Annotated in this window: 50 protein-coding genes and 1 other RNA gene (1 of these 51 running past the window's edge); 8 read left to right on the plus strand and 43 right to left on the minus strand. The window is 52.7% G+C overall.

Annotation, left to right across the window (positions count from 1 at the left end):
* Together LKD70_RS09780 and LKD70_RS09785 are read left to right on the plus strand one after the other, a co-directional pair.
* Window positions 1-239 (plus strand): hypothetical protein (locus tag LKD70_RS09780; protein WP_227707848.1); only part of this gene is annotated, 239 nt, incomplete at its 5' end.
* Entirely contained in the window at window positions 229-1971 is a 1743-nt protein-coding gene (locus LKD70_RS09785) for an Rqc2 family fibronectin-binding protein (RefSeq protein ID WP_227707849.1), read from the plus strand. The genes LKD70_RS09780 and LKD70_RS09785, both read left to right, overlap by 11 nt.
* Here LKD70_RS09785 and LKD70_RS09790 read toward each other — a convergent pair.
* Window positions 1940-3247 (minus strand): ATP-binding protein, encoded by a 1308-nt coding sequence (locus LKD70_RS09790; protein ID WP_227707850.1) that lies wholly within the window; start codon window positions 3245-3247, stop codon window positions 1940-1942. The genes LKD70_RS09785 and LKD70_RS09790 overlap by 32 nt on opposite strands.
* Before the next feature lie 13 nt (window positions 3248-3260).
* On the minus strand, window positions 3261-4391 hold the full coding sequence (gene pheA / locus LKD70_RS09795) for a prephenate dehydratase (RefSeq protein ID WP_227707851.1): 1131 nt from the start codon (window positions 4389-4391) through the stop codon (window positions 3261-3263).
* A gap of 147 nt (window positions 4392-4538) precedes the next feature.
* On the opposite strand from pheA, the gene LKD70_RS09800 reads away from it, so the two are divergent.
* From LKD70_RS09800 to LKD70_RS09810, 3 genes are all read left to right on the plus strand, one after another.
* A complete protein-coding gene (locus LKD70_RS09800) occupies window positions 4539-5075 on the plus strand; it encodes a nitroreductase family protein (protein WP_227707852.1) in 537 nt (178 codons plus the stop codon).
* 39 nt (window positions 5076-5114) lie between these two features.
* Entirely contained in the window at window positions 5115-6035 is a 921-nt protein-coding gene (gene pyrB, locus LKD70_RS09805; protein ID WP_227707853.1) for an aspartate carbamoyltransferase, read from the plus strand.
* A 108-nt stretch (window positions 6036-6143) separates the two neighbouring features.
* The gene (locus tag LKD70_RS09810; RefSeq protein WP_227707854.1) at window positions 6144-6587 is read left to right on the plus strand and encodes an aspartate carbamoyltransferase regulatory subunit; all 444 of its coding nucleotides are present in this window, start codon (window positions 6144-6146) and stop codon (window positions 6585-6587) included.
* A gap of 86 nt (window positions 6588-6673) precedes the next feature.
* Here LKD70_RS09810 and LKD70_RS09815 read toward each other — a convergent pair whose 3' ends face one another.
* The 13 genes from LKD70_RS09815 to LKD70_RS09875 all read right to left on the minus strand — a co-directional run bounded on the left by LKD70_RS09815 (window position 6674) and on the right by LKD70_RS09875 (window position 19253).
* Complete coding sequence (locus tag LKD70_RS09815) at window positions 6674-7705, minus strand: 3-deoxy-7-phosphoheptulonate synthase (RefSeq protein ID WP_227707855.1); 1032 nt, start codon at window positions 7703-7705, stop codon at window positions 6674-6676.
* 94 nt (window positions 7706-7799) lie between these two features.
* Window positions 7800-8159: RNase P RNA component class A (gene rnpB / locus LKD70_RS09820), an RNA gene on the minus strand.
* Window positions 8160-8234: 75 nt separating this feature from the next.
* The gene (locus tag LKD70_RS09825; protein WP_227707856.1) at window positions 8235-9092 is read right to left on the minus strand and encodes a pyridoxamine kinase; all 858 of its coding nucleotides are present in this window, start codon (window positions 9090-9092) and stop codon (window positions 8235-8237) included.
* Window positions 9093-9288: 196 nt separating this feature from the next.
* Window positions 9289-9771 carry a ribonuclease HI gene (gene rnhA / locus LKD70_RS09830; protein ID WP_227707857.1) on the minus strand — a complete coding sequence of 161 codons (483 nt, stop codon included), beginning with the start codon at window positions 9769-9771 and terminating at the stop codon, window positions 9289-9291.
* 30 nt (window positions 9772-9801) lie between these two features.
* Window positions 9802-10500 (minus strand): MBL fold metallo-hydrolase, encoded by a 699-nt coding sequence (locus LKD70_RS09835; protein WP_227707858.1) that lies wholly within the window; start codon window positions 10498-10500, stop codon window positions 9802-9804.
* Window positions 10497-10961 carry a MogA/MoaB family molybdenum cofactor biosynthesis protein gene (locus tag LKD70_RS09840; protein WP_227707859.1) on the minus strand — a complete coding sequence of 155 codons (465 nt, stop codon included), beginning with the start codon at window positions 10959-10961 and terminating at the stop codon, window positions 10497-10499. The genes LKD70_RS09835 and LKD70_RS09840 overlap by 4 nt, the downstream gene beginning before the upstream one ends.
* 68 nt (window positions 10962-11029) lie before the next feature.
* On the minus strand, window positions 11030-12325 hold the full coding sequence (locus tag LKD70_RS09845; protein ID WP_227707860.1) for an amidohydrolase: 1296 nt from the start codon (window positions 12323-12325) through the stop codon (window positions 11030-11032).
* 49 nt (window positions 12326-12374) lie between these two features.
* Window positions 12375-13214, minus strand: coding sequence for a purine-nucleoside phosphorylase (locus LKD70_RS09850; protein WP_227707861.1), 840 nt, complete (start codon window positions 13212-13214; stop codon window positions 12375-12377).
* Between the two features lie 97 nt (window positions 13215-13311).
* Window positions 13312-14784, minus strand: a complete 1473-nt coding sequence (gene spoIVA / locus LKD70_RS09855) for a stage IV sporulation protein A (protein WP_227707862.1) — start codon at window positions 14782-14784, stop codon at window positions 13312-13314.
* A gap of 116 nt (window positions 14785-14900) precedes the next feature.
* Window positions 14901-15917 carry an NAD(P)H-dependent glycerol-3-phosphate dehydrogenase gene (locus LKD70_RS09860; RefSeq protein WP_227707863.1) on the minus strand — a complete coding sequence of 339 codons (1017 nt, stop codon included), beginning with the start codon at window positions 15915-15917 and terminating at the stop codon, window positions 14901-14903.
* 6 nt (window positions 15918-15923) lie between these two features.
* Entirely contained in the window at window positions 15924-16580 is a 657-nt protein-coding gene (gene plsY, locus LKD70_RS09865) for a glycerol-3-phosphate 1-O-acyltransferase PlsY (RefSeq protein ID WP_227707864.1), read from the minus strand.
* Between the two features lie 4 nt (window positions 16581-16584).
* Window positions 16585-17913 (minus strand): ribosome biogenesis GTPase Der, encoded by a 1329-nt coding sequence (gene der / locus LKD70_RS09870; RefSeq protein ID WP_227707865.1) that lies wholly within the window; start codon window positions 17911-17913, stop codon window positions 16585-16587.
* Complete coding sequence (locus tag LKD70_RS09875) at window positions 17910-19253, minus strand: DUF512 domain-containing protein (protein ID WP_227707866.1); 1344 nt, start codon at window positions 19251-19253, stop codon at window positions 17910-17912. Before LKD70_RS09875 ends, der begins: the two co-directional genes overlap by 4 nt.
* 198 nt (window positions 19254-19451) lie before the next feature.
* Here LKD70_RS09875 and LKD70_RS09880 point away from each other — a divergent pair, with 198 nt between their 5' ends.
* The gene (locus LKD70_RS09880; protein WP_227707867.1) at window positions 19452-20633 is read left to right on the plus strand and encodes a ribose-phosphate pyrophosphokinase; all 1182 of its coding nucleotides are present in this window, start codon (window positions 19452-19454) and stop codon (window positions 20631-20633) included.
* 68 nt (window positions 20634-20701) lie between these two features.
* Here the strand turns inward: LKD70_RS09880 and LKD70_RS09885 are convergent, their stop codons facing one another.
* From LKD70_RS09885 to mgtE, 12 genes are all read right to left on the minus strand, one after another.
* On the minus strand, window positions 20702-21196 hold the full coding sequence (locus tag LKD70_RS09885) for a DUF1653 domain-containing protein (RefSeq protein WP_227707868.1): 495 nt from the start codon (window positions 21194-21196) through the stop codon (window positions 20702-20704).
* Between the two features lie 46 nt (window positions 21197-21242).
* Complete coding sequence (gene ilvA, locus LKD70_RS09890) at window positions 21243-22457, minus strand: threonine ammonia-lyase (RefSeq protein ID WP_227707869.1); 1215 nt, start codon at window positions 22455-22457, stop codon at window positions 21243-21245.
* 71 nt (window positions 22458-22528) lie between these two features.
* Window positions 22529-23497, minus strand: a complete 969-nt coding sequence (gene ftsY, locus LKD70_RS09895; protein WP_227707870.1) for a signal recognition particle-docking protein FtsY — start codon at window positions 23495-23497, stop codon at window positions 22529-22531.
* A 154-nt stretch (window positions 23498-23651) separates the two neighbouring features.
* Window positions 23652-27212: a chromosome segregation protein SMC gene (gene smc, locus LKD70_RS09900; RefSeq protein ID WP_227707871.1), complete on the minus strand. Its 3561-nt coding sequence runs from the start codon at window positions 27210-27212 to the stop codon at window positions 23652-23654.
* Window positions 27213-27224: 12 nt separating this feature from the next.
* Window positions 27225-27941, minus strand: coding sequence for a ribonuclease III (rnc, locus tag LKD70_RS09905; RefSeq protein WP_407690947.1), 717 nt, complete (start codon window positions 27939-27941; stop codon window positions 27225-27227).
* 54 nt (window positions 27942-27995) lie between these two features.
* On the minus strand, window positions 27996-28232 hold the full coding sequence (acpP, locus tag LKD70_RS09910; RefSeq protein ID WP_227707872.1) for an acyl carrier protein: 237 nt from the start codon (window positions 28230-28232) through the stop codon (window positions 27996-27998).
* An 18-nt stretch (window positions 28233-28250) separates the two neighbouring features.
* Window positions 28251-29282: a phosphate acyltransferase PlsX gene (gene plsX, locus LKD70_RS09915; RefSeq protein ID WP_227707873.1), complete on the minus strand. Its 1032-nt coding sequence runs from the start codon at window positions 29280-29282 to the stop codon at window positions 28251-28253.
* Between the two features lie 108 nt (window positions 29283-29390).
* Window positions 29391-29570: a 50S ribosomal protein L32 gene (gene rpmF, locus LKD70_RS09920; RefSeq protein ID WP_227707874.1), complete on the minus strand. Its 180-nt coding sequence runs from the start codon at window positions 29568-29570 to the stop codon at window positions 29391-29393.
* A 3-nt stretch (window positions 29571-29573) separates the two neighbouring features.
* Window positions 29574-30101, minus strand: a complete 528-nt coding sequence (locus LKD70_RS09925; RefSeq protein ID WP_227707875.1) for a YceD family protein — start codon at window positions 30099-30101, stop codon at window positions 29574-29576.
* Between the two features lie 180 nt (window positions 30102-30281).
* Window positions 30282-31478: an acetate kinase gene (locus LKD70_RS09930; protein WP_227707876.1), complete on the minus strand. Its 1197-nt coding sequence runs from the start codon at window positions 31476-31478 to the stop codon at window positions 30282-30284.
* A gap of 68 nt (window positions 31479-31546) precedes the next feature.
* Window positions 31547-32542 carry a phosphate acetyltransferase gene (gene pta, locus LKD70_RS09935; protein ID WP_227707877.1) on the minus strand — a complete coding sequence of 332 codons (996 nt, stop codon included), beginning with the start codon at window positions 32540-32542 and terminating at the stop codon, window positions 31547-31549.
* A gap of 162 nt (window positions 32543-32704) precedes the next feature.
* Window positions 32705-34057, minus strand: a complete 1353-nt coding sequence (mgtE, locus tag LKD70_RS09940) for a magnesium transporter (protein WP_407690948.1) — start codon at window positions 34055-34057, stop codon at window positions 32705-32707.
* A gap of 127 nt (window positions 34058-34184) precedes the next feature.
* Between mgtE and LKD70_RS09945 the strand changes: the two genes are divergently transcribed.
* The gene (locus tag LKD70_RS09945; protein ID WP_227707878.1) at window positions 34185-35474 is read left to right on the plus strand and encodes a nucleotidyltransferase; all 1290 of its coding nucleotides are present in this window, start codon (window positions 34185-34187) and stop codon (window positions 35472-35474) included.
* A gap of 765 nt (window positions 35475-36239) precedes the next feature.
* Here the strand turns inward: LKD70_RS09945 and LKD70_RS09950 are convergent.
* From LKD70_RS09950 to LKD70_RS10000, 11 genes are all read right to left on the minus strand, one after another.
* Window positions 36240-37436 (minus strand): NADP-dependent isocitrate dehydrogenase, encoded by a 1197-nt coding sequence (locus tag LKD70_RS09950; RefSeq protein ID WP_227707879.1) that lies wholly within the window; start codon window positions 37434-37436, stop codon window positions 36240-36242.
* 172 nt (window positions 37437-37608) lie between these two features.
* On the minus strand, window positions 37609-38280 hold the full coding sequence (locus LKD70_RS09955; protein WP_227707880.1) for a GntR family transcriptional regulator: 672 nt from the start codon (window positions 38278-38280) through the stop codon (window positions 37609-37611).
* 16 nt (window positions 38281-38296) lie between these two features.
* Window positions 38297-39625 carry a 2-isopropylmalate synthase gene (locus LKD70_RS09960; RefSeq protein WP_407690949.1) on the minus strand — a complete coding sequence of 443 codons (1329 nt, stop codon included), beginning with the start codon at window positions 39623-39625 and terminating at the stop codon, window positions 38297-38299.
* A gap of 326 nt (window positions 39626-39951) precedes the next feature.
* Window positions 39952-41115 carry a phosphoglycerate dehydrogenase gene (locus LKD70_RS09965; RefSeq protein WP_227707882.1) on the minus strand — a complete coding sequence of 388 codons (1164 nt, stop codon included), beginning with the start codon at window positions 41113-41115 and terminating at the stop codon, window positions 39952-39954.
* A gap of 1 nt (window position 41116) precedes the next feature.
* Window positions 41117-42199 carry a 3-phosphoserine/phosphohydroxythreonine transaminase gene (gene serC / locus LKD70_RS09970; protein ID WP_227707883.1) on the minus strand — a complete coding sequence of 361 codons (1083 nt, stop codon included), beginning with the start codon at window positions 42197-42199 and terminating at the stop codon, window positions 41117-41119.
* Window positions 42200-42235: 36 nt separating this feature from the next.
* Window positions 42236-43915 carry a biosynthetic-type acetolactate synthase large subunit gene (gene ilvB, locus LKD70_RS09975; RefSeq protein ID WP_227707884.1) on the minus strand — a complete coding sequence of 560 codons (1680 nt, stop codon included), beginning with the start codon at window positions 43913-43915 and terminating at the stop codon, window positions 42236-42238.
* Window positions 43916-43937: 22 nt separating this feature from the next.
* Window positions 43938-45611 (minus strand): dihydroxy-acid dehydratase, encoded by a 1674-nt coding sequence (gene ilvD, locus LKD70_RS09980; protein WP_227707885.1) that lies wholly within the window; start codon window positions 45609-45611, stop codon window positions 43938-43940.
* Between the two features lie 83 nt (window positions 45612-45694).
* Window positions 45695-46780 (minus strand): 3-isopropylmalate dehydrogenase, encoded by a 1086-nt coding sequence (gene leuB / locus LKD70_RS09985; protein WP_227707886.1) that lies wholly within the window; start codon window positions 46778-46780, stop codon window positions 45695-45697.
* A gap of 168 nt (window positions 46781-46948) precedes the next feature.
* Window positions 46949-47224, minus strand: coding sequence for a preprotein translocase subunit YajC (gene yajC, locus LKD70_RS09990; protein WP_456115014.1), 276 nt, complete (start codon window positions 47222-47224; stop codon window positions 46949-46951).
* Window positions 47225-47328: 104 nt separating this feature from the next.
* Window positions 47329-48456, minus strand: a complete 1128-nt coding sequence (tgt, locus tag LKD70_RS09995) for a tRNA guanosine(34) transglycosylase Tgt (RefSeq protein WP_227707887.1) — start codon at window positions 48454-48456, stop codon at window positions 47329-47331.
* 75 nt (window positions 48457-48531) lie between these two features.
* On the minus strand, window positions 48532-50289 hold the full coding sequence (locus LKD70_RS10000) for a L,D-transpeptidase family protein (protein WP_320442600.1): 1758 nt from the start codon (window positions 50287-50289) through the stop codon (window positions 48532-48534).
* A gap of 223 nt (window positions 50290-50512) precedes the next feature.
* On the opposite strand from LKD70_RS10000, the gene aroC reads away from it, so the two are divergent.
* Window positions 50513-51658: a chorismate synthase gene (gene aroC / locus LKD70_RS10005; protein ID WP_227707888.1), complete on the plus strand. Its 1146-nt coding sequence runs from the start codon at window positions 50513-50515 to the stop codon at window positions 51656-51658.
* Here the strand turns inward: aroC and LKD70_RS10010 are convergent.
* The 5 genes in view from LKD70_RS10010 to dnaG are tightly spaced (at most 57 nt apart) and all read right to left on the minus strand, a layout consistent with a single transcriptional unit that may run on beyond the window.
* Window positions 51620-53290: a nucleoside kinase gene (locus LKD70_RS10010; protein ID WP_227707889.1), complete on the minus strand. Its 1671-nt coding sequence runs from the start codon at window positions 53288-53290 to the stop codon at window positions 51620-51622. The genes aroC and LKD70_RS10010 overlap by 39 nt on opposite strands.
* 10 nt (window positions 53291-53300) lie before the next feature.
* Window positions 53301-54083, minus strand: a complete 783-nt coding sequence (locus LKD70_RS10015) for a Nif3-like dinuclear metal center hexameric protein (protein ID WP_227707890.1) — start codon at window positions 54081-54083, stop codon at window positions 53301-53303.
* Window positions 54070-54909: a class I SAM-dependent methyltransferase gene (locus LKD70_RS10020; RefSeq protein ID WP_227707891.1), complete on the minus strand. Its 840-nt coding sequence runs from the start codon at window positions 54907-54909 to the stop codon at window positions 54070-54072. The genes LKD70_RS10015 and LKD70_RS10020 overlap by 14 nt, the downstream gene beginning before the upstream one ends.
* An 18-nt stretch (window positions 54910-54927) precedes the next feature.
* A complete protein-coding gene (rpoD, locus tag LKD70_RS10025; protein ID WP_227707892.1) occupies window positions 54928-56046 on the minus strand; it encodes an RNA polymerase sigma factor RpoD in 1119 nt (372 codons plus the stop codon).
* A 57-nt stretch (window positions 56047-56103) separates the two neighbouring features.
* On the minus strand, window positions 56104-57671 hold the 3' portion of the coding sequence (gene dnaG, locus LKD70_RS10030) for a DNA primase (protein WP_227707893.1). The gene runs 223 nt beyond the window's last position; only the last 1568 of its 1791 coding nucleotides appear in the window; the start codon falls outside the window, past its right edge; the stop codon is at window positions 56104-56106.

The following is a 57671-nucleotide window of genomic DNA, read 5'->3' on the forward strand; positions in this document are numbered from 1 at the left end:
GAAAAAAAGTAAGCGAAGATAAAACATTACTATATTTCAAGTATGGTGCACAAAGTGCCACAATCCCTGTATCTTCAAGGATTGTGGCACTCGTTTTTCTTTTCAACTGTCAAAGATGGGATTATACCCTCTGTCCGCCAAATGGTCAACAGGTCTTTTTCCCTCCCGGGAGTTGTGTTATACTGATATCCGCAGGCTTTATTTCTGTATGCAAAGGAGAGATTCAACATGGCATTTGACGGAATTGTCGTGGCCGGTCTGGTCCACGAACTGAAAGATAAACTTTTAAACGGGCGCATCGCGAAGATCGCCCAGCCCGAAAACGACGAACTGCTTCTTACAGTCAAAAGCACGAAGGGACAGATGCGTCTTTTAATCAGCGCGGACGCTTCCCTTCCGCTGATCTACCTGACGGATTCCAACAAGCCCGGCCCCATCACGGCGCCGAACTTCTGCATGCTTCTGCGCAAGCACATCGGCGGCGGAAGGATCACGGACATCAGCCAGCCGGGACTTGAGCGGATCATCCGCTTTACAGTAGAACATCTGGACGAGATGGGAGATCTGTGCCGCAAGCAGCTCATCGTGGAGATCATGGGAAAGCACAGCAACATTATCTTCTGCACGGAGGACGGCATGATCATCGACAGCATCAAGCACGTCTCCGCCCAGATGAGCTCCGTGCGCGAGGTGCTTCCCGGACGGGAGTATTTCATCCCGGATACGATGCACAAGGAAAATCCCCTCGACGTTTCGTTTTCCCGGTTCGCCGATCTTCTGCGGGAGAAACCGATGGCAGCGTCAAAGGCGGTATACACAAGCTTTACCGGAATCAGCCCGGTCACCGCGGAGGAGATCTGTTTTCTCGCGGGGCTTGATTCCTCCGTCCCGCCGAAGGAGTTTTCCGAGGACGTGCTTTTGCACCTGTACAACCAGTTTACGATCTATTTCTCCGCGGTGAAGGAAGGAGCCTTCTCCCCTGCCATCTACTATGACGGACAGGAGCCGAAAGAGTTTTCCGCCCTGCCCTTAAGCCATTTTTCAAACTACACGCGGCAGGAGTATGATTCCATGTCCCGGGTGCTCTCAGACTTCTACGCCGCCAAAAGCAGGATCACACGGATCCGCCAGAAGTCTGCCGATCTGCGCCACGTGGTGCAGACCGCCCTTGAACGGAACCGGAAAAAGTACGACCTTCAGATCAGGCAGCTAAAAGACACGGAAAACCGGGAGAAATACAAAGTATACGGGGAGCTGATCAACGCCTACGGCTACAGCGTGCCGGAAGGGGCGAAGAACATGGAGGCGCTCAATTACTATACGAACGAGACCGTCACCATTCCCCTCGATCCCGCGAAGACGCCCCAGGAGAACGCGCAGAAATATTTTGCCAGATACAACAAGCAGAAGCGCACCTTTGAGGCCCTCTCCGAACTGATCCGGGAGACGAAAGATGAGATCACCTACCTGGAGTCCATCCAGACTGCTCTCGACATTGCCCTTGACGAGGACGACCTGGCAGGCGTGAAAGAAGAACTTGCGAACACCGGCTATATCCGGCGGAAATATACGAAGAAAAAGGTGAAACTGAAAAACACGCCGCTTCACTATATTTCCAGCGACGGCTACCATATGTACGTTGGGAAGAACAACCTGCAGAACGACGAGCTGACCTTCCGCTTTGCCGTGGGAAACGACTGGTGGTTCCACGCAAAACAGGCGCCCGGCTCCCACGTCATCGTGAAATCAAACGGCGATGAACTGCCGGATTCCACCTTCGAGGAGGCCGGACGCCTGGCCGCATACTATTCCAGCATGCGGGGAAGCGACAAAGTCGAGATCGACTATGTGGAGAAGAAACACGTCAAGAAACCTGCCGGCGCAAAACCCGGGTTTGTCGTGTACTACACCAACTATTCTCTTCTTATAGACAGCGACATCAGCGGGATTGCCGAGGTTCCTGCCCCATAAGATAATCGATGAACTGCTGGGCTGTTCTGCCTGAGAGGCCTCCGTGGGAGAGTTCCCATTTGTTGGCCTCCAGAAGCAGTTCCTCCTCGGGCATATCGATGCCGCCGCGATCTGCGAGGACACGGACGATCTGCTGGAACTCCTTCTTGTCCGGGGAGCCGAAGTAGATCGTCACGCCGAAGCGGGCCACAAGGGAGAGCTTCTCCTGCACGGTATCGTTTGTGTGAAGCTCCTCGTCCCGGTCCGCCTTATCCCTGAATGTCTCACGGATCAGGTGACGGCGGTTCGATGTGGCGTAGATCAGCACATTCTCGGGCTTTCTCTCGAGCCCTCCCTCGATCACTGCTTTCAGATACTTGTACTCGATCTCAAACTCCTCGAACGACAGATCATCCATATAGATAATGAATTTATAGTTCCGGTTCTTGACCTGGGCGATCACATCGTTTAAGTCCTTAAACTGATGCTTGTACACCTCGATCATGCGCAGTCCCTGGTCGTAATACTGGTTCAGGATGGCCTTGATGGAGGATGATTTTCCCGTGCCCGCGTCTCCGAAGAGCAGGCAGTTGTTCGCTCTTCTTCCTTTTACAAATGCCTCGGTGTTGTCGATCAGCTTTTTCTTGGCAATCTCATACCCCACAAGGTCGTCGAGATGAACATGCGCGATGTTCGTGATGGGAACGATCTCCATCTCTTTCCCCTCCGGGTGCTCGATGCGGAACGCCTTGTGAAGCCCCAGTTTTCCGACGCCGAACTCTTTGTAAAACTGCGTCACCTTCTGTTTGAAGTCCGCCGCATCTTCCGCGCTTCCCAGACTCACTGCCAGTCCGCAGATCCGGTCTTTCACCCGCCGGTTGAAGACTTTGCCCGATCCGGTCACGTTCCGGTAGTCCATAAGGATCTGAATGCAGTCTGCGTTTAAGTCTTTCTCAAGCTCTGAGAAGTCATAGTCGAACAGCTCTTTGAATATGGCAAAGTCGTGGAGGGCGATATCGTTGATGCTTCCGTCCACCTCTCCGACGATCTCGCAGGACGTGCTGTAGGCGTTCTCATGCCCGGTGAGCAGAAATGTCAGGTATGTGTGCCACAGATTTCCCTCAAATCCATGGCTTACCGAGAGCTCCAGCAGACGGTTCACGCACTCAAAGAGCAGGCTCCTTAAGTCTTCCCTGTTATAGTATTCATTTCCATGATTCTCCATGAGAAATGTCATATCCTTTAAAATATCGCCGCATTCCATGCCTTTGTACAGCATCAGTTCATTGGTACGCATCTGGTCTTCCCTCCTAATAATTTCCAAGAATCTTCATGTTCTGCGTCTCTTCTCTTAACCCCCGGATAGCATTCTTCACCGCAGGCTCCTCCAGGTTTCCCTCAAAATCCACGAAAAAGCAGTATTCCCACGGTCTTCCCTTCACCGGCCTGGACTCGATCTTTGTCATGTTCAGGTCATTGTATATAAAATGGGAAAGAACGCTGTAAAGGGAACCGCTCCTGTGGGGCAGTTCAAACCGGATGCTGATCTTTGAGGCGTTCTCAAGGAACACCTTCTGGTTCGTCACCACGATAAACCGGGTGGAGTTGTCCTCCGCATCGTTGATCTCATCTACGAGAACAGACAGGCCGTGCACCTTGGCCGCATAGGCGCTGCACACCGCCGCCTGTGTCCGGTCGTTGTCATCCAGCACTTTCTTCGCCGCAATCGCCGTGTTCACCACACTGATCCTCTGCCAGTCGCTGTGGCTGTCCAGAAAATCTGCCGTCTGCATCAGAGCCTCCGTCTTCGAGTACACCCGTTTGATATCGGAAAGCTCTGTTCCCGGAAGGCCGGAAAGCGTGTGTACAATCGGAAGAATCGTCTCCGCCACGATATAGTTTTCAAACTCATCCAGCAGGTCGTACATCTCAATCACCGGGCCTGCCGTGGAATTTTCAATGGGAAGCACCGCGTAATCCGCCGCGCCCTCCTCGATGGCCTCCATCGCCTCCCGGAATGTTCTTACGTGAAATCCGTTGACATTCTCCCCGAAGAACTGCTTCATGGCCGCCTGGCTGTAGGCGCCTTCCGTCCCCTGAAAGACCACTCTCGCGTTCTGTCTGTCCAGATCGCTGATCCGGATAAAGGGCAGCCTTCCAAGCGCTCCCGCCTCTACAAGCTGCTGATACTGAAGCTTCCGGCTCATGGACATGAGCTGCTGGTAGAGCTCCTGTATCCCCTTTTTGTTGAAGTCGCCGCTTACTTTTGATGCCACATCGGCCAGCTTGTCGTTTTCCCTCTGCCGGTCGAAAACCTTCCTTCCGTTCTTTACTTTATATTCTCCTACTTCGCCGCAGACACGCATCCGCTCCTCATAAAGCTTCGCGATCTGGTCGTCGATTCTGTCAAGTTCTTCTCTTAATTGTGCCAGTTCCGCCATTTTTCTCTCTCCTTTTCGCTGTTGGCCGGCATGCTGCTTTTCACACCTGTTCCCCAGTATATTACATTTTTTTGAGAAAATCTACTTTCTGTTGAAAATCAGAGTGATTTATTATATTATTAAGTGGAGAATCAGGGAGGTACACAAATGAACGTTACTGAATGCTTAAAAACCCGAAGAAGCATCCGCAGATACAAAGCGGATCCCATTGACCATTCTATGATTGAATCTGTCGTTTCTCTGGCATCTTATTCCCCTTCCTGGAAAAATACCCAGATCACCCGTTATCTTGCAATTGAAGACAAATCTCTTCTCGGCACGATTGCGGACAGGTATGTCCCGGATTACAACGCGAATATCATCCGCCAGGCGCCCGTGCTCATCGCCGTCACCTTTGTAAGGGGAAGATGCGGCTATGAGCGGGACGGCTCTTTCACTACGAAAAAAGGCGACCGTTGGCAGATGTTCGACGTGGGAGCCGCGTGCCAGACGTTCTGCCTGGCAGCCTGGGAGCACGGACTTGGCACCGTGATCATGGGCGTTTTTGACGAGGACGGAATCTCCGGACTTCTGGACATTCCGCAGGAGCAGGAGCTGGCCGCGCTGGTCGCTCTGGGATATCCGGATATCGCTCCGGACGCTCCGAAACGCAAAGGCACGGAAGAACTTCTTCAGTTCAGATAAACACAGGGACTTCCCCTGCACATAACAAGGAGGATATTTATGAGACATTTGATGAGCCCGCTGGACTTTTCAGTGGAAGAACTTGACACACTTCTGGATCTGGCCCAGGATATTGAGGCGCATCCGGAGAAATATGCCCACGCATGCGAGGGCAAAAAACTTGCGACACTTTTCTATGAGCCGAGCACCCGTACCCGTTTAAGCCACGAGGCGGCCATGTTAAACCTGGGCGGAAGTATTATGGGATTCTCCTCCGCAGACTCCAGCTCCGCGGCAAAGGGAGAGAGCGTATCCGACACGATCCGCACCATCTCCTGCTACGCGGATATCTGCGCAATGAGACACCCGAAGGAAGGAGCACCCATGGTTGCATGCCAGCACTCTTCCATTCCGGTGATCAACGCGGGCGACGGCGGACATCAGCACCCGACACAGACGCTGACCGACCTGCTCACAATCCGCAATTTAAAAGGCCGTCTCGGAAATATGACCATCGGTCTGTGCGGCGACCTGAAATTCGGACGCACGGTCCACTCACTGATCAACGCGCTTGTAAGGTATGACGGCATCCGCTTTATTCTGATCTCTCCGGAAGAGCTGCGTCTCCCCGAGTACATCCGCCACGATGTGCTTGACCGGAACAACATCCCCTACGAGGAGGTTGTCCGTCTTGAAGACGCCATGCCGGATCTTGACATTCTCTACATGACAAGAGTTCAGAAAGAGCGCTTCTTCAACGAGGAAGACTATGTCCGCATGAAAGACTTCTACATCCTCGACCGGGCAAAGATGAAGCTCGCGCCGGAGGATATGTACGTGCTCCATCCCCTTCCGAGAGTCAACGAGATCGCCGTGGAGGTGGATGATGACCCGAGAGCCGCTTATTTCCGTCAGGTACAGTACGGCGTGTACGTGAGAATGGCGCTGATCCTTACGCTGCTTGACATCCATGTGGACTGATGGCTGTATCTCATGACAGCCGCGCCGGGCTGAACGGTATCAGGCTGGCTGCACGGAACTTGACCACAAGAGGAATGAAGATTTGAAAATTCAGAAAGGAAAGAACTCATGTTTAAAAATACACTGAATGTAGGGAGTATCTCAGAAGGTTTCGTACTGGATCACATCGAGGCCGGAAGAAGTATGGATATTTACAAATACCTCCATCTCGACAAGCTGGACTGCTGCGTGGCGATCATCAAGAACGCCCGGAGCAACAAGATGGGCAAAAAGGATATCATCAAGATCGAGTGTCCGATCGACTTCATGGATCTGGATATTCTCGGATTCATCGATCACAATATTACCGTCAACATCATCGAGAATGAGCAGATTGTGGAGAAAAAAGAGTTAAAGCTCCCCAAAGAGATCAAAAACGTGATCCGCTGCAAGAATCCGCGGTGCATCACCTCCATCGAGCAGGGTCTTGACCACGTATTCGTGCTCACAGATGAGGAGAATCAGATCTACAGATGCAAATACTGCGAAGAGAAATACCGCAGGAGAAGATAGATCCCCGGGCTTATGATCGTCGCCCATACAAAAAGAAGCTGAAATTCTGCCTGACACGAGGTGAAATTTCAGCTTCTTTTTTCATCCTAACACTCTTCCGCAATCTTCAGAATCAGCCTCTCTGTATCCTCCCATCCGAGACACGGATCGGTGATGGATTTTCCGTACACACGGTTTTCATCGATCTTCTGGCATCCTTCCTCGAGATAACTCTCGATCATCACGCCCTTGATAAGCTGCTTTAAGTCCGGGTTATATCTCCTGCTGTGAAGCACCTCACTGACAATCCGGATCTGCTCTTTGTACTGCTTGTCCGAATTGGAGTGGTTGGCGTCGATGATGGCGGCCGGGTTCTTTAAGTTCCACTCTCCGTACATGGACAGAAGCCGCATCAGATCCTCGTAATGATAGTTCGGAATGCATGTTCCGTACTTGTCCACTCCTCCGCGGAGAATCACATGGGCCAGATCGTTTCCGTCTGTCGTCACATCCATTCCCCGGTAGATGAACCGGTGGGAGTTCTGGGCCGCCATGACAGAGTTCAGCATGACGGAAAAGTCGCCGCTTGTGGGATTTTTCATTCCCACCGGAATGTCCATGCTGCTTGCGGTCAGCCGGTGCTGCTGGTTCTCCACCGACCGGGCGCCCACCGCCTCATAGGAGAGAATATCGTCCAGATAGCTTCGGTTCTCCGGGTAGAGCATCTCATCCGCCGCCGTGAGCCCGCTCTCACTGATCGCGCGGGTGTGCATTTTCCGGATGGCGATGATTCCGGCCAGAAGATCCGGTTCCTGATCCGGCTCCGGCTGATGGAGCATTCCCTTGTATCCTTCCCCTGTTGTCCTCGGTTTATTTGTGTAAATCCTGGGTATGATCATAAGCCGGTCTTTCACCTTCTCGTTCAATGCGGCGAGACGGTTGACATACTCACACACAGAATCCTCATTGTCAGCGGAACAGGGCCCTGTGATCACAATGAACTTATCTGATTTTCCCGTAAATATATCCCGGATCTCGCGGTCCCGTTTTTCTTTGATCTCCCGGATCTTGTCGGAGAGCGGATACTCCGCCTTCAGATCTGCCGGAAGAGGAAGCTGTGCGTTTATCTTCATGCCCATGACTGTATCCTCCTGTTTAACCTGCCTCATATTTCTTAAAACCGGACGCGCAGATTTCGTTTTTCTGTCCTGCGTTCCGTAAAAATAAAAAAAAGTGTCAAGCAAGACGATAAGCCGGGTTATGTCGTGGACAATCATCTGTCTAGGCACGGCGTCGCCGCCGTGCTCGAGCGACCAACCTGAAGCGTGACGGGCCGCCACACTGCTTCTTTCCGGTCTTGCTTCGGATGGGGTTTACATGTGCCCCCGCTGTTACCAGAGAGGCGGTAGTCTCTTACACTGCCTTTCCACCCTTACCGGCTCCGGCATATACCGGAACAGGCGGTTTATTTCTGTTGCACTGGCCTTGGAGTCACCTCCACCGGACGTTATCCGGCATCCTGCCCTGTGAAGCCCGGACTTTCCTCGTCTGCGGCCTTTCGGCACATGCAGCCGCGATTGTCTGTCTTACTTGACACAGTATTTAATTATACTATACCTGTTTTTAAATTTCCACCGTTTTTTTGAGTCTGCTTTTCCGACCCGTTTTTCAGCATTTTTCGATCCTGTCCTTCAGCATCCCGCACAGATCCGGGATCACCGGCTCAAATTCCGCGCCGTACCATCTGCCTTTCTCTGACGATGCGGTCTGTTCAATGCACGCCACCACATAGTCTGCGGCAAGGGAGAGTGCGTCTCCGAGCTCTAATCCTCTCATCAGTCCTCCGGTCACTGTGGAGGCGAAAATGTCTCCCGTGCCGTGGTAGGACTGCTCGCACCATTTCGTGAAATAGGAAAACTCCTTACCGCTCCTGTCGAGATAAGCCACGCCCAGTCTGCCCGGCTCAAAGCTTACCCCGGTGAGAACCGCTGTGCCGCACCCGAGATCAAGAAGGCGCTCAAGCAGCTCCCGGATGTAAGCTCTGTCGTATCCATTCTCCCCCGGCGCCCGGTAAGGCATTCCTGTCAGAAGGGCCGCCTCCGTGATGTTTGGAAGGATCACGTCCGCTTTCGCACACACCTTCGCCATGGCCGCAGGGAAGGACTCTCCGAATGCCGGGTAGAGTTTTCCGTTGTCCGCCATCGCGGGATCCACGATCACCTGAGCTCCGTTTCCGGAAAAGCGGTCGAAAAAGCGCGCCACCTGTTCGCACTGCTCCCCGGAGGCGAGATATCCGGTGTAGATTCCGTCAAATGCGATCCCCTGCCGCTCCCACGCGTCCGAGATCGGTTCGATCTGATCCGAGAGATCCACACACGTAAATTCCTGAAACATTGTATGGTTGGATAATACGGCCGTCGGAAGAATACTGCACTCCACACCCATTGCCGATATGATCGGCAGGGCGACTGTGATGGAGCAGCATCCGACGCATGAAATGTCCTGAAGTGTCACAATTCTTTTCATTCTGATATCCCTTTCTGTCATCTTCTCTAATGTCTGGGATCCGCCCGGCAGATCCCGGTTCGGGAATCGTCTCCCGCTGACCTGTAAGTCATAGAAAGAGTATATCAGATATGGTTTGGTTTGAAATAGCCAGAATTATACTTTTTGACCAGTCCAGTTTATCCGGATGAACCGGCCTGCCCTTTTGTCCCCGGACTTATCCCTGAACCGCGCCCTCGTCCGCGATCAGGTTCTCTCCGTCCGCCGCGGAAGTGGCAAGCTCGTCGCACCGCTCGTTCTGGGGATGTCCGTCGTGGCCTTTCACCCAGTGGAAGGTAACACTGTGGGGCTCCTTTGCGGCCAGAAGCCGTTTCCAGAGATCCACGTTTTTTACCGGTTCATTCTTTCCCCGCTTCCACCCTTTTTTCAGCCATCCGTCCACCCAGTGCTGGTTGAACGCGTTTACTACGTACTGGGAATCCGAGTACACTTCCACCGTGCAGGGGCGGTTAAGCGCCTCAAGCCCGGCGATCACCGCCATCAGCTCCATCCGGTTGTTCGTCGTCCTGATATATCCCTGGGAGATCTCCTTTACGTGAAGCTCTCCCTTTGTGTCCACATATTCAAGCACGGTGCCGTATCCTCCCGGTCCGTCCGGGTTTCCTCTCGCCGCGCCGTCTGTATAGATTTTTACCAGCATAAATGTATCTCTCCGTTTTCCTGTTCCTCTTTAAAGATCAAACTGCTGCCCTTCCCGCTCGATCTTCACAATCCGCTCTCTGTAATCCGCCGTGCATTTCTCCAGCATCAGGCGTTCAAAGACGTCATAATTCCCCCAGAAATGCATGGGAAATACCCGGTCCGTCCGGGTCCGCTTCATAAAACAGTCGATCCCCCAGCAGTACTGCTCGCCGAGCCGCGGGTCCACCGGGACAAACGCGACGTCGATCTTCTCCGGCTCCAGCTTGTTGATCTCCGACTGGTAGGATCTGCGCATCGCCTTGTTGAACGCTTCCGGCTCCCCTTCCCAGTGCCACCAGTTCAGATCGCCCGCATGATAGATTGTTTTCCCCTCGCAGCGGACAAGGTATGCCACACCCTCGTCGTTGGACCGGAGGGTGCGCACCGTGCAGCCCGAAACGGTTTGTTCCTCGTTCGGGCCCATGAAGATTACGCCGCTTTGCCCGTCCGCGACACTTTGTTTTGTGTTTTCGTCTGCCGAAAGGACATAGCGGATCTCGTCAAACTCCTTTTGCAGCCGGAACACATCCCGGTTAAAGTGATCGTAATGTGAATGGCTCACAAACACGATCATCTTTTTTCCCCTGTCCATCTCCGGCAGTTCTCCTCTGTAATAGTCGAACAGGAAATACGCCCTGTCCGACTCCACGAGGAACCCGCTGTGTCCCAGATATGTTACTCTCATCATAAATTTATGTTCTCCACAACCTGTACCACTTCCGGAAGAATGTATTCCATATCTTCCTTTGCCGTCTTTGCGCTCTCCGGAAGGTTGATGATCAGCGTTCCCTTTCTGATTCCCGCCGCCATGCGGTCCAGAACCGCCTTTTTGGAATATCTCAGGTTATAGGCCCTGAGCGCCTCCGGTATGCCCGGAAGCATGCACTCCGCCACATCTGAGAGTGCGTCCGGAGCGCAGTCGCCTTCCATATATCCGGTGGCTCCGGTTGTCAGAATCAGCTCCACGGAACCGGAATCGGAAAGCTGCCGCATAACGGACGATACGACCTCCCTCTCCTGGGGAAGGAGGCCCGCGGCCTTCACTTCAAGTCCCACCTGTTCCAGCATTCTCTTAAGCGCGGACGCCGCCGCACTCTCTGCCTTTGCCTTATATGCACCCGAATCGATTGTAAATATTGCTGCTCTCATCACATGTACCCCTTTCTGAATCTTCTGTTCTCCCCATTATTTCCGCGTTTTTCCGGATCCTTCCCGGCCTATTCCCCGAGGATGCGCTGTGCGATCCGGTTCGCGTTTTCGTAAACTGCTGCCGGTTCCTCTCCGATCATAAACTCACCGTTCTGATACAGAACACGTCCGTTTACCATCGTCATCTTTATATTCTGCTTGCTGCCGCTGTAGACGATATTTTTCTCAATACTGTGGAAAGGCTGCATATTGGGCTGCATCAGATCGATCATAATCAGATCCGCCCGCTTGCCCTGCGCAATCACGTCGCAGTCCGTAAGCCCCATGGCGCGCGCGCCGTTCACCGTCGCCATCTTGAGCACGTCCATGGCCGGAACCGCCTCCGGATCGTCGCAGAACACTTTCTGCAGTCCTGTCACAAGGAACATCTCCCGGAACATGTCCAGACAGTTGTTGCTTGCCGGCCCGTCCGTTCCGATGGCAACGGAAATGCCCTCGTCCACATACCGCTTCACCGGCGCAATGCCGCTTGCCAGTTTCAGGTTGGAGGCCGGGTTCGTCACAACCGTAAGGTTTCTCTTTTTCAGAATGTCAAAGTCCGCCTCATCCATATGCACGCCGTGGAACAGCGTTCCGCCGTGCGCGAACAGCCCAAGAGAGTCCATGTACGCCACAGGCGTCATCCCCGTGCGCGCCCGGCACTCCTCCACTTCCCGCTTCGTCTCCGAACAGTGAACCGCAACGGGGGATTTGTATTTTTCCGCCACTGCGGCGATTCCTTCCATCAGCTCCCGGCTCGTCGTGTACTCCGCGTGGAACCCCATCCGGTAGGAAAGCAGGCTCTCCGGATCCCGGCTGTATTCCAGATAGTCCCGCTCTATATCCTCAGGCGTTCCCCCAAAATCATTGATATCCCCGCAGAACACCATCCGGAATCCGCTCTCACGGGCAGCGTCAGCGCTGGATTCTCTTAACTTGTACATGTCAAACGCCGAGGTCATGCCGCTTGTCACGTATTCCATCACCGCAAGCTTTGTCAGCCAGTACACATCGTCCCCGGTCAGCTTGGCCTCCGCGGGGAACACCCGGTCATAAAGCCACTCCTGCAGCTTCATGTCATCCGCATAGGAGCGCAGAAATGTCATGGCGGAGTGGGTGTGGGCGTTTTTAAATCCCGGCATGATCAGATTTCCGCCCGCGTCGATCTCCTGATCCCACCCTTTAGAGTCTTCTCCGTCTCCTTTTCCCTCTCCGGCAGGAATGACCGAGAGAATCCGGCCGTCACTGATCCGGATCTCCCCGTCAAAGATCTCCCTGCCCTCTTCCATTGTCAGTATCTTTGCATTATAGATTCTTGTTCTCATCTGAAATTCACCTCGCCTGTATTTTCCAAACGCTCGCTCAGCCTGTGTTTCAGTCTTCCTGTCCCTTTGCCATTCTTCCGATACTCTCCGTCACGAGCCGCTCAAACTCCCTCGCGCGCAGGTCTGCCACAGCCTGTACGTCCAGGTGGCTTAACTCCTCCCCGGAAAGTCCGCTGGCCATGTTGGAGATGCAGGACACCCCGCACACTCTCATGCCGGCATGGCGCGCCGCAATCGCCTCGCACGCGGTGCTCATGCCCACAGCGTCCGCTCCCAGCACCGCATACATCCGGATCTCCGCCGGACTTTCAAAATTCGGGCCTGTCGTCTGCAGGTAGACGCCCTCCTTTAGTGAGATCTTCTCTTCCGCAGCCGTCCGGCGGATCTGCTCCATCAGTTCCTCGTCATAAATGTGGGTCATATCCGGGAACCTCTCTCCCAGCTCCGAGACATTCTCCCCGATCAGCGGGGAAGGCACGAAGCTTGAGATCTGATCCGTGATCAGCATAAAGTCTCCCACGGAAAAGTCTCTGTTGATTCCCCCGGACGCGTTGGTGAGGAAAAGAATCTCCGCGCCCATCCGCCGCATCAGGCGGACCGGGAGAACCACCTCCTCCATCGTGTACCCTTCATAGTAGTGCACCCTGCCTTTCATGACAACCGCGGGCACATCATTTATAGATCCCAGAAGGAATTTTCCGTCATGGCCTTCCACGGTAGATACCGGAAATCCGGGAATATCTCCGTACGGGATCTCCTTCTCCACCTTCATATTGCGGGCATAGCCGCCAAGCCCCGAACCGAGGATCAGTCCCGCCCGGGGAATAAAATCCGTAACTGTTCTGACATATTCATAGCATTTTTCCAGTCTGTCAAATTGTGCGCTCATCCGAGTCCTCCTTTGTATTCTAACTGGTATTATAATATCAGGCGGGCTCTCATTCAAGGGATTTTTGCCCGCGTCTCACAGAATGGCGGCGCGCATCTCATATAATGATGCACACAAGCCCGCCGTTTGTGTCGTTTACGATCTTCTGCATGGAATCCTGAAGTTTCGCCTGGCTCTCGTCATTGATCATGGAAATCTTGTTCTTCATCCCGTCTGTGACGAGCTCCTCAACGGTTTTGCCGAAAATATTGGTTCCCCATACGCCCTCCGGCGTCTCCCCTTCTTTCCGGATGTACTCCGCCAGATCCCGGGCCTGTTTCTCGCTGCCCACGATGGGAGCGATCTCCGTCTCAATGCTTGCCCGGATCATGTGAATGGACGGCGCATGGGAGCGGATCTTGACCCCGAATTTGCTCCCCTGTTTGATGATCACCGGGTCTTCCAGTGTGATCTCGTCTTTCGACGGGGTGACCACGCCATAGCCTTTTAATTTCACGCTGTTAAACGCGTCACGGATGCGGCTGATCTCTGCCTGCGTGGACGCCATCTCGCGGACCGTGGAGATGAGTTCGTACTCCCCGCTGATCTTTGTCCCTGTAAGCTCACTTAACACCTCGTAGTAGTATTTCTGGTCGTAATCGATCCGTATCTTCACCCTGCCGGAATCCATCTCGATCTGATCGACCGAGATCTTCTCTATGTACGGACTCTCCGACTCCATTTCCCGGGACGCGATTCCCCGTATTTCATCCATGTCCTCCATCACCGCGCGCACATTTTCCAGCAGGTCTTTCTTGATCCGGTGGTCTCTTGAGAGCATTTCCACCCATTTGGGGACAAAGAACTCCACTTCCGTGACAGGAAATTCGTAGAGCACCTGGCGCATAATCTCATGGATCTCCTCGGGGCGCACCTGCTCGCAGTTTACGGGCATGACACGCGCGCCGTACTTCTGCTCCAGCTCCTCCTTCAGCGCCTCCGCCTCCTCCGAATAAGGCTTCCTGCAGTTTAAGAGAATAAGGAACGGTTTGCCGATGGACTGAAGCTCCTTTACGGTCTTCTCCTCCGCGGCGACATAGTTTTCCCTCAGCAGATCCGTAACACTTCCGTCTGTCGTCACCACAAACCCGATGGTCGCGTGATCCCGTATCACTTTCTGCGTTCCGATGGCCGCCGCCTTTGTAAACGGAATCTCGTATTCAAACCAGGGCGTTTTCACCTGCCGCTCGCTGCCGTTCTCCGTGTGTCCGGAAGCCCCCTCCACCATGTACCCCACACAGTCAATCAGACGTATCTTCACTTCCACATCGGGCGAGAGCGTGACCGAGGCGGCCTCCTTTGGCACGAATTTCGGCTCTGTCGTCATGATCGTCGTGCCGGAGGCGGACTGGGGAAGTTCATCCCGGCTCCGGTCTCTTGCGTGTTCATCTGCCATGTTCGGAAGGACAAGGAGATCCATAAACCGCTTGATAAAGGTAGATTTTCCCGTCCGGACCGGGCCAACCACGCCGATATAGATCTCACCGTTTGTCCGCGCTTTCATATCTCTGTATACCTGAAATGAATCCATAAAAATACCCCCTTGTTCTGCTGATACAGTGTATGCAGCATCAAAAGGGGGTATGACCCGAATCGCGGGATTTCTCACCTGTCTTCTTTTTCGGCTGTCTTTTTTCTCCGGCTGTCCTATTCTCCGTCCCACGTAAGCGAAGTGTTCTCGCTTCTCGACTCTCTCTGCATCAGGTCATCCACCGCCTCTGCCGGGGACTTTCCTTCAAACAGGACCGCATTGACCTCATCCACGATCGGCATGGACACCTCGTACTCTCTCGCCAGCCGTGCAGCTGCCTTTGCAGAGTACACGCCTTCCACAACCATCTTCACCTCGTCCATGGCCTCCTGCATCGTCTTTCCCTGTCCGATCAGGTATCCGGCTTTTCTGTTCCGGCTGTGAACACTGGCACAGGTTACAATCAGATCTCCGATGCCGGTCAGTCCGGTAAACGTCTGGATCTTTCCGCCCATCTTCACGCCCAGCCGCGCGATCTCGGCGATGCCGCGGGTGATAAGCGCCGCTTTCGTGTTGTCGCCGTATCCGAGTCCGTCCGCAATGCCTGCTGCGAGGGCGATCACGTTCTTTAAGGAGCCGCCCAGCTCAATCCCGAGAATATCCGGGCTTGTGTACACGCGGAACACCCGGCTTATGAACATGGACTGCAGATACTCGGCCGTCTTCCGGCTCTTCGCGCCGATGACGCATGTGGTCGGCAGTCTGCGCCCTACCTCCTCGGCATGGCTCGGCCCTGAGAGAACCGCCACGTCCGCCTGAGGGATCTCCTGCTCAATCTGTCTTGATAAAGTCATAAGGGTAGACTCCTCAATCCCCTTCGCCACGTCCACGATGATCTGGCCTTCCGCCACAAACGGTCTCATCTTTCGCGCTGTCTCCCTTGTAAACGGGGAGGGCACGGCAAGCACGAGGAAATCCTTTCCCCGGATCGCAGACTCCATATCCCCGGTGATGACCATGTCGTCCGCGAGCTTTACGCCGGGAAGTTTCAGCTCATGCTCCCGCTTTTCATTTAACATTTTCACTTCTCTCTCGTCAATCGACCAGATTGTCACATTGTGTCCGTTGTCGTGAAGAAGGACCGACAGGGCCGTACCCCAGCTGCCGGCTCCAAGTAACCCTACATTTGCCATAACAAACTACTCCTTTTTCTTTGAACCGAATTTATTCTCCGTTCCCGCCAGAAGTCTTCCGATGTTTGCTCTGTGCCTGTACCATGCCATCGCGGTAAGCAGGAAAAGCACGATATAGCACTCATAACAGCGGGATTCACTCATGTCAAGCCAGCCCGTCTGCCCGATCAGCACCATCTCCACAAAGAAAGCGGTGTAAGCGCACAGCGAGCCGACTGATATGTATCGTGTCACAATGACCGGAACGAGGAAAAACGCCAGCGTGACAGGAATCATAAAAAGGCTGTACGGCACGTTCCAGAAACTGTTTACCACAACGAGCCCGGCCATAACCGCGATTCCCTTCCCCCCTTTAAAGTTCATATAAAACGGAAAATTATGTCCCAGCGTGACGCCCGCTCCCGCGTACACGGCAAGAAGCGGCAGACAGTCGGTGCCCCGGTAGAGCAGACATACGATCAGGAAGGCCGCCACACATTTTACCACATCCCCCGCAAATGTCAGAAGTCCCGCCTTCCATCCGAGGACACGCAGCGCGTTCGTCGTGCCCGCGTTCCCGCTGCCTTTTTTCCGGATGTCCACATGGCTCATCCGGCCCACCAGATAGCCGGTCTGAAACAGCCCGCACACATAGCCGACTGCAAGACAGATCAATCGTTCCATAACTTTACTGCTCCTTTTCCTTTCTCTCCCTTATGAAAAACTTCAGCGAAGTCCCCTTAAATCCGAAAGCCTCCCGGATCTTATTCTCCAGATATCTCGTGTAGGAAAAGTGCATCAGCTCCTTGTCATTTACAAAAATAACGAAAGAGGGCGGCTTTACAGACACCTGGGTAATATAGTAAAGCTTCAGGCGCTTGCCCTTATCAGACGGCGGCTGCTGCATGGCGACCGCCTCGGTCATGATCTCGTTGAGCACTCCGGTTGCAACCCGGAGCGTCTGGCTCGCAATCACCATATCGATCATATCATAAAGACGGTTCAGACGCTGTCCCGTCGCCGCAGACACGTACATAATCTCCGCGTACGGCATATAGGAGAGCACCTGACGGATCTGGCTTTCGTACTCCCGCATGGTGCGGTCGTTTTTCTCAATGGCGTCCCACTTGTTTACAACGATAATGATGCCTTTTCCCCTCTCATGGGCGATTCCCGCGATCTTCGCGTCCTGTTCGGTCACGCCTTCCGTGGCGTCGATCACCATTAAAACCACATCCGCTCTCTCCACGGCGGATACGGTGCGGATAATGCTGTACCGTTCCAGTTCTTCCTTGATCTTGCTCTTCCTGCGAAGGCCCGCGGTGTCAATGAATATATATTCCCTGCCGTCGTGGACAATCTCCGTGTCGATGGCGTCTCTCGTCGTTCCCGCCACATCGGATACGATCACCCGGTTCTCTCCCATAAGCCGGTTGATGATCGAAGATTTTCCCACGTTCGGTTTCCCGACAATGGCAATCCTCGGCCGGTCGTCATCCTCCTCGGAAGCGTCCCCTTCCGGGAAATACGCCGCCACGGTCTCCAGCATGTCTCCGATTCCAAGTCGGGAAGCCGCGGAAACCGGAACCGGATCACCGATTCCGAGATTGTAAAACTCGTACACATCCGGCATGTATTTTTCAAAATTGTCGACTTTGTTGACTACAAGCACAACCGGTTTTCCGGAGCGCCTTAACATGTCCGCCACTTTGGAATCCGCATCCACAAGTCCCTGGCGCACATCTGTGATAAAGATGATCACGTCCGCGGTCTCGATGGCGATCTGCGCCTGCTCCCTCATCTGAGAGAGGATCACGTCTTTGCTGTCCGGCTCGATTCCGCCGGTGTCTATTATGGTAAATTCTCTGTCAAGCCATGTCACGTCCGCATAGATTCTGTCTCTTGTCACGCCCGGAGTATCCTTGACAATGGAGATCATCTCCCCTGCAAGCGCGTTGAACAGTGTGGATTTTCCCACATTCGGACGTCCCACAATGGCCACTACTGGTTTGCTCATGTTCTACTTCCTTTCTCTCCCAGGATCGCGTCAATGAGATCCTGCCCGCTTGATTTTACAATATTGACGGGAACTTGTAAAGCTTCGGATACCTGATCCACCGTATAATCATCGAGAAATACATCCTCGTCCGCCTTCAGCATATTGCAGGGGATCAAAAGCCGCCCCCTGACTCCGGTCCCGTTAAGCTGGACGATCAGATCCCCCGCCGTAATCAGGCCGGACACCGTGATCCGCTCTCCGAAAAAGTCGTTCCGGATCATGCGCACGCGGATATCAAGCCCCGGGAACTTCTCTTCCATCTTCCGCGCCATCCTGCACAGATACGGGTAGGCCAGCTTCCCTGTGGCGATGGTCAGCTCCTCCTTCGCTTCATATTCATATCCCTCAAGCTTCTGATAACCTTCCTCAAATTCGTTGAGCAGAAGCCGGAGCATCCCGACGCCGTTTTCCAGCTGAAGATATCCGTCATACCGCTCCTCCTCCGGCACTTCCTGCTCCGCCAGAAGATACCACTCGTCCCCCGCGTGGATAAAGTGGACGCCGTACTGCTCATACAGTTTCTCCTGCCATCTGTGAATCACAGAGAGCACATTTTCCGCGTCCTCCTTTGTAAACGGCTCCAGGGGGAAAAGCCCTTCCCTGAACTTTGTCAGCCCCACCGGGACAACAGACACACTTTTCAGAAGAGGGAGATACCGGCTCAGGTCCCGGATCGAGCGCTCCAGCTCCTCCCCGTCGTTGATCCCTTTGCAGAGCACGATCTGCCCGTTCATCTCAATGCCGCCCTGGAAGAGCTGATCCACCTTCTTAAGCGCATCCCCGGCGAACCGGTTGTGGAGCATTCTGCAGCGAAGCTCGGGGTTCGTCGTCTGAAAGGAGATATTGATCGGCTCCAGCCTGTAGCGGATAATCCGCTCGATGTCGTGATCGCTCATGTTGGTCAGCGTCACATAGTTTCCCTGAAGGAAGGAAAGCCGCGAATCATCATCCTTAAAATAAAGCGTATCCCTCATGCCCTCCGGCATCTGGTCGATAAAGCAGAAAATGCACTTGTTCCGGCAGGACCGGTACTCGTCCATAAGCCCGCTCTCGAATTCAATTCCAAGCTGCTCGTCCGCCTCTTTCTCGATCTCAAGCTCCCACTGCTCCCCGTCCGGTTTCTCGATCAGGAGCAGGATCTCCTCATCCTCCACGTAGAACTGATAGTCAAAGATATCTTCGATCTCGTGCCCGTCGATGGAGAGAAGTCTGTCGCCCGGCTCGATTCCGAGCTCATCTGCAATGCTGCCGCAGGATACGTTTCTGACCACATGTACATGTCTCTTTTTTTCCGCCATAAAATCTGCTGTTTCCCCTCTGTTTTTTTATCTGAATTCAGTAGCGTCAGTATACAAAAATCCATTCTGCTGCGTTCAAGTATAACATAATTCCCGCTCCGCGCAAAGACTGATTGCGGCGTGCTCTTGAATTTATACCGGAAAAATGATATAAAGGTAATGTAAAATTGCATTATCATTTATCAACAGGAGAATATCATGTCAAATATTGAACTCTTAGAACAAACGCTCCCTGTGGCGCCTCTTAAGATCGCCGCTTTGGAAAGCTGCCGGCCGCTTGCCCAGAAAGTCAACGACTATATCGTTTCCTTCCGGGCCAACACGATTAACGAGGTGTCCGAATCCCCATTGTATGTCAACTACAAATCAAACAATTACCTGGTTGACTGCTGCTGCCCGCGCTTCGGTACGGGAGAGGGCAAGGGCGTTCTCCGCGAAACGATCCGCGGAACCGACCTTTTTATCATGACTGATGTCTGCAATTACAGTCTTACATATACAGTAAACGGGCATCTGAACCACATGTCGCCCGACGATCACTATCAGGATTTGAAAAGGATCATTTCAGCCGCCACCGGAAAAGCCCACAGAATCAACGTTATCATGCCTTTCCTCTACGAAGGCCGCCAGCACAAGCGCACGAAAAGAGAATCTCTTGACTGCGCCCTTGCACTGGAAGAGCTGACCGCCATGGGCGTATCCAACATCATCACATTCGATGCCCACGATCCGCGGGTACAGAACGCCATCCCCTTAAGCGGTTTCGACAGCTTCAACCCGCCGTATCAGTTTATGAAGGCGATTTTCCGCGCGGTTCCTGATCTGCTGCCGGACAAGGACCATCTCATGATCATCAGTCCGGATGAGGGCGCCATGCACCGCGCCGTCTACTTCTCCAACATTCTCGGCGTGGAAATGGGCATGTTCTATAAGAGAAGAGATTATTCCGTGATTGTAAACGGCAAAAATCCGATTGTCGCCCACGAATTTCTCGGAGATGATGTGAAAGGGAAGGACGTAATCGTTGTGGACGATATGATCTCTTCCGGAGGAAGTATGCTCGACGTCGCCAGACAGATCAAGGGACGGGGCGCGTCCCGCGTGTTCGTCTGTACAACATTCGGTCTGTTCACCGACGGCCTTGACCAGTTTGACGAGTATTACGAGAAGGGGTATATCGACAAAGTCGTCACTACGAACCTGACTTACCTGCCGCCGGAACTGGTTGAAAGACCGTATTTCATCATGGCTGACATGAGCAAGTTCCTGGCTCTCATCATCGACTCCCTGAATCACGATATGACCATCGGGGCTGTCATGAGTCCGACGGAAAAGATCCACACTCTCCTCGAAAAGAGGGCCCGCGGCGAGAAAATCTAGGGACAGGCCTCAGGCAAGCCCTGATTTATGATCGTCGCCTGTACAAAAAATTACGGCTCCGCTGTTTTTCAGCGGAGCCTTCTGCTTTCATATCTCATCTTTGTCTTCAGGAAACGGATCAGCGCGGCGTACCGTTCTTCCACCGTATCGGAATTTTCGGTAAATTCCAGGCTTTCCGAGGCCGCGGTAAGAAAGCGCGCGTCGATCTCGTCCCGGTGCCTCTGAAGGAAACGGACCCGTTCCTCGTTGTCGTCCAGATCAAGGAATTCAAGAATAAGGGATGTCACACTTCCGTGGCCTTTCTTAAACAGGCCGCCATCCTCTTTGTGATCGCGGCACAGCTCGAAGCGGTACTTCTGATCCGCATGCGGATATTTTCCCGTATCCAGAGGACTTAAAAACGTCTCAAGAAAACTTGCGTATACTTTTTTCTCCCCCTCGCAGGTCTCAAATATGACCATATCCTCACCGGTTTCCGTGCAGACCGCCATCTCCAGAATCTTATATTTCTTTCCCTTGAAATGGCGGTATATGTCTCCCTTTCTGGGAATTCGTCTCTCCATCCCTGCTTCAATCTCCTTTCTGAACTGATTTCCGGCGTCCGGCAGATTAGTACAGTTTCGCGCTGATCATTTTCGGACGGAAGCCGTTTTTCTCCAGCGCGTCAAGAATCCGGTTCTTGTGCTCTGTACCAAAGGCCTCCATCGTAATTCTCAGCTCCACGGCCGCGTTGCGGTTTGTGCTTACGAACTGGTTATGCTCCAGTTTGATGACGTTGCCCTGCTCATCCGCAATCGTCTTCGCCACCTGCACAAGCTCGCCCGGTTTGTCCGGAAGGAGCACGGATACGGAGAAGATACGGTCTCTCTGAATCAGGCCGTGCTGGACGATCGACGACATGGTAATCACGTCCATGTTTCCTCCGCTTAGCACGCAGACAACTTTCTTTCCCTTTAAGTCGAGCTGCTTTAAGGCAGCCACAGAGAGAAGGCCGGAATTTTCCACGATCATCTTGTGGTTCTCCACCATGTCAAGGAAGGCGCCGATCAGCTCGTCGTCCTCCACGAGAAGCATCTGGTCCACATTTTCCTGCACATAGGGCAGAATCTTATCTCCTACCGCCTTCACCGCCGTGCCGTCGGCAATCGTGTTGGCGCTCTCAAGCTCCACCACTTCGCCTGCCGAGAGGGCCGCCGTCATACTGGCCGCCTCCGCCGGCTCCACACCGACCACTTTGATCTTCGGATTTAACATTTTCGCAAGGGTCGCCACACCCGAGAGCAGACCGCCTCCGCCCACCGGAACAAGAATGTAGTCCACCGTCGGAAGTTCCTGTACGATCTCCATCGCAATCGTTCCCTGCCCGGTCGCCACATCCGTATCGTTGAACGGGTGAACGAAGGTGTATCCCTTCTCCTCAGCCAGTCTGCCCGCATACTCGCATGCATCGTCGTACACATCCCCGTACAGAATCACTTCCGCTCCGTAGCTCTTCGTCCGGTTGACTTTAATCAGCGGCGTAACAGTCGGCATCACAATCACTGCCTTGCAGCCGAATTTCTTCGCCGCAAACGCCACGCCCTGAGCATGGTTTCCGGCGGAGGCCGTGATCAGTCCTCTCTCCCTCTCCTCGTCGGTCAGGGTGCTGATCTTATAATACGCGCCGCGGATCTTGTACGCTCCGGTGTGCTGCATGTTCTCCGGCTTTAAGTACACCTTTCCCCCTGTCATCTCACTCAAATATTCGCTGTGGATCAGTTTTGTGGGGTTGGTTACTTTCTTTACCAGTTCGCTTGCTTCCTCAAACTTTTCTAATGTCATCATGCCTTTCGCCTTCCTTCCTCTGTGCGCCCGGCCTGCACATCTGCGCTCCGGCCGTCCGGCGCTGCTCATGTTTACTCGCCGTCCCCGCCGGGAGTATCCTGATCCGCCTCTTCGCTCTCCCGGTAGAACAGCGCCTTCACAAACTCGTCTGAATCAAATTTCTGCAGGTCGTCAATGGACTCTCCCACACCGATATATTTCACGGGAATCCCCAGTTCCGCCTGGATCGCCACCGCGATTCCGCCTTTTGCGGTGCCGTCCATCTTCGTTAAGATCACGCCCGTAACGTCCGCCGCCTCGTTAAACTCCCTTGCCTGAGCCAGAGCGTTCTGTCCGGTTGTTGCGTCAAGAACGACAAGCGTCTCCCGGAACGCTTCCGGATATTCACGGTCGATAACACGGTTGATCTTCTTTAACTCTTCCATCAGGTTTTTCTTGTTGTGGAGTCTTCCCGCCGTATCGCAGAGAAGCACATCCGCCTTTCTCGCCTTCGCCGCGGCCACCGCGTCAAACACAACAGAGGCAGGATCCGCCCCCTCCTGGCCGCCGATCATATCCACCGATGCCCGGTTGGCCCACTCTTTTAACTGTTCTCCGGCTGCCGCGCGGAACGTGTCCGCCGCCGCGATCACAACCCGTTTTCCCTCGCTTTTAAGCTTTCCGGCAAGTTTTCCTATGGTGGTCGTCTTTCCCACTCCGTTGACTCCGATCACAAAGACGACCGAAGTCCGGTTCTCAAACTCATAAGCCGTCTCCCCGACGTCCATCTGCTCCCGGATGCTGTCGATTAAAAGCTGCCGGCATTCCATCGGTTCTTTGATATGCTGCTCTCTTACCTTTTCCTTTAAGTCATCCAGGATCTCCATTGTGGCGCGCACGCCGAGATCCCCCATGATGAGCGTCTCTTCCAGCTCGTCGTAAAAATCGTCGTCGATCTTCGAAAACCCGTGGAAAATACTGTCCATTCCGGACACGATATTGTCTCTCGTCTTCGTAAGTCCGGAGACGAGACGTTTAAAAAAGCCTTTCTTTTCTTCCATGTTCGCTCCCGCCTTTCTCTCTCCCGTTTTCTGATTCCGCGCTTCCGCTGCTTTCTTTACTTTCTCTGTTTCTGCAGTTTTCCCTGCTTCTGCTGCTTTCTCTGTTTCTGCCGGTCTTCCTGCTTCTTTCGGATCGCTCCCTGTATTTCCGTGACTATTTGTCCAGTTCGCTCTCCAGAAGATCCACAGACACAAGGGTGGAAACGCCCTTCTCCTGCATGGTGATTCCATACAGCCGGTCCGCGGACGCCATCGTCCCTCTTCTGTGGGTGATGACGATAAACTGGGTATTCTTTGTCAGCTTGTGGAGATAGTTTGCAAACCGCCCCACATTGTTATCGTCAAGCGCCGCCTCGATCTCATCCAGAAGACAGAAGGGCGACGGCTTTAAGTTCTGAATCGCAAACAGAAGGGAAATAGCGGTCAGCGCCTTCTCTCCTCCTGAGAGCTGCATCATGTTCTGAAGCTTCTTGCCCGGGGGCTGCGCGATAATCCGGATGCCCGCCTCAAGGATGTCCTCATCCTCCATCAGCTCAAGGGTACCCTTTCCGCCGCCGAAAAGTTCCCGGAACACGACGTTGAATTCCTTTGCAATTCTGGCAAACTGTTCAGAGAACTGCTTTCGCATGGCAGCGTCCAGCTCGTCGATAATCTGGACAAGCGAAGCCTCCGCCTCCACCAGATCGTCGTGCTGGTTTTTGAGAAATTCGTACCGCTCGGACACGCTTTTGTAGTCCTCGATGGCGTTTACGTTTACCGTGCCCAGTTTACGGATCTCGTTTTTCAGTTCCTGGATCCGCCGCTTCATCACCGAGAGGTCCGTCAGGTTGTGATCTCTGAGCTCCAGGGCCCGGTTGTAGGTGAGCTCGTACTCCTCCCACATGTAATTGATCTGCTTTTCCGAGGCTTCTTCGTAGGATTCTTTCTGGCTGTTCAGGCGGAAGCACTCTTTGTCCAGGGCGGAGATATGCTTTGAGAGTTCCTCCCGCATTCCGAGGAAGTCTCTGTTTTTCTGATTCAGCTCATCCCTTCTGGCCGTCTGCTGTGCGATCTCTTTTCCGATCTCGTCGTACAGCTCTTTTGAATCCTCGATTGTTCCGCGCAGTTCGCGGATCTTCTCTTCTTTCTCAAGTATCTCCTGGGACGCGCTGTCCTTATTCACATCCAGTTCTTTCTGCTCGGCCTCGAACTTTTCGATCTCGTCGGTGATTCGCCCCAGATTTTCGGAGATGAACGCGTCCTGCTGCTCCAGGCTTGCAAGGGCCAGGTGAACGTTCTCTGAACGCTTCATCTGAGCACTTTCTTCCTCCCTTGCCTCCTCCAAAGCGCGCTGAAGCGTCTCTGTCCTTTCATTGATCTCCTTTTCCAGCTGCTCGGAAGTCTCCAGTTCCATCTGGATGGACTCCTCGTTGTCCGCGATCTCTCGCAACTGTCTGTCAAGCTCTGCCTGTTCGTTTACATATCCTCCGCAGCGCTCTTTCGCCTCTTTCATCCGGATCTGTGTCTGCTCCACATTCATGCGGACCGTATTCTCCTGGACGGAGGCCTTCCGCAGATCCTGCTGGATCCCGTCGATCGCCGCGTAACAGGCAGCCCGGGCGCTCTTTGTCTCTGATACGCTCTGCTCCATCGCATCCATGTCCGCCTTTAACATGGACACGGTCTTTTCAAATTCCTCAATCTCCCTGCGCCTGCTGAGAAGATTGCTTGAGTTTTTAAAGGCGCCTCCGGTCATGGAACCGCCGGGGTTAATCAGCTCTCCCTCCAGTGTCACAAGCCGGAGCGACTGGGCGTACTTTCTCGCGATGGCGATTCCGTCGTCGATTGTGCGCACGACGATCGTCCGCCCCAGAAGCTGGTCCGCAAGGCCCTCAAACCGCTTTTCCACATGGACAAGCGTGTTTGCAAGGCCGATGACTCCGGGTTCTCTGAGCGCCTCCGGATTCCGGATGCCGCCTCCGGACCGCATGCTCGTAAGTGGAAGGAAGGTTGCCCTTCCGAATTTGTTCTTCTTCAGGAAGGCGATCATCCTCTTGGCCGTCTCCTCGTTGTCTGTGACGATATTCTGGATGCTTCCGCCGAGAGCGGTCTCAATGGCGATCTCGTACTCCTTATCCACCTTGATGATATCCGCCACAACGCCGATGAGGCCCTTCTCTCTCTCTTTGTTGGCCATCACGCGGCGGATGCTGTTGCCGTATCCGTCATACCGCTCTGTAATATTTTTCAGAGATTCCAGCCTGGAGGATTCTCTGTGGTACGCGGTCTGTCCGATCCGCAGTTTCTCCTGCCGGTCGTTTAACTCTTTCTGGAGGGCGGAAATTTTCTGTTCGTTCTCCTCGATCTGCGCGTTGAAATTCCGGATCGTCTCCCGCACATTTTCAAGCTCACCTTCATACTCTGCAAGATGTTCCTCCTGCTTCTTCGCCTCGGCCGATACTTCCAGTATATTTCTCGAGAGAACCGCCTTTCTCGCGGCGATCTGCTCTCTTGTCGTGTCGTAGTGCTGGATCTTTGCGGTTGTAGAAGCCCGGTTTCCGAGAAGGCTCATAAGCTCCTGCTTTGCGCTCTCGATTCCCGCAGTATGTTCCGCGATCCTGCTCTGGACTTCAATGAGCTCATTTCGCGCCTGCGCATCCTGGCCGGAAGCCTCTTTTAACTTTTCCCTGACTTCTTCCCGCTCCCGCTCAAGAGACCGTTTCTGATCTTCCCGGGTCTCGATCTCCGCCCGGATCACATTGGAGCGGTTGTCATAGTGCTCGTCGTTCATCCTGGCCGTGTTGATCTGCTCTTTGAGCACGTTGATCTGGCCTTCCAGCTGCTGTTTTAAAAGGTTCGTCTCGTTGAGCTGGTTTTTCGCCGTCTCAATGGCGAGATCGATCTCCTCGACTTCGCCCTCGATCTTCTCGTACTCGGCCTTCATGGCATCGTATTTTTCGTTTGACTCCTGCATTTCAGCGGAGGTCAGTTCATACTTTCCCTCCACCTCCCGGATTCTCTCCCGGAGTCTCTCCTCCTCGAGAAGGAACATATTGATGTCAAATGTTTTTAACTCTTCCTTTTTCTTCAGATACTCCCTTGCCGTCTCGGACTGTCTCTCGAGCGGTCCGAGCTGCTTTTCAAGCTCCTTTAAAATATCGTTGACACGGGTTAAATTCAGCCGCTCCTCCTCGAGCTTCTTAATCGAAAGGTTTTTTCTTCTCTTGTATTTTACAATTCCCGCGGCTTCATCAAAGAGTTCTCTTCTCTCTTCCGGTTTGCCGCTTAAGATCCGGTCGATCTGTCCCTGTCCGATGATGGAATACCCTTCTTTTCCGATTCCGGTGTCGTAGAACATCTCGTTGATGTCCTTTAACCGGCACGCGGTTCCGTTGATCAGGTACTCGCTCTCCCCGGACCGGTACAGTTTTCTCGTCACCGTCACCTCGCCGTAATCCACAGGGAGCTGATGGTCCGAATTGTCGAGGGTGATGGCCACCGAGGCGTAGCTTAATGGGCGCCGGTTCTCTGTGCCCGAGAAAATGACGTCCTGCATGGTGCCGCCTCTTAACTGCTTCACGCGCTGCTCTCCGAGCACCCATCTGACAGCGTCCGCCACATTACTCTTTCCGCTTCCGTTCGGCCCTACAATTCCGGTGATCCCGTTGTGAAAGTCAAACCTGATCTTGTTCGCAAAGGACTTAAAGCCCTGCACCTCGATATTTTTTAAGTACATATAACACCTGCTTTACCTTTGTTTCCGAAGTTTCAGTATGGCTTCATATGCCGCCTGCTGCTCCGCTGCTTTCTTGGAGCGCCCTCTGCCCTCTCCGAAAGACTTTCCGCCGATTCTCACTTCCACAAAGAAGGACTTGCTGTGATCCGGTCCTTCCTCGCGTATCAGCCCGTAGGAGATCTCCCCGCTCTTCTGAGCCTGCACCATCTCCTGAAGGATCGTTTTACTATCATAAAAGAGCTTCTTGTCCTCCAGATCCGTCAGAACAAACCGATGGATAAACTCTTTTGCACTAGTAAAACCACCATCCAGGTAAACCGCCCCGATCAGCGCTTCCAGCGCATCTGACGTGACGGAATCCCGCAGCCTGCCGCCTGTCGCCTCCTCGCCTTTTCCGAGCAGGAGGTAATTCCCCAGGCCGATGTCCCTTGCGCACATGGCCAGCGACGGCTCACAGACCATACTTGCCCTCGTCTTTGTCAGCTCACCCTCCGGCATATGCGGGGACTCCCTGAAAAGGAACTCGCTGGAGATCAGCTCCAGCACCGCGTCTCCGAGAAATTCCAGCCTCTCGTTGCACTCGTATTTGGGCAGATTTTTTTCGTTCGTGTATGAACTGTGCATCATGGCGCGTTCAAGCAGGGAAAAATCTCTGAACGTATAGCCGATACGCGCCTCCAGTTCCTTAAGTTTCTCTGTCATATCCGTCTTTCCTTTTTGTTTTTCCATATTTTCCCCTGTAAAAGGAAAAAGCCCACAGGGGCTTTTTCCTTTGTTTCTGATCTATTCCACTGCTTTTTTGTTCTGAATCTGCTCTACGGCATCCTGAACCGTAACAATTTTCTCAGCTTCCTCGTTGTCAATCTCGATATCAAATTCCTCCTCGATTCCCATAATGATCTGGAAAATGTCAAGCGAATCAGCTCCGAGATCGTCGACGAATGTCGTCTCCGGCTGGATCTCCTCTTTCTGCACATTGAGAACATCCGCAATAATGTCCTGAAGTTTTTCGAATTCCATAATCAAATCCTCCTTACTTTACTCACTTTCTTTGCTTTCTTCATGCGTCTTCTGTATAGCTGCCTTTATCTTCTCATTGATCTTCTGCTCTTTGAATGTGACGCACTGGATAATGGAATTGCACACTTCTCTGGAAGTCGAACTTCCGTGTGTCTTGACTACGAGGCCATTGAGTCCGAGCAGCGGAGCGCCGCCGTGTTCGCTGGCGTCAAAGTCCTTCAGTGTCGCTTTGAGTGCCGGTTTTACAAGAAGGGCGCCGACCTTGCTTCTGAGGTCTGACATCATTCCCTGTTTCACTTTTTTCATCAGGGCGCCGCCGACACCTTCGTAGAGTTTGAGGATCACATTCCCCACAAATGCTTCGCACACGATCACATCCACATTTCCGTAGGGAATCTCCCGGGCTTCCACACTTCCGACAAAATTGATATCCGGACATGCCTTCAGAAGCGGGAACGTCTCTTTCACAAGGGCGTTTCCCTTCTCTTCCTCCGCTCCGATATTGACGATTCCGACTGTTGGATTCTTCTTTCCGATGACGCTCTCCATATAGATGGATCCCATCTTCGCAAACTGGACGAGATGAGAGGGACGGGCGTCCACATTGGCTCCGCAGTCGATCAGAAGCGACACGCCTTTAAGCGTAGGCAGAAGCGGCGCAAGGGGCGGTCTCTCCACTCCTTTGATCCTTCCGACAAGCACCTGGCCTCCCACGAGAACAGCTCCTGTGCTTCCCGCGGATACAAAGGCATCAGCCTCACCGTTTTTCACCATCTTCATAGCAACGACAATGGACGAATCTTTCTTCGCGCGTATCGCCTTCACCGGCGGCTCCGCTGTCTCGATCACTTCCGTCGCGCCCACGATTCTGATCTGCTCCTCAGGGTACGTGTACTGACTCAGTTCCTTCTTTAACACTTCCTCCTGTCCTGTCAGCAGAATCTGAATGTCTTTTCTCTGCTGTACCGCCTCTACCGCGCCCTTTACAATCTCGCGGGGAGCGTTGTCCCCTCCCATCGCATCAAGGGCGACTCTCGTCATATCAGACATTTATCTTCCTCCTAACACTACTGAAAACATTCTACTGGAAAACAATATAAAAATCAATAAAAAAAGACGTAAAACACAAAGTTTTTACGCCTCCTTTAATGGTCTCAATTAGTCAACTGAAACGATCTCACGCTTGTTGTATGCGCCGCAGGCTTTGCATACACGGTGAGGCATCATAAGTGCGCCGCACTTGCTGCATTTCACAAGATTCGGAGCGCTCATCTTCCAGTTTGCTCTTCTCTTATCTCTTCTTGCCTTTGAAGATTTATTCTTTGGACAGATTGACACAGGTTACACCTCCTTAAAATTCTTAAATAAGTCACGGACAACTGACATTCTTGGATCAAGTCCCGGATCTTCACAGTCACAGGACCCTGTGTTCAGGTTTCTGCCGCAGACTCTGCACAGGCCTTTGCAGTCTTCTCTGCAGAGTACCTTTTCAGGCCATGCCGAAAGGATCTCGCCATACAGCATCCTGTCCACGTCAAGATGATATCCGTCGATAAAGTTTGATTCATCCAGCTCCTCAGTCAGTTCTGCGTCGGAGAGACCTGCGTCCACGTGCCTGACAACGTCCAGATCGAATTTCTCTCTCACGTCCTCCAGGCATCTGTCACAGGGGATCATCACCGTGAGGGACGTCTCTGCCCGGATGAGCAGTTCCTTTCCCCTGACGTGTTCTACCCTGACACGGACCGGCTCGCTCTCAATGACCGGATATGCCCCGGACTTTGTCCGGATCTCCTCCATCGTAAACGGCACAGTCTCTTCAACCGTCTTGTGCTGGTCTGACAAAGCGTCTGATAGGTTAATTAACATAGTTACTTACTCCTATTCATACCTAGACTATTATATCATGTAAATTACGTTTGTCAACCACAAAAATGACAAGTTATAAAAGACGGACAGGTCCGCCCCGTCTCCGGGGTTTCCCTGTCCTGTCCGAATCCCGTATTTCGTCAAAAGACACATTCTGCCTTTTTGCAGAACCGCCGCCGGCTATTTTACAAGCGCCAGTGTCTCTCTTGCGATTGCCAGCTCCTCGTTGGTCGGAATGACAAACACTCTTACCTTTGATCCCGGTTTTGTGATCTCTTTCAGAGTTCCTCTCAGGCCGTCATTTACTTCCTTGTCGAAGTCTACGCCGAGATAGCCGAGATAGCCGCACACCTGCTCTCTCACATAGTCGTCGTTCTCGCCGATTCCCGCTGTGAACACAATATCATCCACACCGTTCATGGCTGCGGCGTAGGAACCGATATATTTTGCAACTCTATAGGAGAACACATCCATCGCAACCTTTGCCTTCGGATCTCCCTCGTTCATCGCATCCGTCAGATCACGGAAGTCACTGGAGAGTCCGCCGGAAATTCCGAACACACCGGATTTTTTGTTGAGAACATTCATCACGCCCGCGATGTCAAGTCCTTCTTTTTCTGCGATAAATTCCATGATCGCCGGGTCAATATCTCCGGAACGTGTTCCCATCACAAGTCCTTCGAGAGGAGTAAGTCCCATGGATGTATCTACTGATTTTCCATTCAGAATCGCAGATACGCTGGATCCGTTTCCGAGATGGCAGACAATCGTCTTCAGATCCTCATAAGGTCTTCCCATCACTTCAGCCGCTTTCTTTGACACGTAGCTGTGGCTTGTGCCGTGGAATCCGTAGCGTCTCACTTTATATTTCTCATAATACTCATACGGAAGTCCGTACATATATGCCTTCTCCGGCATTGTCTGATGGAACGCTGTATCGAACACTGCCACCATCGGTGTTCCCGGCATCAGCTTCTCGCACGCGTCCACGCCGATTAAGTTGGCCGGATTGTGAAGCGGAGCAAGCTCGTTGCACTCTTCGATGGCTTTTTTCACCTCGTCGTTGATGATCACAGATGAGGAGAACTTCTCGCCGCCGTGTACAACGCGGTGTCCGACAGCGCCGATCTCATCCAGGCTCTTCACAACACCTGTCTCCGGGTTTGTCAGCGCCTCGATAACAAACTGGATCGCCTCTGTGTGTGTCGGCATCGGCTTATCGGATTTCTCCTTCTCGCCGCCCTCCGGCTGATATGTCAGACGTCCGTCGATTCCGATTCTCTCACAGATTCCCTTTGCAAGCACTTCTTCGGACTCTGCATTGATCAGCTGAAACTTCAGTGAAGAACTTCCGCAGTTGATTACTAATACATTCATTTTCTTTCCTCCCGATTACTTCAATAATACCCGCGCGGGGAAAACCTCTCTCACCCGCCCTGGATTTTCTACATTGCCTGTGCCTGAACCGCAGTAATTGCGACAACACCTACAATATCTTCTGCGCTGCATCCTCTGGACAGGTCATTGACCGGAGCCGCGATTCCCTGTGTGAGCGGTCCGTACGCCTCGGCTTTTCCGAGTCTCTGAACGAGTTTGTATCCGATATTTCCCGCATCCAGATCCGGGAAGATGAGTACGTTAGCATGTCCCGCAACTTCGCTGCCCGGAGCCTTGGAAGCTCCTACTTCAGGAACGATTGCCGCGTCAAGCTGAAGCTCTCCGTCCAGTTTCAGTTCCGGAGCAAGCTCGTGCGCGATCTTTGTCGCCTCTACGACCTTGTCCACATCCGCATGCTTTGCGCTTCCTTTTGTGGAGTGGGACAGCATGGCCACGATCGGCTCCTTTCCTGTCAGTATACGGAAGGAGTCTGCAGAGGAGATAGCGATATTCGCCAGTTTCTCCGGATCCGGATTCTGCTCCAGTCCCGCATCACCGAAGATAAATGTTCCGTTTGCCCCCATATCGCAGTCCGGAACTACCATCAGGAAGAAAGCGGATACAAGTTTGGTTCCCGGTTTCGTCTTCAGGATCTGAAGGCACGGACGAAGCGTGTCCGCTGTAGAGTGGCATGCGCCGGATACCATACCGTCTGCGTCTCCCATCTTCACCATCATAACACCGTAATACAGGTAATTGTTCAGAAGCAGTTCTCTCGCCTGTTCCTCTGTCATGCCTTTCTTCTGTCTGAGCTCCACGAGTTTCGCGATGTAGCTCTCTGTCTTCTCGTTTTTCGCAGGGTCGACGATCACTGCGCCGGAGATGTCATATGTACCTTTGTTCTTCGCAACCTCTTCCTCACTTCCGACAAGGATAAGATCCGCGATTCCCTCTTTTAAAACTGCTTCCGCAGCTTTGTAAGTTCTTTCGTCCTCTGTCTCGGGAAGAACAATTGTCTTTCTGTCAGCCTTTGCCCTTGCCTTGATTTCATCAATAAATCCCATGTCAAATAAGCCATCCTTTCTTATTTCTAATCACATAGGTTTATTATAATGCAAAGTTTTTTTGTATACAAGGGATTGCTTTGCATTTTATGTGCATTTTTAAGTACAATCCCCCAAAATCCGGCATATTCCGGCCGCTCATTTGTGACAAATTTAACAATCTCACAGATTGAAAAATACAGTGACAATGTTAAAATACACAAGAATCGTACATGTGTCGAGTATCGTCGTGATCAGCGGCGCCGCCATAATGGCAGGGTCGAGCCCGATCTTTTTCGCCAGCAGCGGAAGGATGCACCCGATGCATTTTGCCATGAGAACGACAGCGATCATCGTAATGCCAAGCGCGGCCGCCAGCATCACATTCCAGTCGTACATCAGGCAGATCCGGATTCCGTTGACAACCGCCAGAAGGAAACCGACGATAAGCGCCACTCTTATCTCTTTGAAAATGACGCGGAAAACATCCGAAAACTCAATCTCTCCCACAGCAAGTCCGCGGATCATAAGCGTCGAGCTCTGGGATCCGCAGTTTCCGCCTGTTCCCATGAGCATCGGGATAAAGGTGATCAGGACCGGCATCACGGCCATGGCATTCTCATAGTAGCCGAGGATCTCCCCGCTTATGGTCGCCGAGAGCATCATGAGCATCAGCCACGGTGTACGGTTTCTCACCTGCCGAAGCACCGACGTCTCAAAGTAGGAATCCTCATTGGGGCTGACACCTGCCATGATACTGATATCTTCCGTCGTCTCATCCTGCAGGACAAGCATGGCATCGTCTACTGTGACAATTCCGACAAGACAGTCTTCATGGTCGATAATGGGAATGGCAATGAGGCCGTATTTATTAATCATCTTTGCCACATACTCCTGATCGTCCAGTGTACGCGCATAGAGAACATTGTCGTCCATGATCTCTTCAATCATCCTCGACTCTCCGGCCGTCAGCAGGTCTTTTACATCCACCATGCCGATGAGTTTCTTTTTCTCCGTCACATAGCATGTGTAGATTGTCTCCCTGTTGATTCCAACCTGCCGGATTTTGAGAATCGCTTCAGCCACGGTCATCTCTTTGCGCAGACTGATGTATTCCACATTCATAATGCTGCCCGCGCTGTCCTCGGGATACTGAAGAAGCGCGTTGATCTTCTGCCTTGTTTCCTCGTCCGTTACCATCAGAAGCCTGTCCACAACATTGGCCGGCATCTCCTCAAGGACATCCACGGTATCGTCCACATACATTTCGTCCATGACTTCTTCCAGCTCAGAGTCTGTCAGGGCATTGATCAGATCCTCTCGCATGTCGCTGTTCATATCCGTAAACACTTCCGCGGCTTCTTCCTTTGCAAGCAGACGGAATACGAGCGTGCGCTGCTTTTTGTCCAGCTCCTCAAAGGCATCCACAATGTCGACAGGATGCATGGATTCCAGTTCTTCCTTCAGCTGTTTAAAGTCGTGTGCTTCGAGCAGATAAATGATCTGTTCTGTGTTCATCCTGTCTTTGTGTTCCATGCCATCACCCTCTTCATAGATTGCCGTCAGACGCGGCTATTATATCTGAACTTAACATTTTTTAGTGTTTTATTAACATCTTTTTATAGTATAATATGTGAGAAAATGATATACAAGGAGATTTTCCATGAAAATTACCGGACTCATAGCTGAATATAACCCGTTCCACAATGGACACCTCTATCACATTCAGGAGGCGAAACGCATCACCGGGGCCGACGCGGCCATCGTCGTCATGAGCGGCGACTATGTCCAGCGCGGGGTTCCCGCCGTCATGCCGAAGCGCCTGCGTACCGAGATGGCTTTAAAATGCGGAGCTGCCGCAGTCTTTGAACTGCCGGTCTGCTATGCCACCGGAAGCGCGGAATACTTTGCGCTGGGCGCGGTATCCCTTCTCCATGCGCTGGGCATTGTAGACTCCATCTGCTTTGGAAGCGAATGCAATGATCTCCCGGCCATGGCGGAGATCGCCCGCATTCTGAAAGAAGAGCCGGAAGAATACCGCGCGCTGCTGCGGGGCTTTTTAAAACAGGGGATCTCCTATCCTTTGGCAAGATGCCGGGCACTGGGAGAATATACCGGATCCGCAAAATATGCCGACATTATGAAGGAACCAAACAACATCCTCGGCATTGAGTATCTGAAGGCTTTAAAAGAGCTGAACAGCCCGGTTCGTCCGTACACAATCCGAAGAAAGGGAGCCGGGTACCACGATACTTCTCTCGTGCAGGGGCAGTTCAGCTCTGCCTCCGCTATCCGCTCTCTGCTCGCATACTCAGGCGCAGCCTTTCAGACGGAACAGAGAGGCGGCACGTTTGAGGATAACTCTTTCGGGGGATTTTTAAGCGAACTTGAGGGACAGGTGCCGGACAGCTGTCTCGCTCTGCTAAAAGACTATCACCGGGTACAGTATCCTGTTTACCAGAATGATTTCTCCCTGATTTTGAAGTACAAGCTTCTGAACAAGACGCCGGAAAGCCTCACCCGGTACGCGGATGTGTCGGAGGATCTGGCGAATCGTATCTGCGCAAAACTCAACGACTTTTTCAATTACCGGCAGTTCAGCGAGCTTTTGAAGACCCGGGAGACGACCCGGACGCGCATCGACCGGGCGCTTCTTCACATCATGCTCGGCACGAAGAAGGACGACATGGAAGAATATATGGCGAACGGATATCACTACTACGCAAGGCTTTTGGGAGTCAGAAAGGACCGGCAGAAAATTCTGGCGCAGATTGCAAAGACAAGCTCTCTTCCTCTTCTGATCCGGCTCTCCGAGAGCGGGGATCTTCCCGCAACCGGGCGTAAAATGCTGACAAACGATATCCTTGCCTCCAACCTGTACACCTCCGTTGTGACAGACAAATATAAGACCGCATTTCAGAATGAATATAAACAGGCGGTTATGAAAGTGTGAGGGGGATTTGTCGAGGAGGAAACAAATACGTATCCGCCGGGGAGAGGGGGTTGTTTTCACCCGCGCTTTCACTCGGAACGCAGCGCAGCGGTACATAGGCGCGCAAAGAACGCGCGCCAAGTGCCGGCGCTGCTCTACGGGGTTCAAACACCCCCCTCTCCCCGGCTGGTCGCATCCGTTCACCTCGAAAATCTCATTAAAAAACCATAGAAAAGACAAGAACCTTAATCGAGATTTTTTACGACTGTTAACTTTGGATATGTGAAAATACACCATTTCAGAAGAAGTGCCGGGACAAAACGCCCGGCTTTTTTATGATACCCGTTTCCTGCTTTTAACAAAAACAATAACAGTTGATATACCAGTAGCAATACCGAATATATAAAACACTGTTCCTCTGGTATTATACTTTTCATCTTCTGGGTTTAACAAACATAAAAAAGCCATACCCGAGAAACAAGTAGATTCTATTACTACATGTTTTCGAATATGGCTTTATTTTTTAATGAAACCCTCTGCCTTTCACAGTCTGAAAAGCATCTTCTCCCAACTTTTCTGCTTTCATGCAGATTCTCGCGGGGTAAGTAGATGCGTCCAGCCGAAAGGGGGATGCTGGTTGAACCCCGTAAAGCAGCACCGGCACTTGGTGCGCGTCCTTTGCGCACCTATGTACCGCTGTGCTGCGTCCCGAACGAGAGTGTGGGTGAAACCAGCATTTCCCCTTTCGGCGGAAGTATTCATTCACACCTCCCGCCAGATCCGCACTTACAGTCTTTTCGCGATCGCCTTGATAAACTCTTCGCTGTTTAACACTGTCGGGTTCTCAATCGTCGTAATCAGGGCAAGATCCTTTGTCATCTCTCCCGCCTCAATCGTATCAATGGTCGCCTTCTCCAGTCTGTCAGCGAACTCCATCAGTTCCTTATTTCCGTCCAGCTCTCCTCTCTTTCTGAGAGCGCCTGTCCACGCGAAGATCGTTGCCACAGAGTTTGTGGATGTCTCCTCGCCCTTTAAGTGCTTGTAGTAGTGACGCTGCACGGTTCCGTGTGCCGCCTCGTACTCGTAATATCCCTCCGGGGAAACGAGAACAGATGTCATCATGGCAAGGGAGCCGAACGCGGAGGATACCATATCGCTCATCACGTCGCCGTCGTAGTTCTTGCATGCCCAGATGTAACCGCCCTCGGATTTCATCACACGGGCAACTGCGTCGTCGATCAGCGTATAGAAGTACTCGATTCCTGCCTCTTTGAATTTCTCCGCATACTCTGCGTCAAAGATCTCCTGGAAGATATCCTTGAATGTGTGGTCATACTTTTTGGAGATCGTATCCTTTGTGGCGAACCAGAGATCCTGCTTTGTGTCAAGCGCATAGGTAAAGCAGCTTCTCGCAAAGCTTTCGATGGATTTGCTTAAGTTGTGTGTTCCCTGAACGATTCCCGGGCCGTCGAATGTATGTACAAGCTCTTTTGTCTGGCTTCCGTCCTCAGCCGTGTACACAAGCTCTACCTTTCCTGCTGCCGGGATCTTCATCTCAACGCCTCTGTACACATCGCCGTAGGCATGTCTTGCGATTGTGATGGGCTTTTTCCAGTTTTTCACGCAGGGCTCGATCCCTTTCACCACGATCGGCGCGCGGAATACGGTTCCGTCAAGGATGGCACGGATCGTTCCGTTGGGGCTCTTCCACATCTCTTTTAAGTCATACTCTTCCATACGGGCTGCATTCGGTGTGATTGTAGCGCATTTCACAGCGACTTTGTATTTCTTTGTCGCCATGGCAGAGTCCACGGTAACCTGATCGTTTGTCTCGTTTCTGTGCTCGAGACCGAGGTCATAATACTCTGTCTTTAAATCAATATAAGGAAGGAGAAGATCGTCCTTGATCATCTTCCAGAGGATTCTTGTCATCTCGTCTCCGTCCATCTCCACAATCGGTGTCGTCATCCTGATTTTTTCCATCTTTGCTGTACCTCCTGCTTTCACTGTCTTTTTTCTGCTTCCTGATTCTTCTTTTTCTTTCCTGATTTCTGATCTTTCAGGTTCTTCCTTTTCTCTTCCGGATCTTTCAGGTTCTTCCTTTTTCCTTTTTCTCCGGTCCGATGTTATTTCCCGAACCTGTCCTCCGGCATGTTTACTCCGGAGTTCTCTGAAATCCCTGCTTCTTCAGATTTTCCATCACGTGCAGAATATGCTCGTTGGCAAGCTGCTCCGCCATATCGGCGTCCCGCTCTTTCACGGCTCTTAAGATCTGCCTGTGCTCGCGGATCGATTTTCTCGCCCGCTCCTCCGAGACAATGGACGATCTTCTCGCCATCTGCACATAGTTGTGGAAGTCTGTGAGAACTCTGCTTAAAATGCGGCTTCCTGACGCCTCGTAGAGGATGGCGTGAAACCTGGAATCAAGCGCCGCCACCTGCTCCGCGTTAAACCCGCTCTCTCTGTTCATCTGAAATTCAGAGAGAAGGAGCGTCTCTTCCAGTTCATCCAGCTGCTCCTGGGTGATATGCTCTGTCGCCCATCCGGCGCAGAGTCCTTCGAGCATGGACCGGATCACGTAAATATCCCAGATATCTTTGTTCGAGATCCCTGTCACATACGCACCCCGGTTCGGAATAATGGTGACGAGTCCTTCCAGCTCAAGCTGGCGAAGCGCCTCCCTCACCGGTGTGCGGCTCACACCCAGTTCTTTTCCGATGGTATTCTCCCGAAGTTCGTCGTTTTCTCTGTATTTTCCGTTCAGTATGTCCTCACGGATTTTCTGAAAGACACGTCCTCCGAGGGAATGATCCTGATATTCTTCCATATTGGAGACCTCCCGGTTACAATGTCATATGCAGTTCTTTACACACACTGTCTATTTTGTCAACTAATTCCTCATCTGTCAAGACCGTAACGCGCCCGTCTTCGTATTCTTTGTCAACCCACTCTTTGATCCTCTTCACCAGTTCCGAGTTTTTATCGACCTGTCTCTCTCCGGACAGTTTGTAGTATGCGTTAATCCAGTATGCGATCCCCGCAGCGCCGGACGTGTTTGAGACAGATACAAGGGCCGGACGGTTTAAAAACTTTTCCGTATCAAAGATATTGTAGATCTCCTCGTTTTTCAGCATTCCGTCCGCGTGGATTCCCGCTCTCGTCACATTAAAATTCTTTCCCACAAAAGGCGTCCTTGACGGAATGTGATAGCCGATCTCTTTCTCGTAATACTCTGCCAGCTCCGTGATCACGGTTGTGTCCATCCCGTCCAGCGTGCCGCGCAGCTGCGCGTACTCGAAGACCATCGCCTCAAGCGGGGTGTTTCCGGTGCGCTCACCGATTCCGAACAGAGAGCAGTTTACGCCGCACGCCCCGTACAGCCAGGCTGTCGTAGAATTGTTGACCGCTTTGTAGAAGTCATTGTGTCCGTGGAACTCGATCAGCTCGCTGGGAACACCGGCATGCGTCATCAGGCCGTAGATAATACCCGGTATGGATCTTGGGATCACAGCTCCCGGGAAGTTCACACCGTACCCCATCGTATCGCAGACGCGGATTTTCACCGGGATTCCGTACTCTTCCATCAGCTTCATCAGCTCCAGGCAGAAAGGGATAACAAACCCGTAAATATCGGACCGGGTGATATCTTCAAGATGGCATCTCGGACGGACTCCCGTCTCCATACACTCTCTGACAACAGAAAGGTAGTGATCCAGCGCCTGTCTGCGGGTCATTTTCAGTTTATAGAAAATATGATAATCGGAGCAGCTTACGAGGATTCCCGTCTCCTTTAAGCCGATCTCTTTTACCAGTTCAAAATCCTTTTTGCTCGCCCGGATCCAGCTCGTCACTTCCGGAAACTCATATCCTTTCTCAAGGCAGCGGTACACTGCGTCCCTGTCCTTTTTGCTGTACAGGAAGAACTCACTCTGCCGGATCTTTCCGTTGGGGCCTCCGAGACGGTGCAGATAATCATAGATCGTCACGATCTGATCCGTCGTGTACGGAGCCCGTGACTGCTGCCCGTCGCGGAACGTCGTGTCCGTGATCCAGATCTCATCCGGCATATGGTGGGGGACAATCCTGTCGTTGAATGCGATCTTCGGTATCTCATCGTACCGGAACAGATTGCGGAACACATTGGGGGTTTCCACATCTGCGAGCTGATACATATGCTCTTCCAGTTCCAGGAGATTTGTGTGTCTGTTTAAATATACTTTTCTTTCTTCCAACTTCGTGTTTCCTCCTTGTGCTCTCCCGCCGTCCAGTCTGAGGATCACAGCTCTCCGGCACGGATTTTGTATTTTTGTATAATTGTATACATTTATACAAATTTTGTCAATCCTGAAAATGTATCTATTTTCGAACATCCTTCCCCGGACTTTCACCCGCCGTCGCTGGCACAAACAGGCAAAAAGTCAAAAAAATGCTGCCGCATCCGCGATTTGAAAATCACAGATGCGGCAGCAAGAAATCTGCACTCAATAATATTCCGGTATTACCGGATCACACGCACTTTTAATACGCCGTCGATGGAGGAGAGCCGCTCCTCAAGCTCTGCGGACACATCCGTGTCCACGTCGATCATCGTGTACGCATACTCTTTCCTGCTCTTGTTTGTCATCAGAGCAATATTCATATTCTTATCGGCCAGAAGCCCTGTAAACTGTCCGAGCATGTTCGGGATATTTCTGTGGAGAATGGTAATTCTCTCTCCCTCGCCCTTTTCACCCATGTTGCAGTCCGGATAATTGACAGAATGGGTAATGTTTCCATTCTCAAGGAAATCCCTTAACTCTGCGGCAGCCATCTGCGCGCAGTTGTCCTCGGACTCCTCTGTGGATGCTCCGAGGTGCGGAATCACGATGGCGCCTTTCACGCCGACGATCTCCTTTGTCGGGAAATCCGTCACATAGCAGCGCACTTTTCCGGATACGAGGGCGTCCACGATGTCCTCCTGGTTGACAAGCACGTCTCTTGCAAGGTTTAAGATAACAACGCCGTCCTTCATCAGACTGATGGCGTGTTTGTTGATCATCCCTTTTGTGTCCTCGAGAGCGGGAACATGAACCGTGATGTAATCGCACTCTTTGTACAGTTCATCCACTGTCTTCGCGTGATGGATGTTGCGGGAAAGTCTCCATGCGGAATCAACGGATACATACGGGTCATATCCGTACACATCCATTCCCAGATGAACCGCCGCGTTCGCCACAAGCACACCGATGGCTCCAAGACCGATCACGCCCAGCTTCTTTCCCTGAAGCTCTGTTCCGGCAAATGCCTTTTTCTTTTTCTCCGTAATCTTGGCAATATCGCCGTCCTCTTCATACTCCTGCACCCAGTTGATGCCGCCGATGATATCTCTCGCCGCGAGAAGCATTCCGGCGATGGCGAGTTCCTTTACGCCGTTGGCATTGGCGCCCGGCGTGTTGAACACGACAATCCCCTCGTCCGCGCAGCGGTCCAGAGGGATATTGTTTACTCCCGCTCCCGCGCGCGCGATCGCTTTTAAGTTCTTCCCGAATTCCATGTCATGCATTTTGGCGCTGCGCACAAGGATCGCATCCGCTTCTGCCGCGTCTTCCGTTTTCACATAATTTTCGTCCAGCTGATCCAGTCCCACCTGTGAGATCGGATTGAGGCAATGATATTTATACATTTTACAGATTCTCCTCTTCAAACTTTTTCATAAAATCAACAAGCGCCACAACGCCCTCGTACGGCATTGCATTGTAGATGCTCGCGCGCATTCCGCCCACGGTTCTGTGTCCCTTTAAGTTCTCAAGTCCTGCTGCCTTCGCCTCTTTGACGAATTTCGCATCCAGGTCCGCATCACCTGTGACAAACGGCACGTTCATAAGCGATCTGTCTTTCGCCACAACAGTACCCTTGAACAGCCTGCTCTGGTCAAGATAGTCGTAGAGCACTTTCGCCTTTTTCTCGTTTCTTTCTTTCATCGCTTCCAGGCCGCCCTGTTTCTTGATCCACTGGAACACTTTGCCGCAGATATAGATGCCGTATGCCGGCGGCGTGTTGTACAGTGATTTTGCGTCCGCATGCGTCTTGTATGTAAGCATGGTCGGCGTTCCCGGAAGGACATCCTCTGTGATCAGATCCTCGCGGATAATCACAATAACCACGCCTGCAGGTCCGATATTTTTCTGAACGCCGCCGTAGATGATTCCGTATTTTGTCACATCCACCGGCTCGGACAGGAAGCAGGAAGACACGTCAGCTACCAGTGTTTTTCCTTTTGTGTTCGGAAGCTCTTTAAACTTCGTCCCGTAGATCGTGTTGTTCTCGCAGATATATACATAATCCGCGTCCTCGGACACCGGAAGATCGGAACAGTCCGGAATGTAGGAGAATGTCTTATCCTCGGAAGACGCGATCCGGTTTACCTTTCCGTACTTTTCCGCTTCTTTTGCGGCTTTTTTCGCCCACTGTCCTGTCACGATATAGTCCGCGACCCGGTTCTTCATCAGGTTCATGGGGATCATGGCAAACTGCTGGGACGCCCCGCCCTGAAGGAAAAGCACTCTGTAGTTGTCCGGAATATTCATCAGGTCACGGAGATCCTGTTCTGCTGTTGTGATAATCTCCTCGAACGCTTTGGATCGGTGGCTCATCTCCATCACGGACATACCGGTTCCCCTGTAATCCAGCATCTCCTCTGCCGCCTCTCTCAACACTTCCTCCGGCAGCACAGCCGGTCCTGCCGAAAAGTTATACACTCTGCTCATTTTCCTTACCTCCTGCTTCATCTTGAAAATAGGTCATTATTTATTTTTCAGGTCATCCTCGTCGAAGGCCTCTTTGATATCAGCCCCCGGGGCAACCATTGGCCACACTTTGTCATCGCTGTCGATCTGACAGTCGATCAGCACCGGCTTATTCAGCGTCAGCGCCTTCGCAAACGCCTCCCGGAATTCCTCCTGCGACTCTGCGCGGATTCCCTCGGCTCCCATAGCTTCGGCCATCTTCACAAAGTCCACGGCATCCCGCAGCACGGTAGCGGAATACCTTTCATCGTAGAAAAGATCCTGCCACTGGCGCACCATACCGAGTACATGATTGTTGATCACCACTTCAATAACCGGGATATTATGTCTCACCGCTGTGGCAAGTTCATTCATGTTCATGCGCAGACAGCCGTCCCCGGCGATGTTCACGACGGTCTTCTCCGGACAGCCGACCTTCGCTCCCATGGCGGCTCCGAGGCCGTATCCCATAGTTCCCAGACCTCCGGATGTGAGAAGGGTACGCGGCTTTGTAAACCTGTAATACTGCGCGGCCCACATCTGGTGCTGCCCCACTTCCGTAACAATCAGAGCGTCCCCTTTTGTCTGCCGGTAAATCTCCTCCACCACAAACGGACCTGTCAGTGCGTCCGTATGGTATTTAAGAGGGTACTTTTCCTTGTACTGCTGTATCTTCTCAAGCCACTCGGAATGATCCTGCTGTTTTAAATTCCTGTTGATGATCTTTAATACTTCCCGGATATCTCCGACAATCTCTTCCGTGACAATCACGTTTTTATTGATCTCTACGGGATCGATATCGATCTGAAGGATCTTCGCGTTCTTTGCGAAAGTCTCCGTGTTTCCCGTCACACGGTCGCTGAACCTGGATCCCAGCACGACAAGCAGATCACACTCGCTGACTCCGTAGTTGGACGTCTTTGTCCCGTGCATTCCAAGCATTCCCGTATAGTGGGAATCGGTTCCCGGAAAAGCTCCCTTCCCCATGAGCGTATCCGCAACCGGCGCGTCCAGCTTCCGGACAAACTCCCGGATCTCCTCGCTGGCACCGGAGAGCACCGCGCCTCCGCCAACGAAGACATAGGGACGCTCCGCGGATTCCAGCATGGAGAGCGCGCGGGAAATTCCCTCGTCACTCACCTGTGAGATGTCAGGAGTGACTTTGCCAAGCTCTTCTCTCTCATACTCTGTCACCGCCGCCGTGACGTCTTTTGGAATATCCACGAGCACAGGGCCCGGGCGTCCGGTTCTTGCGATCCGGAACGCCTTTCTTATCGTGTCCGCCAGTTTTGTCACGTCTTTTACAATAAAACTGTATTTTGTAATCGGCATCGTAATTCCTGTAATGTCAATCTCCTGGAAACTGTCTTTTCCAAGAAGCGACACGCCCACATTGCAGGTGATCGCCACAATCGGGATGGAATCCATATAAGCCGTTGCAATGCCTGTCACAAGGTTAGTCGCGCCCGGCCCGCTCGTAGCCAGACACACGCCCACTTTTCCGGTGGCACGCGCGTACCCGTCCGCCGCATGAGACGCTCCCTGTTCGTGGGAGGTCAGAATATGGCGGATCTCATCCCGGTGTTTGTAGAGCTCGTCATATACGTTTAATATGGCGCCGCCGGGATAGCCGAACACGGTATCCACGCCCTGCTCTTTCAGGCATTCTATTACTATCTCAGATCCGTTTAACTGCATGCTGTACTTCCTCCGCTGTTCTTTATTTCTTTCCCGGCACCTCCAGGATTGCCCCCCGGTTTCCTGAGGTCACCATGGCCGCGTATCTCGCCAGATATCCTGTGTTCACCTTGGGCTCTCTCGGCTGCCACTTCGCCTTTCTTGCAGCCATCTCCTCATCGGAAATGTCAAGCTCTAATTTCAGCTCCGGAATATTGATCTTGATGATATCGCCTTCTTCCACAAGCGCGATGGGTCCTCCCACCGCCGCCTCCGGCGATACATGGCCGATGGACGCGCCTCTGGACGCGCCGCTGAAGCGGCCGTCCGTGATCAGGGCAACCGTAGATCCAAGTCCGTATCCCGCAATGGCAGACGTGGGGTTTAACATCTCACGCATGCCGGGGCCGCCTTTCGGTCCCTCGTAGCGGATGACAATCACATCGCCCGGGTTGATCTTTCCAGTCTTGATGGCCTCTGTTGCCTCCTCGTCGCTCTCAAAGATCCGGGCCGGTCCTTCATGGACAAGCATCTCGTCGCACACAGCGGAGCGCTTCACCACGCTTCCGTCGGGAGCCAGGTTTCCTTTGAGCACCGCAAGTCCGCCTGTCTCGCTGTACGGATTGTCGATGGGGCGGATCACCTCGGGATTCAAGTTCTCGCATCCCTTAATATTCTCCCCGATCGTCTTTCCTGTTACAGTCATGCACTCTGTGTTGATGAGCCCTTTCTTGTTCAGCTCATTCATCACGGCGTACACGCCTCCCGCCTCGTTTAAGTCCTCAATATATGTATGCCCTGCCGGAGCAAGATGACACAGGTTCGGCGTCTTGGCACTGATTGTGTTCGCAAAGTCAATCTCAAAATCCATGCCGATCTCGTGAGCGATGGCTGGAAGATGAAGCATGCTGTTTGTAGAGCATCCAAGCGCCATATCCACTGTCAGCGCGTTTAAGATCGCGTCCTCTGTCATGATGTCTCTCGGACGGATATTCTTTCTCACAAGTTCCATCACCTGCATTCCCGCATGTTTCGCAAGCTGCAGTCTTGCGGAGTAGACCGCCGGGATCGTTCCGTTTCCGCGGAGTCCCATGCCCAGCGCCTCGGTCAGACAGTTCATGCTGTTCGCCGTGTACATACCGGAACATGATCCGCAGGTAGGACATGCCTTGTTCTCGAACTCGCAGAGCTCTGCGTCGTCGATCTTTCCTGCCGCGTGGGCGCCGACCGCCTCAAACATACTGGAAAGACTCGTCTTCTGTCCCTTTACGTGTCCTGCAAGCATGGGGCCGCCGCTGACAAACACTGTCGGGATGTTCACTCTGGCCGCCGCCATCAGAAGTCCGGGCACGTTTTTGTCGCAGTTGGGGATCATGACCAGTCCGTCGAACTGGTGCGCCATGGCAAGCGCCTCTGTGGAGTCTGCAATCAGATCTCTTGTCACAAGGGAATATTTCATTCCGATGTGTCCCATTGCGATTCCGTCACACACGGCGATGGCCGGAACCATAATCGGAGTTCCCCCCGCCATTGCGACACCCATCTTGACTGCCTCTGTGATCTTGTCAAGATTCATATGCCCCGGCACAATCTCGTTGTAGGAGCTGACCACTCCAATCAGCGGGCGGGAAAGTTCCTCCTCTGTCATTCCAAGGGCGTTAAACAGGGAACGGTGGGGCGCCTGCTGCGTGCCTTTTGTCACTGTATCACTTCTCATATTTCATTCCTCTCTTTCTCGTTTTTCTTTTTCCCGGTTCATCCTCCCGGCTGTCCCGGTCCGGATTTCCCCGGTCTGGCCTTTCAGCCGATATAAGAACAGATCCGGTCTCCCATTTCTTTTGTTCCGATCTGTGTCATTCCTTCCGACATAATGTCAACCGTTCTGTATCCGTCTTGTAACACGCGCTCAACCGCGTTCTCGATCGCATCCGCCTCCCGGTCAAGATCAAAGGAATAGCGGAGCATCATGGCCGCGGACAGGATCGTCGCGATGGGATTCGCGATTCCCTTGCCCGCGATGTCCGGCGCGGAGCCGCCGCTCGGCTCGTAAAGCCCGAACTTCGTCTCATTTAAGCTTGCGCTTGCCAGCATTCCGATGGATCCGGTCACCATGCTCGCCTCATCGGAAAGAATGTCTCCAAACATGTTCTCTGTAAGTATCACGTCAAACTGGGCCGGGTCTTTCACAAGCTGCATGGCGCAGTTGTCCACAAGCATATGCTCAAGCTTTACTTCCGGGTAATCCTCTGCTACTTCCTCCACGACTTTTCTCCAGAGTCTGGACGAGTCGAGAACATTGGCCTTGTCAACGCTTGTGACTTTCTTCCTGCGCTTCATGGCAATGTCAAATCCGCGCTTCGCGATTCTGCGGATCTCCTCCTCGCTGTATGTAAGCTCATCTCTCGCCACGAGCATGCCGTTCTCTTTCTCCGTGCTTCTCTTTCCAAAATAGAGGCCGCCTGTGAGCTCGCGCATGATCATCATGTCAAAGCCTTTCTCCGCGATCTCTTCTTTCAGCGGACATGCCCCCTTAAGCTCGCTGTAGAGAACTGCGGGACGCAAATTTGCAAAAAGGTTGAGCCCTTTCCGCAGGCTTAAGAGTCCTGCCTCCGGACGTTTTGAGGGCTCCAGCTTATACCAGGGGGAAGTCTTCGCGTCCCCGCCGATGGAACCCATGAGCACGGCATCGCTTTCTTTCGCCGCCGCAAGCGTCTCGTCAGTCAGCGGAACCCCGTTTACATCAATTGAAGCGCCCCCCATCAGAAGCTGCGTATAGGAAAGGGAATGTCCGTAAACCTCCGCAACCCGGTCGAGCACTTTCATCGCCTCGTCCACGATCTCAGGGCCGATTCCATCCCCTTTTATCACACCGATCTTCATCTCCATATCCGTTCATCCTTCCACATATAAAATATTACTTTTAATCATACCTCATTTCATGGTGCGTTTCAAGTATCTGAGTCAAAAAACAGAGGGCGCTCTGTAAAATTCGGATGAAAAATCCGGAGAGAAGCCCTCCGTCACACGAACAGCTTTTCTCCGGATTCTTTTGGATTATTCCGCATTCGGTTTTTCAATCTGAGCGATCGCCGCTTTCTGCATCGGAATACGGCAGTTCTTGTTGTTTCCGAACTCAACGATTACATCCTCGTCCGTGATATCGATGATCACGCCGTAGAAACCGCTTGTCGTCAGAGCCGTATCTCCCACTTCCATGGATGCCAGCATCGCCTGAACTCTCTTCTGCTCCTTTTTCTGAGGACGCATAAGAAGGAACCACATCAGGGCCAGAACAGCGATCCACACTATAAGCATGCTTATCATATCCATAACTATATTCCTCCTGACTTTCTATCCGACAATAAGATTACTATACACAAAAATAGGATATTCTTCAAGTATCTTTTTGAAAAAACAGCGCTTCCGGGCCTATTTTATCGTCCCGAGAGCCCTTCCAGTTTTTTCTTCTTATATGACTGGTACTCTCCTGCGTCGATGGCGTCCCGGATCTCCTCCATCATCGTGTTGTAGAAATACAGATTGTGAAGAACACAGAGCCGCATTCCGAGCATCTCCTTTGCCTTGAGCAGGTGCCGGATATAGGCGCGGCTGTAGCTTCTGCAGGCCGGACACCCGCACCCCTCCTCAATGGGGCGCTCGTCCAGCTCATATTTCGCGTTGAACAGGTTCATTTTCCCGTGATTGGTATACACGTGGCCGTGGCGGCCGTTTCGGGAGGGGTAAACACAGTCGAAAAAGTCCACGCCTCTGTCCACCGCCTCGAGTATATTCGCCGGCGTTCCCACACCCATCAGATAGGTGGGTTTCTTCTCCGGCAGATGGGGCACAACCGCATCCAGAATCCGGTACATCTCCTCGTGGCTCTCTCCGACCGCAAGGCCGCCCACCGCGTATCCGTCCAGATCAAGTTCCGTAATCTTCTGCGCGTGTTCAATCCGGATATCCTCGTAGATGCCCCCCTGGTTAATCCCGAAGAGGAGCTGATGGGGATTGATCGTATCCGGCAGGGAGTTCAGCCTTGCCATCTCGTCCTTGCAGCGCTTCAGCCAGCGCGCCGTCCGGTCCACGGAGTTTCCGATATATTTCCGGTCCGCCGTGCTGGGCGGACACTCGTCAAAGGCCATTGCAATCGTGGAGGCAAGGTTGGACTGAATCTGCATGCTCTCCTCCGGCCCCATGAAAATCTTTCTCCCGTCGATATGGGAGTTAAAATGCACGCCCTCCTCTTTGATCTTTCTCAGAGAGGCAAGCGAAAACACCTGGAATCCCCCGGAATCCGTCAGAATCGGCCTGTCCCAGTTCATAAAACGGTGAAGCCCGCCCAGCTTTTTCACAATCTCATCCCCCGGGCGCACATGGAGATGGTATGTGTTGGACAGCTCCACCTGGGTTTTGATCTGTCTGAGATCATCCGTCGAGACGGCGCCCTTGATGGCCGCGGCCGTTCCCACGTTCATGAAGACCGGTGTCTCGATCGTTCCATGCACCGTGTGAAGGCGTCCGCGCTTTGCCTTCCCGTCTTTTTTCAGCAGTTCATACATTGATGTCTCCCTCATATTTCCTTATCTTCATCTTCGTTCTGTTTCGTTATATTTCCCTGTCTGCATCATCTTCGGTTAGTAGTGAATCACAACCGGCGTCCCCGCGCTGAGCATGTTAAACAGCGCCCCCGCCTGGTCAACCGGCATGTTCACGCATCCGTGGGATCCCGCTGTCTGATAGCGTGACCCGCCGAACGAGGACTGCCAGTTGGCGTCGTGGAATCCGTGTCCCTGCCACGTAAACGGCATCCAGTAGGAAACCGGCGTCTCGTAGATCGGTTTTCCCGTACTGGGATTTATCTCGCCCTTAAGCGTCGCGTTTCTCTCAGTGTAGAGGATATCATACACTCCCTCGGGCGTCTGTCTGTTGTCTGCCGGAAGCCCTGTCACCACGTCTGTCTCAAGTGCAATGCTTCCGTCCACAATATACCACATATGCTGGGTCGACAGATCCACCTCGAGATAGGTCGTGCCCCAGTCCTGGGCAGAATGGGACGCCGCCGTCTGGGCATAGGCCGGCTCTCTGGTCACCACTTCCCCGTTCTGAATGCTGGCGATCAGGTTCTGCGTCTCTGTCTCCTCGTCGATGGACCAGCCGTATGTGCCTCCTGACACCTGAGCCGTCTTTCCGGTCGGCGTGGTGATCGTCCTTGTCGCCCCGACCGTATCATAGGTTGAACCGAACTGGCGCATCCACTCTCTCACCGCGTCCTGATTTAAGGACACCTGCATGTTCTCATCATAAGTAAGCCAGGTGGAGATCAGCGCCTTGTCCACCACCACATTTTCTGTCATCGTATATGTCACGCTCGCCTTGCAGTACTGGTTCATAACGTCGCACGCTTCCTGCACTTCCGGAGACTCGGATGTATACTGAGGCATCTTGTAGCACTCTTCCTCCATCATATCAAGGCTTGTTCTGAACTCTGTAATATACTCTTTGATCTTTGATGTCAGTGCGTCAACATCCACTGCAGTCCCGTAGACTTCCGGCTCCACCACAAAAGACTCACCGTCAAACTTCGGATATGCGGACACCGGGTCCGTCTGCTCCTGCGTCACCGCCTGGATTTCCTGGATCTTCTGCGTCAGTTCTCCCTGATCGTACTCTACGTCAATGGTCACATCGGTATTTGTCTTTGAAAACAGCGACGTGATCCACAGCAGCGGATTCTGCGCCTCAAGCGCATCCTGAATATCTGAATTTTCCTTGTACTGAAGAGAGATATCACTGCCTTTGATTACGTCAGTCACTCCGTCCTTCTCCACCAGTGTAAGCTCATAGCCGTCCACCTGGCTTCTCAAGTACTCTTCTACCTCAGCCGCCGTCGCGCCGGAAAAATCCTTTCCGTTGATGGACGTATTTATGTAGAAGTGACTGATAAAGAACGCGGAAACTCCCAGATAAATCACAAGCAGGGCGCCGGCAATGCTTCCTGCAATAATCAGCGGCTTCCTGGGAATCGTGCGTTTCCCGCCTTTTCTTCTGTTTCTTCGTCTTCTGTTCTTCATTTTTCTTCCCGGCTGTTCTCTGTATGCTCCGGCACGGTCCTCTGCAGTCTCTTCTTCGCTCTCATCCGTCTCAGGATCATATGCGGGTTCGCCGTCCTCATCATATGCGCTTTCATCGTCCCCGTCATATGCGATTTCATCATCCCCGTCATATGCGATTTCATCATCCTCAGCGTTGTATACGATTTCGTCTTCCGCGTCATACGCAGTCCCGCTGCCTTCCGGGCCTTCCTTCTCTTCCCCGGTCTCATTCAGGAACAGTTCTTCCCCCTCTGTTTTATCCTGATGTATGTCAGATTTCCTGATCTCGTCTCTGCTCATCAGTTCATCAACTCTCCTTTTTCAGCATCTCGGCAACATTATAGTACGATTCTCATGAAAAGTACAGGAAATAATATAATCTTCAAACAATTTTAAAAAATGGGAATTTCTCCGCTCTTGTCATCAGACATTTCTTCCTATATAATGTTTTCTGAACGTCTATCACGTTCCCCGGCGCTGCTGTTTTGCGGCAGATTCCGGGCAGACAGAAAGGAGACTATCAATGAGCGGTTCATCATTTGGAAAAATATTCAGCATCACAACATGGGGTGAATCTCACGGCGCGGGAATCGGTGTCGTCATCGACGGATGCCCCGCCGGAATCCCGCTGACTGAAAACGAGATTCAGAGATACCTTGACCGGAGGAAACCGGGGCAGAGCAAATACACAACAAAGAGAAACGAGTCGGACTCCGTGGAGATCCTCTCCGGCGTGTTCGAGGGAGTGACAACGGGCACACCCATCTCCCTTCTCGTGCGCAATCAGGATCAGCGCTCCCGCGATTACGGAAATATTGCTTCCACATTCCGGCCGGGACATGCTGACTATCCGTTCACGGAAAAATACGGGATCCGCGACTACCGCGGCGGCGGGCGTTCCTCAGGCCGTGAAACAATCGGCCGGGTGGCCGCAGGTGCAGTTGCTTCCCTTCTTTTAAAGGAACTCGGCATCTCGGTCCGGGCCTACACGAAATCCATCGGTCCATATGAAATTGACGAAAAGGATTATCACTTTGAAGAGATCGAAGAGAACAGCCTCTATATGCCGAACAGAAAAACAGCAGAAAAAGCAGGGGAATACATCTCCTCCCTGATGGCGGAGACGGATTCCTGCGGCGGCATCATCGAGTGTACCGCAGACGGACTGCCGGTCGGAATCGGTGAACCCGTATTCGACAAGCTGGACGCCATGCTCGCCCGCGCCGTCATGTCCATCGGAGCGGTGAAAGGCGTGGAGATCGGCGACGGTTTTGCCGCTGCCTCCTCCGTCGGAAGCCGGAACAATGACCCGTTTTTCTCAGAAGGCGGCGTCATCCGCAAGAAAAGCAACCACGCCGGCGGTACGCTGGGCGGATTAAGCGACGGCTCCCGCCTCGTTCTCCGTGCGGCTGTAAAGCCGACTTCCTCCATCTCCAGAGAACAGAGCACCGTAAACACCGACGGGGAGAATGTCCGGATGCGCGTCGTCGGAAGACACGATCCGGTCATCGTCCCCCGTGCGGTTGTTGTCGTGGAGGCCATGACCGCGCTTACCATCGCGGATCTTCTTCTGCAGAACATGTGCAGCCGCATGGAAAACATAAAGAAAGTCTATGGCGCACACACGGGCTCAGACACGGAAGCAGCCTCCGCCGATGAACTCTCTTAACAGAGAGTTTGTCGGCACATACTCGCTTCCGATGCCTACAAAGTAGTCGAAAAATTTCAGAAGGCGCTTCGCCTCCAGATATTCCTCCGTATCCTTGTCAACTCCAAAGAGAAGCGGCTCCACATACTGTTTGAGCACAGCCAGCTCATAGAGAAGCGAAGAATTGAACATCACATCCGCTTCCTCCTGGAAGGGGAAGATGTTTCTTTCCTCCCCGCGCCTTACGGATGGCCACATGGAGATGGTCTTTGAAGCGGACGCTCCTCTCGTGCGCGCATCCCGGACAAGCCTCCGGATCAGACGTCCGTCCGTGGACGGGATACGGTTGTGTTCATCAATATTGAGCTGGGTCAGTGCGCTGATATAGATTTTGAATTTGTTCGCATCATCCATGTACTCCGTAAGTTTCGGATTCAGGCAGTGAATCCCCTCGATCACAAGGATATCGTTCTCACCCAGCCGTTTCGGCCGGCTCTCATACTTCCGTTTCCCGGTTTTGAAGTCAAACACAGGAAGATATACGCTCTCTCCGTTGAGAAGCGCCTGCATGTCTTCATTAAACTTCTCAATGTCAATCGCCTCCAGGCATTCAAAGTCATAGTTTCCTTCGCTGTCTCTCGGCGTGTGTTCACGGTCCACGAAATAATTGTCCACCGCAATCGGATGAGGCTTCAGCCCATTGACCCGGAGCTGGATGGACAGTCTGTGTGAGAACGTCGTCTTTCCCGAAGAGGACGGTCCCGCAACAAGAACGAAGCGGATGTTGCCCCGCTCTGAGATCTGCTTTGCGATTTCTCCGATCTGGCGCTCCTGGTGGGCTTCCTGCACGAGCACCACCTCCCGCATATCCCCCCGGGTAATCATGTCGTTCAGGGCGCCTACCGTGTCGATCTCCTGGCAGTCTCCCCACTGCACAGACTCTTTGAGCACACGGAAGAGCTTCGGACTTGCACAGAAATCCGGCACCTCCTCCGGACGTTCTTTTGCCGGCATCTGAATCACAAATCCCCCGCCGTAGAGGTGGAGGGAGAAGTATTTCAGGCATCCCGCGTCCGGCACCATATATCCGTAGAAATAATCTTCAAACTCGTTGATGCTGTATATATTCACCTTTGAGACTCTCCGGTATTCAAAGAGTCTCTCCTTGTCGTACATTCCGTGCCTGTGGAAGAGCTCGAGGGCGTCATCCGTGTGTACGCTCCTCTTTTTGAGCGGGATTTTCGCGTCTGAGAGTTCATGCATCCGCTTTGAGACTTTGTCCAGGAACTCTTCTGTCAGTTTCACATCCCCCTCCACAGTACAGTAGTAGCCCTTGTCCAGTGAAAAGTGGATGCGCACACGCTCGATCCGGTCGTGCCCGGCCACATCGTGAACCGCCTTTACAAGCAGAAAGCACATGCTTCTTTTGTAGGCGGCATGCCCGATCGGGTCCGCCGTTGTGACAAACGTAAGCTCACAGTCTTCCTGTACCGTCTTTGCCAGTTCCTGAAGATGATACTCTCCCTCAAACACAAGCACAATCTGATGCTCGTACCGGGGCTGTACCTCCTCCGCGATCTCTCTGTAAGTTGTTCCCGCCCTGTATTCTCTCGTCTCACCGCCTATAGTCACTCTGCATAACTTTTCTGCCATCTGCTTCCTCCTAAATCACCTGAAAAGGATGAACGACCGGAGCCGTTCCGACTTCGAGCACGGGCAGCTTTTCCGCAAGGAACTGCCTCATATCCTCGATAAAAATATATTCTGTTCCGTAATGGCCGGCATCGATCACCGCAAGATTCTGCTCCACCGCATCCAGCCCGTCATGGTGCCCGATATCCCCTGTCACGAGGACGTCCGCGCCCTTTGCCAATGCAGGCCCCACGGCCGACTTGCCCGAACCCGGAGATATGGCAAGCCTTTTCACTTTCTTCTCCATGTCTCCGAATACTTTCAGGCTTCCCAGATTCAGTTTATGTTTGATATAGACGCAGCATTCCTCAAGAGTCATCTCTTTTTCCAGCTCTCCGATCCGCCCGATTCCCTCGGGGAGGCCGTCCTTTTCCATTGTCACATCGAGAACTTTCGCATCTTTAAGCCCCAGCTTTCTCTTTGCGAGATCCGCCATGCCAAGCACGTCATAGTTTGTGTGCATGGCATAGTAAGAGATATCGTTTTGTATCAGCTTCAGCACTCTTCTCGACACAAAGTCCTCATCCGTCACCCTCTTAAGCGGGGAGAAAATCAGCGGGTGATGGGTAATGAGCATGTCTGCTCCCCACGCAGCCGCCTCCTCGATCACCGCGTCTGTGGCGTCCAGGGCAATATACACCCGGGAGACTTCCCGGTCAGTTCTGCCAGCCAAAAGCCCCACATTGTCAAAATCAAGCGCCGCTTCCCTCGGGTAGGACGCCTCGATCACCCGGATAATCTCACTGCATTTCATAGTATTTCATCCCTTTCCGCACGCATTCAAGTTCCCCGGCCAGCTCTTCCTTCCGTTTCAGAGCCCGCCCGTTTTCTGCATGTTCCAGTTTTTTCAGCAGATTTTCCTTCAGTTCTGTCTCCTTTTCCAGATACTCCCGAAGCACAGGGTTTCTGCTCTCAAGAAGGAGCCTGCCGTATCTGAGCTGTACATCATCCCACATTTCCATACCGTTGTCTGCCTTCGCCGGCGCATCCTTCTCTGCTCCCGCTTTCTCGCAGGATCCGGCGCCGCTTTCCGCACCGCTGCTGTCTGACGCCGCGTTTGCCGCCACATTTGCCGCCGCGTTTTCCCGCCGCCTCGCGGCTTCGGCCGGGGGCAGCACTTTCATCATAGGATAGTACTTTCCGCTCTCCTCCACCATATTTTCTTTTATAAAGAAAAAACCTTCCTCTAAAAGAAAGGCTCTCATTTTTTCGATCTCGGACTGGGGCTGGAGAATACATTCTTTCAACGTGTTCACCACACCGAGTCCTTCTTTCAGGATGCGGATCATAAGGGGACCGCCCATACCGGCGATCACCGCGGACTCACACTCTCCCTCCTGAAGCGAGGCAAACCCGTCGGAGAGCCTTGTGTCGATCCGCCCGGAAAGTCCGTGCTCCGCGATATTCTCCCGCGCTTTCTGAAGCGGGCCGCGGTTCACGTCCATTGCCACCGCGCCGGGGATCTTCCCTCTCTCCGCCAGATAAATGGGAATATAGGCGTGGTCCGTGCCGATATCCGCCAGACGGAATCCGGCGGTCACAAGGTCTGCGACCGCCTGAAGTCTTATCGATAATTCCATACTGTATTTTCTCCCGCGTCAGTCCAGATAATCCCGGAGTTTTCTGCTTCTGCTCGGATGACGGAGCTTTCTCAGCGCCTTCGCCTCGATCTGACGGATACGCTCTCTGGTCACGTCGAACTCCTTGCCCACTTCCTCCAGAGTGCGGGCACGCCCGTCATTCATTCCGAAGCGGAGACGCAGTACTTTCTGCTCTCTCTCCGTCAGCGTGTCGAGCACCTCGTCAAGCTGCTCTTTTAAGAGCGTCTGCGCGGCAGCCTCTGCCGGAACCGGCACATTGTCGTCCTGGATAAAGTCGCCCAGGTGGCTGTCCTCCTCCTCACCAATGGGTGTTTCCAGAGACACCGGCTCCTGGGAGATCTTCAGGATCTCACGCACACGGTCCACAGGCATGTCCAGTTCCTTTGCGATCTCCTCCGGCAGGGGCTCTCTTCCCAGCTCCTGGAGAAGCTGTCTGGACACCCGGATCAGCTTGTTGATCGTCTCCACCATATGCACCGGAATACGGATCGTTCTCGCCTGGTCCGCGATTGCGCGGGTGATTGCCTGGCGGATCCACCATGTAGCGTAAGTACTGAACTTGTATCCCTTGTGATAGTCAAACTTCTCCACAGCCTTGATAAGACCCAGATTTCCCTCCTGGATCAGGTCGAGAAAGAGCATTCCTCTTCCCACATACCGCTTCGCGATGCTCACAACAAGACGCAGGTTCGCCTCCGCCAGTTCTTTCTTGGCGTCCTCGTCTCCCTCTTCCATTCTCTTGGCAAGCTCAATCTCGCGCTCCGCGCTCAGAAGGGGGACTTTTCCGATCTCTTTTAAATACATCCGAACCGGATCTTCAATGCTCACACCCTCGGGAACTGAGAGATCGATATTCTCCATATCCACCTCTTCCTCATCGGATATGATGTCATCCAGATCCATATCCGCCTCATCGTCGATATCTCCGCTGATGCGCAGTACGTCGATGTTGTTTGCCTCGAGGTAGTCAAACACCTTCTCCATCTGCTCTGTTGTCAGTTCCATGTCTGTAAAGAAGTCATTGATCTCCTGAACATCGAGTATGCTTTTCTTTTTCTTACCCATTGCAACGAGTTCATTCATTCTTTCCAGAAATTTCTGTGCGTTTTCTTCCATGTGTCCATCCTTCCTCTGCCGGCGCGCCCGCGCAGGCTGTCTTGTTTTATTTTATCCTCAATCAATAGAAATATGCAGTGCTTTCAGGTCCTCCAGCTTCCGCTTTTCTTCCATCAGGTGCTGAAGTCCCGCCATGTCCGCAGGATCCAGGTTCATTGTCCGGACATCGATACTGTGGCTTTTCACCCGCAGTATAATATCTTTTAACGCCTGCTCCTCCTCTTCCTTTGTCCTGAGTTCCCTGATCCTTGTATGGAACAGAGACGCGGCTTCCCTGTGCTCCTCCTCACCGGTAAAGTGATCCAGTATTCTGGCCGGGTTCAGCTCACCGTTCTCATGCTGCTCAAAAAGGAGCTGCGCAACGGTTCTGTAAATTTCCCCGGTAAAATCATCCGGACTGATCAGTCTGCTGATCTTTGAAAAGTGGGTTTCATCCTCGATCATCCAGGTGAGAAGCGCCTTCTGGGACGTAAGAATTCCGTCTTCCTTCGTTCCCTTCGTCCCGGCCGCCTTTGCCCCTTCCGCCCGTTTCGGACGCTCTGAGGGCCGCGCCATTCCGGCGCTGACCGCCATCTTCACGACAAGCTTTTTCAGACTGTCAACACTGACTCTGTAAGCCGACGCGACCGCCTCCGTGTAATTGTCCCGCTCAAGTTCGTCCTCGAACTCCGCCAGTCTTCCCGCTGCCTCTCTTAAAAAGGCTGTTTTTCCCTCAGGGGAATTCATGTCGTAGTTCTTCTCCAACGTCTCCAGCGTGAACATGAACCCGTTTCTCGCCTGGCCGATCCGCTTTTCATACTCTTCGGCTCCCAGGTTTTTGATAAACTCATCCGGGTCCTTGTACGGGTCCATCCGCACCACTTTTGCCGTGATTCCCGCGTCTCTCAGTATGGGGACGGCCCGTAAGGCTGCGCGCGTGCCCGCCTCATCACTGTCATATGTAAGGTAGACTTCCTTCACATAGCGTTTGATCAGGGAAGCGTGCCCGGGGGTGAGCGCGGTTCCAAGCGAAGCCACTGCGTTTGTAAATCCCGCCTGGTGCAGGGAGATCACATCCATATACCCCTCGCACAGGAGGAAATACGGTTTCTTGGACGTTCTCGCCCGGTTCAGCCCGTACAGGTTCCGGCTCTTATCGAACACTGCGGTCTCAGGAGAATTCAAATACTTCGGTTTCGCATCCCCCATCACACGGCCGCCGAACCCGATCACCCGGCTGTTCACATCCATGATCGGAAAGATCACCCGGTTCCAGAACTTGTCGTACACACCCTGTTTCTCGTCCGTATTGATCAGTCCGGCCTGGCGGATCAGATCCTCGCTGTAGCCCTTCTGCCTGAGGTACTTATAGAGATCGTCACTGTACTTGTTGGAATATCCAAGCCCGAACGCCGTGATTGTCTCATCAGACAGTTCTCTGTTTTTCAGATATGTATAGGCCTGTTTTCCTCTCTCCGATTTCAGCTGCACGTAAAAGTATTTTGCAGCCGTCTTGTTTACCTCCAGAATAGACGCCTTTAAGTCTGCCTTTTCCTTTGCCTCTTTCGAGTATTCCATCTCAGGAAGCTCAATCCCGGCACGGTCCGCCAGAAATTTCACCGCCTCCACAAAAGAAAAATTCTCAT

The organism is Ruminococcus turbiniformis, assembly GCF_020687545.1.
Taxonomy (GTDB): domain Bacteria; phylum Bacillota; class Clostridia; order Lachnospirales; family Lachnospiraceae; genus Mediterraneibacter; species Mediterraneibacter turbiniformis.

Excerpts from the sequence above, each read along its gene's own strand:
- LKD70_RS09790 (WP_227707850.1), bottom strand. The coding sequence starts at position 3,247 with ATGCGTACCAATGAACTGATGCTGTACAAAGGCATGGAATGCGGCGAT.
- plsY (WP_227707864.1), bottom strand. The coding sequence starts at position 16,580 with ATGGAACGATTGATCTGTCTTGCAGTCGGCTATGTGTGCGGGCTGTTT.
- LKD70_RS09800 (WP_227707852.1), top strand. The coding sequence starts at position 4,539 with ATGAACGTTACTGAATGCTTAAAAACCCGAAGAAGCATCCGCAGATAC.
- LKD70_RS09965 (WP_227707882.1), bottom strand. The coding sequence starts at position 41,115 with ATGTATAAATATCATTGCCTCAATCCGATCTCACAGGTGGGACTGGAT.
- LKD70_RS09885 (WP_227707868.1), bottom strand. The coding sequence starts at position 21,196 with ATGGAGAGACGAATTCCCAGAAAGGGAGACATATACCGCCATTTCAAG.
- rnc (WP_407690947.1), bottom strand. The coding sequence starts at position 27,941 with ATGGAAAAACAAAAAGGAAAGACGGATATGACAGAGAAACTTAAGGAA.
- LKD70_RS10010 (WP_227707889.1), bottom strand. The coding sequence starts at position 53,290 with ATGGCAGAAAAGTTATGCAGAGTGACTATAGGCGGTGAGACGAGAGAA.
- tgt (WP_227707887.1), bottom strand. The coding sequence starts at position 48,456 with ATGTATGAACTGCTGAAAAAAGACGGGAAGGCAAAGCGCGGACGCCTT.
- aroC (WP_227707888.1), top strand. The coding sequence starts at position 50,513 with ATGAGCGGTTCATCATTTGGAAAAATATTCAGCATCACAACATGGGGT.
- LKD70_RS09875 (WP_227707866.1), bottom strand. The coding sequence starts at position 19,253 with ATGGCGGAAAAAAAGAGACATGTACATGTGGTCAGAAACGTATCCTGC.
- LKD70_RS09850 (WP_227707861.1), bottom strand. The coding sequence starts at position 13,214 with ATGAGCGCACAATTTGACAGACTGGAAAAATGCTATGAATATGTCAGA.
- LKD70_RS09845 (WP_227707860.1), bottom strand. The coding sequence starts at position 12,325 with ATGAGAACAAGAATCTATAATGCAAAGATACTGACAATGGAAGAGGGC.
- LKD70_RS09825 (WP_227707856.1), bottom strand. The coding sequence starts at position 9,092 with ATGAAAAGAATTGTGACACTTCAGGACATTTCATGCGTCGGATGCTGC.
- LKD70_RS09880 (WP_227707867.1), top strand. The coding sequence starts at position 19,452 with ATGTCAAATATTGAACTCTTAGAACAAACGCTCCCTGTGGCGCCTCTT.
- mgtE (WP_407690948.1), bottom strand. The coding sequence starts at position 34,057 with ATGGAACACAAAGACAGGATGAACACAGAACAGATCATTTATCTGCTC.
- LKD70_RS09960 (WP_407690949.1), bottom strand. The coding sequence starts at position 39,625 with ATGTATCAGCTCGCAGATGTGGAAACCCCCAATGTGTTCCGCAATCTG.
- pta (WP_227707877.1), bottom strand. The coding sequence starts at position 32,542 with ATGGGATTTATTGATGAAATCAAGGCAAGGGCAAAGGCTGACAGAAAG.
- LKD70_RS09930 (WP_227707876.1), bottom strand. The coding sequence starts at position 31,478 with ATGAATGTATTAGTAATCAACTGCGGAAGTTCTTCACTGAAGTTTCAG.
- plsX (WP_227707873.1), bottom strand. The coding sequence starts at position 29,282 with ATGTCTGATATGACGAGAGTCGCCCTTGATGCGATGGGAGGGGACAAC.
- LKD70_RS09950 (WP_227707879.1), bottom strand. The coding sequence starts at position 37,436 with ATGGAAAAAATCAGGATGACGACACCGATTGTGGAGATGGACGGAGAC.
- LKD70_RS10000 (WP_320442600.1), bottom strand. The coding sequence starts at position 50,289 with ATGAGCAGAGACGAGATCAGGAAATCTGACATACATCAGGATAAAACA.
- LKD70_RS09785 (WP_227707849.1), top strand. The coding sequence starts at position 229 with ATGGCATTTGACGGAATTGTCGTGGCCGGTCTGGTCCACGAACTGAAA.
- ftsY (WP_227707870.1), bottom strand. The coding sequence starts at position 23,497 with ATGGAAGAAAAGAAAGGCTTTTTTAAACGTCTCGTCTCCGGACTTACG.
- LKD70_RS09810 (WP_227707854.1), top strand. The coding sequence starts at position 6,144 with ATGTTTAAAAATACACTGAATGTAGGGAGTATCTCAGAAGGTTTCGTA.
- serC (WP_227707883.1), bottom strand. The coding sequence starts at position 42,199 with ATGAGCAGAGTGTATAACTTTTCGGCAGGACCGGCTGTGCTGCCGGAG.
- LKD70_RS09815 (WP_227707855.1), bottom strand. The coding sequence starts at position 7,705 with ATGGGCATGAAGATAAACGCACAGCTTCCTCTTCCGGCAGATCTGAAG.
- LKD70_RS09945 (WP_227707878.1), top strand. The coding sequence starts at position 34,185 with ATGAAAATTACCGGACTCATAGCTGAATATAACCCGTTCCACAATGGA.
- ilvB (WP_227707884.1), bottom strand. The coding sequence starts at position 43,915 with ATGCAGTTAAACGGATCTGAGATAGTAATAGAATGCCTGAAAGAGCAG.
- LKD70_RS09835 (WP_227707858.1), bottom strand. The coding sequence starts at position 10,500 with ATGATGAGAGTAACATATCTGGGACACAGCGGGTTCCTCGTGGAGTCG.
- LKD70_RS09840 (WP_227707859.1), bottom strand. The coding sequence starts at position 10,961 with ATGAGAGCAGCAATATTTACAATCGATTCGGGTGCATATAAGGCAAAG.
- LKD70_RS10015 (WP_227707890.1), bottom strand. The coding sequence starts at position 54,083 with ATGAAATGCAGTGAGATTATCCGGGTGATCGAGGCGTCCTACCCGAGG.
- LKD70_RS09860 (WP_227707863.1), bottom strand. The coding sequence starts at position 15,917 with ATGGCAAATGTAGGGTTACTTGGAGCCGGCAGCTGGGGTACGGCCCTG.
- acpP (WP_227707872.1), bottom strand. The coding sequence starts at position 28,232 with ATGGAATTCGAAAAACTTCAGGACATTATTGCGGATGTTCTCAATGTG.
- pheA (WP_227707851.1), bottom strand. The coding sequence starts at position 4,391 with ATGGCGGAACTGGCACAATTAAGAGAAGAACTTGACAGAATCGACGAC.
- spoIVA (WP_227707862.1), bottom strand. The coding sequence starts at position 14,784 with ATGGATTCATTTCAGGTATACAGAGATATGAAAGCGCGGACAAACGGT.
- LKD70_RS09925 (WP_227707875.1), bottom strand. The coding sequence starts at position 30,101 with ATGTTAATTAACCTATCAGACGCTTTGTCAGACCAGCACAAGACGGTT.
- LKD70_RS10020 (WP_227707891.1), bottom strand. The coding sequence starts at position 54,909 with ATGGAATTATCGATAAGACTTCAGGCGGTCGCAGACCTTGTGACCGCC.
- smc (WP_227707871.1), bottom strand. The coding sequence starts at position 27,212 with ATGTACTTAAAAAATATCGAGGTGCAGGGCTTTAAGTCCTTTGCGAAC.
- LKD70_RS09955 (WP_227707880.1), bottom strand. The coding sequence starts at position 38,280 with ATGGAAGAATATCAGGATCATTCCCTCGGAGGACGTGTCTTTCAGAAA.
- ilvD (WP_227707885.1), bottom strand. The coding sequence starts at position 45,611 with ATGAGAAGTGATACAGTGACAAAAGGCACGCAGCAGGCGCCCCACCGT.
- rnhA (WP_227707857.1), bottom strand. The coding sequence starts at position 9,771 with ATGCTGGTAAAAATCTATACAGACGGCGCGGCGAGAGGAAACCCGGAC.
- yajC (WP_456115014.1), bottom strand. The coding sequence starts at position 47,224 with ATGGATATGATAAGCATGCTTATAGTGTGGATCGCTGTTCTGGCCCTG.
- leuB (WP_227707886.1), bottom strand. The coding sequence starts at position 46,780 with ATGGAGATGAAGATCGGTGTGATAAAAGGGGATGGAATCGGCCCTGAG.
- der (WP_227707865.1), bottom strand. The coding sequence starts at position 17,913 with ATGAGCAAACCAGTAGTGGCCATTGTGGGACGTCCGAATGTGGGAAAA.
- rpoD (WP_227707892.1), bottom strand. The coding sequence starts at position 56,046 with ATGGAAGAAAACGCACAGAAATTTCTGGAAAGAATGAATGAACTCGTT.
- ilvA (WP_227707869.1), bottom strand. The coding sequence starts at position 22,457 with ATGATGACATTAGAAAAGTTTGAGGAAGCAAGCGAACTGGTAAAGAAA.
- pyrB (WP_227707853.1), top strand. The coding sequence starts at position 5,115 with ATGAGACATTTGATGAGCCCGCTGGACTTTTCAGTGGAAGAACTTGAC.